The organism is Streptomyces sp. NPDC057486 (assembly GCF_042802415.1).
In the GTDB taxonomy this organism is placed as follows: Bacteria; Actinomycetota; Actinomycetes; order Streptomycetales; family Streptomycetaceae; genus Streptomyces; species Streptomyces yanii.
In genome coordinates this window covers 1-41861 of record NZ_JBHVEE010000087.1, presented here as the reverse complement: position 1 = coordinate 41861, position 41861 = coordinate 1, and the positions used below count along the sequence as shown (strand labels likewise).

13 protein-coding genes are annotated in these 41861 nt (G+C 73.3%); 1 reads left to right on the top strand and 12 read right to left on the bottom strand.

The window, feature by feature from the left end; genetic code table 11:
• From ACFU6I_RS31820 to ACFU6I_RS31790, 7 genes are all read right to left on the bottom strand, one after another.
• A partial coding sequence (locus tag ACFU6I_RS31820) for an SDR family NAD(P)-dependent oxidoreductase (RefSeq protein ID WP_384372902.1) occupies window positions 1–12755 on the bottom strand: 12755 nt, incomplete at its 3' end.
• Window positions 12756–12873: 118 nt separating this feature from the next.
• The gene (locus tag ACFU6I_RS31815) at window positions 12874–14070 is read right to left on the bottom strand and encodes a cytochrome P450 (protein WP_384372900.1); all 1197 of its coding nucleotides are present in this window, start codon (window positions 14068–14070) and stop codon (window positions 12874–12876) included.
• Window positions 14067–15377, bottom strand: a complete 1311-nt coding sequence (locus ACFU6I_RS31810; RefSeq protein ID WP_384372898.1) for a methylaspartate mutase — start codon at window positions 15375–15377, stop codon at window positions 14067–14069. The genes ACFU6I_RS31815 and ACFU6I_RS31810 overlap by 4 nt, the downstream gene beginning before the upstream one ends.
• The gene (locus tag ACFU6I_RS31805) at window positions 15364–15783 is read right to left on the bottom strand and encodes a cobalamin B12-binding domain-containing protein (protein WP_384372896.1); all 420 of its coding nucleotides are present in this window, start codon (window positions 15781–15783) and stop codon (window positions 15364–15366) included. The genes ACFU6I_RS31810 and ACFU6I_RS31805 overlap by 14 nt, the downstream gene beginning before the upstream one ends.
• 71 nt (window positions 15784–15854) lie before the next feature.
• Window positions 15855–17093, bottom strand: a complete 1239-nt coding sequence (locus tag ACFU6I_RS31800) for a type III PLP-dependent enzyme (RefSeq protein ID WP_384372894.1) — start codon at window positions 17091–17093, stop codon at window positions 15855–15857.
• On the bottom strand, window positions 17090–18607 hold the full coding sequence (locus tag ACFU6I_RS31795) for an AMP-binding protein (RefSeq protein ID WP_384372904.1): 1518 nt from the start codon (window positions 18605–18607) through the stop codon (window positions 17090–17092). The genes ACFU6I_RS31800 and ACFU6I_RS31795 overlap by 4 nt, the downstream gene beginning before the upstream one ends.
• Window positions 18608–18777: 170 nt before the next feature.
• The gene (locus tag ACFU6I_RS31790) at window positions 18778–20337 is read right to left on the bottom strand and encodes an AMP-binding protein (RefSeq protein ID WP_384372892.1); all 1560 of its coding nucleotides are present in this window, start codon (window positions 20335–20337) and stop codon (window positions 18778–18780) included.
• A gap of 137 nt (window positions 20338–20474) precedes the next feature.
• Between ACFU6I_RS31790 and ACFU6I_RS31785 the strand changes: the two genes are divergently transcribed.
• Window positions 20475–20723 (top strand): acyl carrier protein, encoded by a 249-nt coding sequence (locus ACFU6I_RS31785; protein ID WP_345509556.1) that lies wholly within the window; start codon window positions 20475–20477, stop codon window positions 20721–20723.
• A gap of 4 nt (window positions 20724–20727) precedes the next feature.
• On the opposite strand, the gene ACFU6I_RS31780 is transcribed toward ACFU6I_RS31785, so the two are convergent.
• The 5 genes from ACFU6I_RS31780 to ACFU6I_RS31760 form a co-directional block, all read right to left on the bottom strand.
• Window positions 20728–21675, bottom strand: coding sequence for an ACP S-malonyltransferase (locus ACFU6I_RS31780; RefSeq protein WP_384372890.1), 948 nt, complete (start codon window positions 21673–21675; stop codon window positions 20728–20730).
• A gap of 3 nt (window positions 21676–21678) precedes the next feature.
• Window positions 21679–22599, bottom strand: a complete 921-nt coding sequence (locus ACFU6I_RS31775) for a proline iminopeptidase-family hydrolase (protein WP_384372888.1) — start codon at window positions 22597–22599, stop codon at window positions 21679–21681.
• 126 nt (window positions 22600–22725) lie between these two features.
• Window positions 22726–33390 carry an SDR family NAD(P)-dependent oxidoreductase gene (locus ACFU6I_RS31770; RefSeq protein WP_384372886.1) on the bottom strand — a complete coding sequence of 3555 codons (10665 nt, stop codon included), beginning with the start codon at window positions 33388–33390 and terminating at the stop codon, window positions 22726–22728.
• Between the two features lie 52 nt (window positions 33391–33442).
• Window positions 33443–38302, bottom strand: a complete 4860-nt coding sequence (locus ACFU6I_RS31765; protein WP_384372884.1) for a type I polyketide synthase — start codon at window positions 38300–38302, stop codon at window positions 33443–33445.
• An 11-nt stretch (window positions 38303–38313) separates the two neighbouring features.
• Window positions 38314–41861, bottom strand: a 3548-nt coding sequence (locus ACFU6I_RS31760) for an SDR family NAD(P)-dependent oxidoreductase (RefSeq protein WP_384372882.1), incomplete at its 5' end; no start/stop codon positions are given.

Here is a 41861-nt window from a genome sequence, read left to right as displayed (position 1 = left end):
CCGTCCAACACCGCACACACCGCATCAAAAGCCTCGGCGAACACAGGGAACGCCTCATACAACTCACGCCCCATACCGGCACGCTGCGACCCCTGACCCGAGAACACGAACGCCGTCTGTCCGCCCTTACGGACCTGCCCCCGTACAACGTCCGCCGATTGCGCCCCGGAGGCGAGAGCGGCGAGCGCGCGGGTGGCACTCCCGGAATCGGCGGCCAGCACGACCGCACGGTGGGCGAGAGCGGCGCGGGTCGTCGCCAGCGAGTAGCCCAGATCCTGGAGGGACGGTCCCGTCCCGGCCACCGTATGCGCGGTGATGTGCTCGACCAGACGCGCGGCCTGGGCCCGCAATGCCTCCTCGGTACCTCCCGCGACCGGCAGCGGAACAGGAGCAAGGGCCGGAACGGCAACGACCGGCAACCCGGCAACGGCGGGCAGGAGCGCCGGCGCCTCTTCGATGATCACGTGCGCGTTCGTGCCACTGATCCCGAACGAGGAGACCCCCGCACGACGGGGACGGTCACCCGGCTCCCAGGGCATCGCCTCCGTGAGCAACTCCACCGCACCCGCCGACCAGTCCACGTGGTGGGAGGGTTCGTCCACATGGAGGGTCCTGGGCAGCATGCGGTGGCGCAGGGACAGCACGACCTTGATGACCGCCGCGGCGCCGCCGGCCGCCTGGGCGTGGCCGATGTTGGACTTCACCGACCCGAGCCACAGCGGGTGGTCCGCCTCGCGCCCCTGGCCGTAGGTGGCCAGGAGTGCCTGCGCCTCGATCGGGTCGCCCAGCCGGGTACCGGAGCCGTGCGCCTCCACGGCGTCGACCTGGTCGGCGGTCAGACCGGCCGAGGCCAGGGCCGCGCGGATCACCCGTTCCTGGGAGGGGCCGTTGGGGGCGGTGAGCCCGTTGGAGGCGCCGTCCTGGTTGACCGCGCTGCCCCGCACCACGGCCAGGACCTGGTGCCCGTTGCGCCGCGCGTCCGACAAACGCTCCAGGAGCAGCAGGCCCGCTCCCTCGGCCCAGCCGGTGCCGTTGGCCGCGGCGGAGAAGGACTTGGCGCGTCCGTCGGGGGCGATGACACCCTGCCGGCTGGAGTCCACGAACAGGTCGGGGCTGGACAGGACGGTGACGCCGCCGGCCAGTGCCAGCGAGCACTCGCCGTTGCGCAGCGCCTGGGTGGCGAGGTGCAGGGCGACGAGTGAGGAGGAACAGGCGGTGTCGATGGTCATGGAAGGCCCTTCCAGGCCCATGACGTAGGAGACGCGGCCGGAGACGACGGCTCCTGAGCTGCCGTTGGCGAGGTACCCGGCGACGGCCGGGGGCGCGTCGTGCACGCGGCTGCCGTAGTCGTCGTACATCGCTCCGGCGAAGACACCGGTCTGGCTGCCACGCAGGGAGCTCGGGTCGATCCCGGCCCGCTCGATGGTCTCCCAGGCGGTCTCCAGCAGCAGCCGCTGCTGCGGGTCCATGGCCAGGGCCTCGCGCGGGCCGATCCCGAAGAACTCGGGATCGAACTCCGCCGCGCGATGGAGGAATCCGCCTTCGCGGCTGTAGGTCTTGCCGCGCCGTCCCGGCTCGGGGTGGTAGACGCCCTCGATGTCCCAGCCGCGGTTGGTGGGAAAGCCGGTGATCGCGTCGGTGCCGTCGGCGAGCAGCCGCCACAGGTCCTCGGGTGTCATCACGTCGCCGGGGTAGCGGCAGCCCATGCCGATGATGGCGACGGGTTCGTCGCGGGGGGCCGGCTCGGCCTTCGCCGCCGAGGCGGTGGCAGGGGCCGGAGGGGCCGATTCGACGATCCGGCTCTTGAGATACTCCGCGACGGCATGGGCCGTGGGGTGGTCGAAGACCAACGTGGCGGGCAGTGTCAGGCCGGTCGCCGAGCCGAGCAGGTTGCGCAGTTCCACCGCCGCGAGCGAGTCGAAGCCCAGCTCCTTGAAGGCACGTCCGGCGTTCACGTCCGCGGCGCTCTCGTGGCCCAGGACCGTCGCGACATGGGTGGCGATCAGTTCGATCAGCGCCTGGTCGCGTTCGGCCTCGGTGAGCCGGGACAGGCGCCGCGCCAGGTGCGACTCCTGCCCGGCGGACGTCCCGGTGGATGCTCCGGCAATTGCGGTGCGCCGCCGGGAGGCGGCGGCCGGTACGCGGGCGGATGTGAAGCCGCGCAGCAGCGCGGGCAACTCGTCGGTGCGGGCCTTCACGGCGGCCGTGTCGATCCGCAGCGGTGCGACGACCGGTTCCGTGGTCCGCAGCGCCTCGTCGAACAGGGCCAGCGACTCCCGCGCGTCGAGCGCCGGCACACCGAGGCGCGCCATGCGCCGGAGGTCGTCGGCGCCGAGTTCGCCGCCCAGTCCGGTGTTCTCCGCCCACAGGCCCCAGACGAGGGAGGTCGCGGGCAGACCGGCCGCGTGACGGTGTTCGGCGAGTGCGTCGAGGAAGGAATTGGCGGCGGCGTAGTTGCCCTGTCCGGCCGCCAGCACCGTGCCGCCCGCGGAGGAGAAGAGGACGAAGGCTGCCAGGTCCCGGTCCCGGGTCAGCTCGTGGAGGTTCCACGCACCGTCGATCTTGGGCCGCAGGACCGTGGCGAGCTGACCGTCGGTCAGCGTGCCGACCAGTCCGCCGTCGGCGGTGCCGGCCGCATGGACGACAGCGGTCAGCGGGTGCTCGGCCGGTATCCCGTCCAGTACGGCGGCCAGCGCGGCCCGGTCGGCGGCATCGCAGGCGGCGATCGCCACCGAGGCCCCGAGGGCGGTCAGTTGGTCACGAAGTTCGTCGGCTTCGGGGGCGTCCGGTCCGCGTCGGCTGGTGAGCACCAGGTGGCGGACGCCGTGTGCGGTCACCAGGTGGCGTGCCACCAGACGGCCGATACCGCCGGTGCCGCCCGTGACCAGCACGGTTCCTCCCGGGGCGAGCGCGGCGGGCGCGGGCCCGGCCGCTGCCGTGAAACGGGCCAGCCTCGGTACCCGGACGGCGGAACCGCGGACGGATGTCTCCGGTTCGCCCGACGCCAGGGCGGCCATGAGCGTCTCGGGGAACGCGTCCTCCGCGTCCACCAGGAGGATCCGTCCCGGGTGCTCGGCCTGGGCGGCGCGCAGCAGCCCCCACACCGGGGTCGAGGCCGGGTCGGGGGCCCCCTCCGGGGACACGGCGCCCCGGGTCAGCGCCACCAGGCGAGCGCCGTCGAAGCGGGCGTCGGCCAGCCACGCCCGCACCGTACGAAGGGCGTCGGCGGCCCGGGCCCGGGCCCGGGCGGGGACGTCGGCGCGGTCGTCCCCGGCGGGTGTCCGGCAGTCGAGGACCACGGTGTCCGGTACGGGCGTGCCCGCCTCTACGGCGGCGATGAGCGCGTCGAAGTCCTCGTGGACGCGCTGCGCCGGGACGAGGCGGCGAAGGGCGTCGGACGCCGGCGACGCCGGTCCCTCCACCTTCCCGGCAACTCGGGTGCCGATCACAGCCCATCCGTCGACGGGATCCGTCCGGGTGGCCCCCGTTCCGGTGGCGGGCAGGGGGTGCCACTCGACCCGGTGGAGTGAGGCGCCGGAGCCGTCGTCGGCGGTCCGGGCGGGCGGCTGTCCGGCGACCGGCCGCGAGACCAGGGACTCGACGGCGGCGACGGCCCTGCCGTCGCGGTCCGCGATCTCGATCGTGGAGACCTCGTCCCCGCTGACGCGGGTGATCCTGACGCGCAGTTCGGTGGCTCCGGCCGCGTACAGCGTGACCCCGTTCCAGACGAAGGGCAGCAGCGTCGCGCCGTCCGGGTCGGTGAGCAGGTCGGCGTGCATCGCGGCGTCCAGCAGGGCCGGGTGCAGGCCGTAGGAGGTGGCGGTCCGGGCAGTGGTCTCGTCCGCCTCGATCTCGGCGAACACCTCGTCGCCGCGCCGCCATGCGGCCCGCAGCGCCCGGAAGGCAGGTCCGTAGTCGTAGCCCCGCTCGCGCAGGGTCGAGTACGCCCCTTCGAGGTCGATCGGCTCGGCGTCCGCGGGCGGCCAGTGGGCGAGGTCGAAGGATTCCGGACGGCTCTCCTCGGCGAGTACACCGGCGGCGTGGCGCGTCCACTCCTGCTCGGCCGGGGCATCGTCCGGACGGGTGTACACCGCCAGGGAGCGTCTTCCCCGCTGGGCGGGGCCGACCACCACCTGGAGGGCGACGCCGCCGGTGGCGGACAGCGCCAGGGGTGCCTCCAGCGTCAGTTCCTCGACGGTTCCGCAGCCGACCTGGTCGCCCGCCCGGACAGCGAGTTCGACGAAGCCGGTACCCGGCAGCAGGATCTCGCCGCGCACGACATGGTCGGTCAGCCACGGCTGGCTCCGGGCGGACAGCCTGCCGGTGAGCACCACGGTGTCGGCGCCCGGGAGCGCCACGACCGCCCCGAGTACGGGGTGTCCGGCGGCGAGTTGGCCCAGTCCGGCAGCGTCCGTGGCGGGCACGGCGTCCAACCAGAAGCGGCGGTGCTGGAAGGCATAGGTGGGCAGGTCGATCGGGGTTCCGCCGCGGCCGAGCAGGGCAGGCCAGTCGACGGGGACGCCGCGTACGTACAGTGCGCCAACGGCGGTGAGGGCCCCGGTCGGTTCGGGCCGATCGCGCCGGGTCAGGGGGGCGAAGTGGAGGTCCGGGCGGTCCTGGAGGGCATCGGTGCACAGGGCGGTCAGAGCACCGCCAGGACCCAGCTCCAGGAACGTGGTGGCTCCCTCGTCCACGAGCCGCAGCACCGCGTCGTGGAAGCGGACCGGCCTGCGCGCGTGAGACACCCAGTAGCCCGGGTCGCACAACTCCTCGGCCGTGGCCACCGCGCCCGTCATCGTGGACACGATCGGGATCTCCGGCCGGTGGTAGGTGAGTCCTTCGGCCACCTCCCGGAACTCGCCCAACATCGGCTCCATCAACGGCGAGTGGAAGGCGTGACTGACCGTCAGGCGACGAACCCGGCGGCCCCAGCCACGCACCTCCTGCGCCACCGACTCCACCACCGAGGCCTCACCCGACACCACCACCGACACCGGACCATTGACCGCCGCCACACCAGCCCGGCCCCCGACCCCGGCCAGCAACGGCAACACCTCCGCCTCACCAGCCTCCAACGCCACCATCGCACCACCCGACGGCAACGCCTGCATCAGGCGACCACGAGCCACCACCAACGCACAGGCATCCTCAAGGGACCAGACACCCGCCACATGCGCGGCCGCGAGTTCACCGACCGAATGCCCAGCCACGAATCCCGGCACCACGCCCCAGGACTCCAGCAGCCGGTACAACGCCACCTGCACCGCGAACAACGCCGGCTGCGTAAACCCCGTCCCATCCAACAACACCGCGTCCGCACTGCCCTCCAGCGCAAACACCACATCCCTCAACGAACGCCCCACACGCCCGTCCAACACCGCACACACCGCATCAAAAGCATCGGCGAACACAGGGAACGCCTCATACAACTCACGCCCCATACCGGCACGCTGCGACCCCTGACCGGGGAAGAGGAAGGCGAGCGTGCCGTCGTTCTCGGTCCCAAGAGGCGTCCCGGGCGGTGTCTCGCCGACCGCCAGTGACTCCAGACCGCGCAGCAGTCCGGCGTGGTCGGCGGCGATCAGTGTGGCCCGGTGTTCGAGGGCGGCGCGGGTGGTGGCGAGGGAGCGGGCGAGTTCGCCGAGGTCCGTCCCGGGCCGTTCCTCCAGGAAGGAGCGCAACCGAGCGGCCTGGCCGCGGAGTGCGGCGGGGCCGCGCGCGGAGAGCACGTACGGCAGGACGGGCAGGCGCGGTTCCCCCGAGTCCTGCTCCCGTGTCTCCGGGCGGGCGAGGTCGGACGCGGGAAGCGCCTGCTCGACGATGACGTGGGCGTTGGTGCCGCTGATACCGAAGGAGGAGACGCCGGCCCGGCGGGGGCGGCCGTTCTCCGGCCATTGACGGAGCTCGGTCAGCAGCCGCACCTCGCCCGCCGACCAGTCCACTTGGTGCGACGGCTCGTCGATGTGCAGGCTCCTGGGCAGGACGCCGTGGCGCATCGCCATGACCATCTTGATGATGCCCGCCACACCGGCGGCCGCCTGGGTGTGGCCGATGTTGGACTTCACCGACCCCAGCCACAGGGGACGGCCCTCGGGGCGGTCCTGCCCGTAGACAGCCAGCAGCGCCTGCGCCTCGATCGGGTCGCCCAGCCGGGTTCCGGTGCCGTGTCCCTCGACGGCGTCCACGTCGCCGGGTGCTGCTCCGGCCTCGGCCAGGGCCTGCCGGATGACACGCTGCTGAGCGAGGCCGTTGGGCGCGGTCAGACCGTTGGAGGCACCGTCGTGGTTGACCGCGGAGCCGGGGACGACGGCCAGGACGCGGTGTCCGTTGCGATGGGCGTCGGAAAGGCGCTCGACGAGGAGCACGCCCACGCCCTCGCCCCAGCCTGTGCCGTCGGCGGCAGCCGAGAAGGACTTGCACCGTCCGTCCGCGGCAAGCCCGCGCTGCCTGCTGAAGTCGATGAACGTGTCGGGGGTGGACATCACCGTCACGCCGCCGGCCAGTGCCAGCTCGCACTCGCCGCGACGCAGCGACTGGACCGCCCAGTGCAGGGCGACCAGCGAGGACGAGCAGGCGGTGTCCACCGTGACCGCAGGACCCTGAAGACCGAGCGCGTAGGCGACCCGGCCGGAGACGACACTGGCGAGGCTTCCGTTACCGAGGTAGCCGGCCATGTCCTCGGGCACGGTGCCGAGCCTGGTGCCCCAGTCGTGGTACATGACACCGGCGAACACACCGGTGCCGCTGCCGCGCAGCGAGCGCGGATCGATGCCGGCCCGCTCCAGCGCCTCCCAGGAGACCTCCAGCAGCAGCCGCTGCTGCGGGTCCATGGCCTGCGCCTCGCGCGGGCCGATCTCGAAGAACTCCGCGTCGAACTCGGCCGCGTCGTACAGGAACCCGCCCTCGCGGGCGTAGCTCCTGCCCGGTGTGCCGGGTTCGGGGTCGTAGACGGCGTCGAGGTCCCAGCCGCGGTCGGTGGGGAACCCTCCGACGGCGTCGGTTCCGTCGGCGAGCAGCCGCCACAGGTCCTCGGGGGAGGTGACTCCGCCGGGATAGCGGCAGGCCATGCCGACGATGGCGATGGGTTCGTCCTCCACGGCGGGCCCGGCGGGTGCCGGGGCCGCGGGCCGTTCGTCCTCCGGCCGGTCGGCGAGCAGTCGCAGGATGTGGTCGGCCAGGTGCTGCGGTGTCGGGTGGTCGAAGACGAGCGTGGCGGGCAGCCGCAGCCCGGTGATCGTGTTGAGCGCGTTGCGCAGGTCGACGGCGGCCAGGGAGTCGAAGCCGAGGTCGGTGAAGGGCCGCCGGGGGTTGACGGTGTCCTGGTCGGTGTGTCCGAGGACCTTGCCGACCTGGGTGCGCACCAGTTCCGTGACGGCCCGCTCTCGGTGGGGTCCGGTCAGTTCCGCCGGGGGCCACACCGGCGGGAGTCCGCCGGGGGCGGTCCGCGTTCCGGCCGGGTGGCGGGCCGGTGCCGGGGCGAGGTCCCGCAGCAGGCCGGGCACTCCGTCGGCGCGGGCCCGCAGGGCGGCGGGATCGACCCGGACCGGTACCAGGGCCGGTTCTCGGGTACGGAGAGCGGCGTCGAGGGCGGCGAGGCTCTCCTCGACGGTCAGCGGGGCGAGCCCCAGGCGGTCGATGCGGCGCCGTCCGGCCTCCTCCAGGCGGCCGCCCATGCCGGTGCCGCCGGACCACAGCCCCCAGGCGAGGGAGAGCGCGGGCAGGCCGAGCGAGGCCCGGTGGGCGGCCAAAGCGTCCAGGAAGACGTTGGCGGCGGCGTAGTTGCCCTGTCCGGCACCGTCGACGAGACCGGCGGAGGAGGAGAAGAGGACGAAAGCGGCTGGGTCCAAGTCCCGGGTCAGCTCGTGGAGGTTCCACGCGCCGTCGACCTTGGGACGCATGACGGTCTCCAGCCGGTCCGCGGTGAGCGCGCCGGTCAACGCGTCGTCGAGCACACCAGCGGTGTGCACCACGGCGGTCAGCGGGCGCTCGGCCGGTATCCCGTCCAGTACGGCGGCCAGTGCCGCACGGTCGGCGACGTCACAGCCTCTGACGTCCACCGTGGCGCCCAGTTCCCGCAGTTCGTCGGTGAGCGGTCCTGCGCCTGGGGTGTCCGTGCCGCGCCGGCCCAGCAGCAGCAGGTGGCGGACGCCGTGCGCGGTCACCAGGTGCCGGGCCACGAGCGCCCCGAGTCCACCGAGGCCGCCGGTGACCAGCACGGTGCCGTCCGGGTTCCAGGCGGCCGGGCCCTCGGCGGGGTCCTGGGCCGGGTCCTGGGCGTACCGGGTGAGCCGCGGTGCGAGCAGGGCGCCGCCGCGACTGCGGAGTTCGGGCTCTCCGGTGCCGAGGGCGGCGTGCAGGGCGCGTGACGACAGGGGGGCGTCGTCGAGGTCGAGCAGGACGATCCGGCCCGGGTGCTCCGTCTGCGCAGAGCGCACCAGGCCGTGCACGGGGGCCGCGGCCAGGCCGGCGGGCGTGGCCGCTTCGGCGCTGCGGGTGACGACCACCAGCCTGGAGTCGGCGAACCGTTCGTCGGCGAGCCACTGCCGGAGCGTGTCGAGGACCCGGAGGGACACCTCCCGCACCGCGTCCGGCACCCCGGAGGGGCCGGTGCCGGGAGTGGCGGCGACGGGCAGCAGCACGATGCCGGGCACTCGCGAGGCCGCCAGGGACTCCAGGTCCGGGTGGGGATCGGCGTCGAGGCCGAGGGGGTCGGGCCCGATCAGCGCCGGGCGCTCGCCGTCGGCGGCCGTGGAGGGGGCGGCGGGGAACCAACGGACGGTGTGCAGCGGGTCGTCCGCGGGGGCGGTGAGCGCGCCGGGCGCCACGGGCCGGGTGCGGAAGGACTCGGCCGAGGCCACCGGTGTACCGGCCGGGTCGGTCAACAGCAGCGAGACCCCGCCGGACGGGAGCGAGGTGATGCGGGCGTGCACCTCGCGGGAGCCCGCGGCGTGCGAGCGGATCCCGGTCCAGGCGAAGGGGAGGCGGATCTGCTCCGGCTCGCGTGCCTCGCCCTCGGCGAAGTCCGTGGCGTGCAGGACGGCATCGAGTAGCGCGGGGTGGATACCGAAGGCGGAGGCGTCGGGGACCGCTTCCTCGGGGAGCACGACGTGCGCGTAGACGTCGGTGCCGTGCCGCCAGACGGCTTTGAGCCCGTGGAAGGCCGGGCCGTAGCCGTAGCCCTGGTCGGCCAGCTTCTCGTACAGGCCGTCGATGTCGACGGGGCGGGCGCCCTTCGGTGGCCGGCCGGGACCGGGCAGTCCACCGGTCTCGGTGTGGCCGGCGGACCGGCGCGGCAGTACGGGCCCGGCCGCGTCGGCGGTCAGGGTGCCGGTCGCATGGCGGGTCCACACGGCGGCCCGGGTGTCGCCCTCGGGGCGTGCGTAGAAGTCCACGGGGCGGCTTCCGGCCCCGTCGGGGACGCCGACGACGGCCTGGAGGACGACACCGCCCGTCCGCGGCAGCACCAGGGGGGTGTGGAGGGTGAGTTCCTCGACGACCGTGCAGTCGGTGTGTCCGGCCGCGTGCAGGGCCATGTCCACGAAGGCGGTGGCGGGCAGCAGCACAGTTCCGGAGACGGTGTGGTCGGCCAGCCAGGGCTGCGAGTTGAGGGCGATGCGGCCGGTGAGCACGATCCCGTCGTCGTCCGCGCGGCGGACGACGGCGGCGAGCAGCGGGTGCCCCGACGCGGTCTGGCCCAGTCCCGTGGGGTCGTCGTGTCCGCGGGGGGCGTCGAGCCAGAAGCGCCGACGCTGGAAGGGGTAGGTGGGCAGGTCGATGATGCGTCCGCCGTGTTCGGCCCAGTAGGCGTGCCAGTCGACCGTGGCGCCCCGGGTGTACGCCGTTCCCAGGGCGGAGAGCAGGGTGTGTTCCTCCGCGGAGTCCCGGCGCAGCGTGGGGCCGCACACCAGGTCGTGGCCGGGCAGGCAGTCGGCGGCCAACGCGGACAGCACCGGGTCGGGTCCCAGTTCCAGGCAGGTGGTGGCACCGGCCTGGGCCAGGGCACGTAGCCCGTCGGCGAAGCGGACGGTCCCGCGGACCTGGCGGACCCAGTAGTCGGGCTCGCACATCTCCCGTGGTCCGGCGGGACGGCCGGTCAGGTTGGAGACGACCGGGATGCGGGGCTCGTGGTACTCCACGACCTGCAGGACCCGGCGGAACTCGTCGAGCATCGGCTCCATCAGCGCCGAGTGGAAGGCGTGCGAGACCCGCAGCCGCTGCGTCCCGCGGCCCCGGTCCGTCAGTTTCCGGTCGAGGGCGGCCACCGCTCCCTCGTCACCGGAGACGACCACGGATGAGGGCCCGTTGACGGCGGCGATGTCCAGTCCGTCACCGAGCAGCGGCAGGACCTCTTCCTCCCCGGCCCGCACCGCGAGCATGGCTCCGCCCGCGGGCAGCGCCTGCATCAGCCGACCGCGGGCCGCCACCAGTGTGCAGGCGTCCTCCAGGGACCACACACCCGCGACATGGGCGGCGGCGAGCTCGCCGATGGAATGACCGAGCAGCAGGTCGGGCGTCACGCCCCAGGACTCCAACAGCCGGAACAGCGCCACCTCCACCGCGAAGAGCGCGGGCTGGGCGTACTCGGTGCGGTCGAGCAGGGCCTGGTCGGTTCCGAACAGGACGTCCGTCAAAGGCTGTTCGAGCTGGACGTCGAGGTGGGCGGCGGCCTCGGCGAAGGCCTCGGCGAAGACGGGGTGGGCGCGGTGGAGTTCCCGGCCCATGGCGAGGCGCTGGGCGCCCTGCCCGGTGAAGAGGAAAGCCAGCCGGCCTCCGGTCGCGGTGCCGGTGACCGTGCCGGGGCCGGTGTCCCCGTCGGCGAGGAGTTCCAGTCCGCGCAGGGCCTCCTCGGCGTCCGCGGCGACGACGACGGCGCGCTGCTCCAGGGGGGCCCGGGTGATGGCGAGGGACCGCCCGAGGTCGGCGGGGGTCGCGCCGTCCCGTACCAGGGTGCTCAGTCGGCGGGCCTGGGCGCGCAGGGCCATCTCGTTCTTCGCCGTGACAGGGATGGCCACGGCCGTCGGGGTGGCGGCGGGCGCGTGGTCCGTGTCGTCGGCCGGTGCCGTGGCCGGGACCTGTTCGAGGATCAGGTGGGCGTTGGTTCCGCTGACTCCGAAGGAGGAGACGCCCGCCCGGCGCGGGCGCCCGTCGGCCTCCCAGGGGCGCGGCTCGGTGAGCAGTTCCACCGCGCCCGCCGACCAGTCCACGTGGGGTGACGGTTCGTCGACGTGCAGGGTCCGGGGCAGCACCTCGTGCCGCATCGCCATGACCATCTTGATGACGCCCGCGACACCCGCCGCCGCCTGGGTGTGCCCGATGTTCGACTTGACGGACCCCAACCACAGCGGGGAGTCCTCGGACCGCTCCTGGCCGTAGACGGCCAGGACGGCCTGGGCCTCGATCGGGTCGCCCAGCCGTGTTCCGGTGCCGTGCGCCTCCACCGCGTCGACCTGGTCGGGGGTGAGGCCGGCGTCGGCCAGCGCCCGTCGGATGACGCGCTGCTGGGAGGGGCCGTTCGGCGCGGTCAGACCGTTGGAGGCGCCGTCCTGGTTGATCGCGGAACCGCGTATCACGGCGAGGACGCGGTGCCCGTTGCGCAGGGCGTCGGAGAGCCGTTCCAGGACGAGGATGCCCGCCCCTTCCGCGAACCCGGTGCCGTCGGCGGCCGCGGCGAAGGCCTTGCAGCGCCCGTCGGGAGCCAGCCCGCGCTGCCGGCTGAACGCGGTGAAAGTACCGGGACCCCCCATCACGGCGACGCCGCCGGCCAGCGCCAGCGGGCACTCGCCGCGGCGCAGCGACTGCACGGCCAGGTGGAGGGCCACCAAAGAGCCGGAGCAGGCGGTGTCGACGGTGAGCGTGGGACCCTCGACGCCGAGCGTGTAGGCGACCCGGCCGGAAACGACGCTGGGAGCGTTGCCCGTGAGCAGGTAACCGTCCAGGCCCGCGGGTGCCTCGTGCAGCCGCGGCCCGTACTCCTGCGCCTCGGCACCGACGAACACGCCGGTGGGTGTGGCGCGCAGCGAGGCGGGGCTGATACCCGCCCGTTCCAGGGCCTCCCAGGAGGTCTCCAGCACCAGCCGCTGCTGCGGGTCCATCGCGGACGCCTCGCGCGGGCCGATGCCGAAGAAGTCCGCGTCGAACTCGGCGGCGTCCGGGAGGAAGCCGCCGACGCGCACATAGCTGGTGCCCGGGGTGTCGGGGTCCGGTGAGTACAGCGCGTCGAGGTTCCAGCCGCGGTCGGTGGGGAACGGGGAGAGGACGTGGCCGCCGCCCTCGACGAGCCGCCACAGGTCCTCGGGCGAGCCGACGCCGCCCGGGTAGCGGCAGCCGATGCCGATGACGGCCACCGGTTCGTCGTCGGCCGGCGTCGTTCCGGTGGCGGCGGGCTCCCCGGTGTCCTCTCCGAGGATGTCGGCCCTCAGTCTGCGGGCCACCGCTGCGGGCGTGGGGTGGTCGAAGGCGAGGGTGACGGGCAGCGGCAGGCCGGTGTCGGCGGTCAGCCGTGTGTGCAGGGCGACGGCGGCCAGGGAGTCGAACCCCAGGTCGCGGAAGGCGGTGCCGGGGTCCACCGCCTGCGGTGCGTCGGGGAGGACATCGCGGAGCACGGCGATGGTGCGATCGTGCACGAAGCCGAGCAGGAACCGGTCCTGCTCGTCGGGTCCCAGTTCCGCCAGCAGACGTGCGAGAGCCGATTCCTGGTCTGTTGCTTCCCGCGACGCCGTGGCGTCCTGGGCCGAAGAGATGTGAGTCTCGCTCATTTCCGCTCTCCACTGGTCTGGCAGGCAGATGGGCCGGCGTGCACGTCCGGGGGTCATGGTCGCCGTCAGGTGTTCGGGGGCGCCTCGTGGCCGCCTCGGGTGTCCGGGAGCCGGTGGCTCACCAGGCGAGGCGGAGCCGGGACGGGCCGCGCACGATCACCCCGTACTTCCACTCCACGCCCTCCGGGCCGTCGGCGAACCGCAGCTCCGGAAAGCGTTCGAGGAGGGCCTTCAGCGTCTCCTGGAGTTCGAGCCGGGCGAGCTGGGCGCCGATGCAGTGGTGCGGGCCGTGCCCGAACGCCACATGAGGGTTGTGACTGCGGGTGATGTCGAGGCGCTCGGGGTCCTCGAAGACCTCGGGGTCGCGGTTGGCCGCGTGCAGCGCGGGCAGTACGGGGTCGCCGGCCCGTACCACGGTGCCCCCGAGGGACACGTCCTCCAGGGCGTACCGGGCAAACATGGCGGCGGTGTTGATGGGCACGTATCGCATCAGCTCGTCGACGGCGCTGGGCAGCAACTCCGGTTCGCTGCGGAGCAGTTCGAGCTGGTCGGGGTGGGTCAGCAGGGTGAAGACGAAGCTGGGCAGGGCGGAGGAGACCGTCTCCACGCCGCCGGTGAGGAGGCCGGCCCCGGCGATGGAGATCAGCTCGTCCTCGGTGAGCCTGTCGCCGTTGTCCCGGGCGTAGACGAGCGCGCCGAGCAGGTCGTCGGTGGGCTCCTCCCGGCGCTGGGCGACCAGGCCCGCCATGTACTCCTCGAGCTTGCCGCCGACCTCGTACAGCACGTCGCCCTTGGCGGTGGAGTCGTCGGTCAGCCCCTCGGTCCACTCACGGAAGATGTGGTGGTCCTCGAAGGGCACCCCGAGCAGGTCGCAGATGACGGTGACGGGAAGCGGCCTGGCGAAGCCCTCGACGAGGTCGGCGGGCCGCCCGGCGGCCGTCATCCCGTCGATCAGCCGATGGCTCAGTTCCCCGATGGACGAGCGCAGTTGCTCGACGCGGCGCGCGGTGAACGCCTTGCCGGCGAGCCGGCGCAGCCTGGTGTGGTCCGGCGGGTCCATGCCCATGATGCCGTCGCCGGTCAGTTCCCTGCGCATCCGCGGCTGGTCGAGGCCCTGGGCCACGGCACGGCTGAACCGTGGGTCCGTCATCACGAGCTTGACGTCAGCGTGCCGGGTGGCGAGCCAGGCGGGTTCCCCGAAGGGCAGCTTGACCCGGCTCAGCGGCTCCTCCGCCCGCAGTCGCGCGTACAGGGGCGAGATGCCGATCTCGTGCATCTCGAAGGGGTAGGGGCGGACTTCGGTACCGGTCGTCATACCGGCTCCTCCTCGGGGACCGTGCGCCCGCGGGCGTTCACCGGGCGGCGGGCGCGGTTCTCCAGCGCCTCCGCGTCGAACTTGTTCTGGACGTGGGAGAGCGCCTGCATCAGTTCGGTGGACCCGACCGGCCGGGCGCGGCGCCCCTCGGTGACGCCGGCCAGGGGCAGGGAGCCGATGGCGGCCCAGCCCAGCCGTCCGTCGGTGTCGATGCGGCTGCGGCTGCGTCCGGCGTTGTCGGGGTGGACGCAGTAGGGGATGTCGAGGATGCCCCGGCCGAACGCCTGGACCAGGGCCCGCCCGATGTCGGGGTGACAGTCGAGCACGGCGTCGATCAGCGCGCGGGCCTCGCGGTAGGTCTGGCTGTCGGTGCCGGCCGGCGGGACGGCCGGGGGCGTGGTGGCGCGGGCCGCGGCGGCGGCGTGCTCCAGCGCGGCCACGTTCTCGGCGACCACGGGGATACGGTGGGACTCGGCGGCGGTCTTGACGACGAGCCGCTCGGAGCCGGTGTCCACCGCAAGCCGGGCCGCCTGCGCGAGCAGGGCGAAGGCACCCTCGGCCGTCCTCGGGTACAGGCCCATGTAGGTGTAGACGACGACATGCCAGTCCACCGTCGGGGGCAGCGACTCCGCGCAGAGGGCACGCAGGGCCGCGACGGCCTCCCGGTCCTGATCCGGACTGGTCTGCTGGGCGTAGCTGACGGAGATGCTGCGAAGCCCGTACTGATGGAAGAACAGCGCCTCCAGGACGCTGAGCGCGACGAGCAGACTGGGGGGACACAGCTGGCCCATCATGCAGCCGCCGAAGGTCTCCAGGTGGGGCTCCACACCGAAGTCGCAGCGCTCCAGCAGCAGTTCGCAGGAGCGGGCCCAGTTGTGGACGGACTCCTCCAGCGGGGTGCGGCCGTACGGCAGGCAGTAGGAGACCGGGCCGCCCTCCGTGGCGTGCAGTCCCGCGGCGGTGAGGGCCGCGACGATGGCCTGCGGCCGGGCGGAGCCGTGGCGGACCTGGACGGGGAACTCCTCCGGCCGCAGTCCCTCGAGGACCCGGCGGGTGGTCGACGGCTCGTGGTTGACCAGGGGGTAGCCGTTGAGGCCGATGCCCTCGCGCAGCGCGCGCCCCACGGACTCCAGGTCGCCGACCCTCGTGTAACTGTCGAGGGTGATGGTGCCGACCGTGGTGGCATCGGCGCCCCGGGTGGCGAGCAGCCCCGAGCGCATCAGAGCCGGGTCGGAGTACCCCATCCGCGGCTGCACCACCAGCGCGCCCCGTCGGTGGCACCCGCGTACGAACTCACCCAGATTCACAGCCCGTCCTCCCGGACAGCGAGGCGGCGAAGGTGCGGAACAAGGCGATGTTGTCCGCACCGTCGTCGAAGACCGCGTCGAAGCCGGCCTTCAGCAGGTCGTCGACGTACCGGCGGCTCGCCTCGCCGACGACGCCCAGCTTGCCGCCGATGACGACGGGGACGTCGCGCAGCTCGGGGTGGCCGCGCAGCCTGCCGATGACCCGCATCCCGTCCTGGTAGCCGTGCCCGTTGATGCTGCTGATGACCACCATGAGGGGCTGCCGGCCGAGGGTCTCGGACAGCAGCAGTTCGTCGGGCACGCAGGCGCCCAGGTTCACGACGTCGTAGCCGAGTTCCTCGATGAGCAGTTGCAGGAAGACCAGGTTCCAGGTGTGCGAGTCGGATGCCAGGCTGCTGACGATCACGGTCCGATCGTGCCGGTCGCCCCGTGCCGTCGGTGGCACGGGGCTGCGGTGGTCCAGGCTGTGCGAGCCGGTCACCCGAGTGCCGCTTTCACCGGCTCGTGGACCCGGCGCGGTTCCAGCCGGGACACCGACACCACCTCGCCGCCGCGGAGCACCACCTCGGTGGGCACGGGCCGGCTGAGGAAGCCCATCAGGCTGGCCGTGACCCCGTACGCACCGGCGTTGGGCACAGCGACGACGTCACCGGGCTCCAGGGAGGGCAGCGGTATGTCGCGTCCCAGGGTGTCGCCGGGGGTACACAGCGGGCCTACCAGGCTCGCCGTCAGGTCGCCCACCGGGCCCTCGACGCCCACCGCGGCCGGCAGCAGCCGGCCGAGACCGGAGAGCCCTCCCACGGCGTTGATCCCGGTGTCCAGGATGACGAAGGTACTGCCCCTGCTCTCCTTGATGTTGACCACACGGGTCAGCAAGGTTCCGCTGTCCCCCACCAGGTACCGGCCCGACTCGCAGGCGAGCCTCGGGGCACCGTGGCGCCAGCGCGGCAGCCGTTCGTCGAGCAGCCGCTCCAGCTCGGCCCTGAGCCTTCCGTACACCGCCCGCCGGCCCGGCACTGCGTACGGGGAGGCGAAGCCGCCTCCGATGTCGAGGTATTCCAGGGGCATCCCGGCCTCGTGTTCCAGCCGCGTCGCGAGGTCGACGGCGTGCGCCAGCTCGGCGATCAGCCCGGACTCGTCCTTGGCGTTGCTCATGGTGAACAGGTGAGCGCCAACGATCTGGGTGCCGGGGACGGCGAGCAGGTCCGGCATCAAGCCGGGCAGGGTCTCGCTGTCGATGCCGAACTGGGACGGTCGGCCGGTCATCCTGATGCTGGTGTTCGCGCTTCCGGTCGCGCCGTTGACGCGCAGCAGGCAGCGGACAGTGACGCCGTACCGGGTGGCATGCGCGCCGATGCGGCGCAGGTCGCCGGGGGACTCGACCGAGAACAGGCGGACTCCGGCGGCCAGCGCGTGGTCCAGTTCGGTGTCGGTCTTGCCCGGGCCCGTGTAGAGGCACTCGTCCGCCGGGTGCCCGGCGGCGAGCGCGACGGACAGTTCCCCGACGGAGCTGATCTCCGCCCGGCAGGGCCGGCCGGGACCCTCGCGCAGCGCGCGGGTCAGCTCGGGATGGGGATTCGCCTTGAGCGCGTAGTAGAGATCGAACCCCTCGGGCAGCGCCTCGAACAGATCCCCGCGGGCGGCGTCCACCCGGTCCAGGTCGTAGACGTAGAGCGGGGTTCCGTAGCGCTCGGCCAGTTCGGCGTGCGTGCTCAACCCTCGGTACCTTCCAGAAGCGGGAGAAGTTCCCTGACGGCGTTCTTGCCGTGCGCGGTGAGCGGAAAGGTGTCGACCACGCGGCAGACGACGGGTACCTTCGCGGGCTCCAGGCGCTTGGCGAGTTCCTTCAGCACGGTGTGCGGCGGGAGATCGGTCTCCACGCAGAGGGCGAGGTCACGGTCTCCGCTGGGTGGTATGGCTCCAGCCGCGCGGACTCCGGGGATGTCCATGGCGGCGGCCTCGATCTCCAGGGTGCTCATCCGGATGCCCCTGCGCTTGAACATGTCGTCGCGCCGGCCCTCGAAGTACAGGTAGCCGTCCTCGTCGAGCCGGCCGAAGTCCCCGGTGTGCAGGCGCGGTTCACCGTCCGGACCGGGACGGAAGGTGCGCGCGGTCAGCTCGGGCGCGCGCCAGTAGCCGAGCATCACATGCGGGCCGGTCACCACGATCTCGCCGGACTCGCCGACCGGCAGCTCCCGTCCCTCCTCGTCCAGGATCAGCACTCGGGTGCCGGGCAGCGGGCGGCCGACCGAGTCGGGGCGCTGATGCTCCTCGTCCGGCGGCATGACGGAGACCCGCTTGCACTCGGTCTGGCCGAACTGGCGGACGATCCGGGCCCCGGGGAAGGCCGCGCGCAGCTTGTCGATTGTGGCCTGGGGAAGAGCGGCACCGGTGTTGGTGAACAACCTCACCGGGGCGGTGTGTTCCGGGTCGCGCTCGGCGAGGGTGGCGATCATCGTGGCCAGTGACGGGACGATCGGCACTACTGTGGCACCGACCTCGTGCATGCGGCGCAACAGGACCAGGTCGGACTCACCGCCGGCGAGGACTATCTCGGAGCGTCCCAGGCAGGACAACAGCACCTTGTACAGGCCGTAGTCCCAGGACATCGGGAAACGGCAGAAGACGACGTCGTCCTGCCGGTAGCCGAGTTCGGCGTTGATGGCCGCCGCCGCGAAGGTGACCCGGCCGTGCGGTCCGATCACGCCCTTGGGGGCGGCGGTGCTGCCGGACGTGTAGACGAGGACCGCGACGTCCTCGGGGCCGGTCCCGGCCGGCTCCGCGCGGGCGTCCCGGGCGCGGAAGCCCTCCACCTCGCTCCACACGGAGCCGAAGCCATGCACGGGGACTGCGGCGGCGGACCGCACCGTCCCGACGGCCTCGTCGGAGGCGACCACCAGCCGGGGTTCGGCGTTCTCCACGACCGAGCTCAGGTGGAAGGCCTTCATCGCGGGGTTGAGCGGAACGAAGATGGCACCCCGGCGGGAGACGCCGTAGAAGAGGGCGACCAGTTCGCGGGTGGTCGGCAGTTGCACCACCACCCGGTCGCCGGGGCGCACTCCCTCGGCCCGCAGCCACGCCTCCACGGCGTGGCTGTACTCGGCCAAAGTGTCGTAGTCCCAGACCCCGTCGTCGTCCCGCACCGCCGGAGACAACGGGAATTCGGCGACCGCGTCGTCCAGCAGTGCGTGAATGAGCTGATCCTGCCGAGGTACGTTCACCACGTCCATTGCCGCGCTCCAGCCTGCCTGGCGAATGTCTGCGCCCATATGTCGATCCGCTTTGTCGATCCGCCGAAAATCACCGGCCGAGAATCCTTCCCTGTGTTTTCCCCGCCCGTTTTCCTCGGCGGTCCGGAAACTACAGCACCGCGAACCCGGAGCCCCACCCCTAACGGCCTCTAATGTGCGGACGCTTCCGGAACGGCCCGTCCGTGACGGGCGAGGAGTTCCCCGGCCCGGGCGGTGAGCGCGGACCTGTCGACCTTCCGGTTGGGGTTGAGGGGAAGCACGTCCAGATGCCGGTAGTGACGGGGTACCACCCCTTCCGGGAGGGTCCGGCGCAGGCCGCGGGCGAGCTCCGCCGGAGGCGTAGGGGTGCCTGTGTAGAAGGCGAAGAGCTCGGTGCCCGAGTCCGTCGCGACGCCCACCGTCGCGGCCTCCTCCACACCGGGGCAGGCCCGAAGGGCGTGGTCGACCTCGGCGAGCTCGACCCGCCAGCCGTGCACCTGGACCTGCGTGTCCAGCCTTCCCAGGTAGAGCAGTTCCCCGTCCTCCAGCCGCCGCACCCGGTCGCCGGTGCGGTACCAGACCAGGGCGTCGTGGTGCAGGAAGCGGTCCCGCCCGTCGTCCGGGTCCAGGTAGCCGGGGGTGAGCTGCGGGCCGGTCACGCACAGCTCCCCCTCGTCGGCCGCGGGGCGCCCGTCCCCGTCCAGGAGCAGCAGTTCGTGGCCCGGGTGCGGGGCCCCGACGGGCACCACGCCGTTGACGGCCCGGCGGGGCGAGACGTCCGCGGACCAGCGGTGCGCGGTCACGGTGACGGTCAGCTCCGTCGGCCCGTACAGGTTCTCCAGCGCCGAGGCGGGCGCGGCGCGCTCCCAGTCCGCGGCGTCGCCGCACTGCAGCGCCTCGCCGGCGAAGAAGCTCCAGCGCAGGGCGGGTATGGAGGCGGCACCGAGCCGGCCCGTCCTGCGGACCAGGCCGATGGCGCTGGGAGTGGAGAACCACACGGTGATGCGGCGCTCGGCGAGGAAGGTGGGCAGGTCGCGGTAGGCCGGCGCGGGCACGGCCACCAGCCGTGCGCCGGCGCCCCAGGCGCAGAACATGTCGAACAACGCGCAGTCGAAGTTGAGGTCGAAGGTCTGTGAGAAGGCGTCGCCGGGGCCGAAGTCGTAGCGCTCGTCCAGCAGCCGGAAGTAGTGGTCGGTGCCGCCGTGAGTGACGACCACGCCCTTGGGTCGTCCGGTCGACCCCGACGTGAACAGCAGGAAGGCCGGGTCCCCCGGCCCCACCGACCGCGGCCGGGCCAGGGCGTGGCCCGGTTCCGGCACGAGCGTCCCGGGGCCGCCCTCGGGGGCGAGGACGTCGACGGGGGCGCGGCCGGCTGTCAGTGCGGGCAGTGCCTCCGCCCCCGCCCGGTCGGCCACCACGGCGGTGGCTTCGGAGGCGTCGAGCATCCGGCGGGTGCGGTCCTGAGGGAAGTCGGGCCGCAGCGGCACCACCGCGGCGCCGGCGTACAGCGCGGCCAGGATGCCGGTGTAGGCGGTGGTTCCCTTGCCGGCGAGCACCCCTACGGTGCGAGCCCCTGCCCGTACCAGCGCTCCGGCCCACAGCAGGGCCCGGCGGTGCGTCTGCGCGTAGGTCGGGGCCTCGGTCCCGACCTCGAACGCCGGGGCGTCCGGGGAGCGCTCGAGCCCTCGCAGGAAACGCGCGTGCAGTGCGGGCCCGGTGTCCGTGTCCATATCCTCGTTCTCCGCTGCGGTGAGGGTGTTTTAGGGGTCGGTTCGGGTCGAACTGTCCTTGACCTCGCCGGTACGTTGCTGAGCCGAGCAATCCGGCTTCGCATTCCGCGCGGCGGCTCGTGATTCATGGAGCTGAAATGTGGGACAACTCGTACGAGGAGATTCTGCGGAAGCACCTTCCCTTCCTGCCGGGCGAGGAAGAGCTGGAAATGGAGACCGTTCTTCGCGATTACGGTCTCGACTCGCTTTCCATGGTGGAGTTGCTCTCCGTGCTGGAGGGCTCCTACGGGATCAGGTTCGCGGAGGACGCGCTGACACTGGAGACCTTCGAGACCGCGGGGTCGCTGTGGCGGGCCTTGGAAGGGTCCCTCCAGTCAGCGGACTGAGCCGTCACTGAACGGCCGCCCGGCGCCGCGGCCGCAGCGCGAGCTGCGGCCCCGCGGCGACGACCTCGAAGTTCTCCTTTGTGCACGCCACCCTGGAGAACAGGCTGTCCGGGCCGGCCACGCACACCGTGCCCACGCCCAGTTCGCGCAGCGAGGCCACGACGGTCGGCCAGCGCAGCGGCCGGACGAAGCCGTCCAGAAGCATGGTGCGCACGTCGTCGGCGGAGCGCACCAATGTGCCGTCCTGGTCGGTCACCAGGGGCAGGGCCGGATCGGCGAAGTCCAGCTCGGCCAGCACCTCCTCCTCGGCCCTGCGCCTCAGCTCGCCGAAGGCGGGCGAGTGCATCGGGGGTCGCATGGTGTAGAGGGTGAGGCCCCCCATGGCCCGTACCTTCCGGTCCAGCCAGTCCACGTTCCGCTCGCGCAGGGTCACCATGTAGAAGTCGTGGTCGATGTGGCAGGAGACGTCGCACCACTCGCCCCGGCCGCGCAGTTCCTCCAGCGCCTCGCTCACCTGCTCGCCCGGGGTCCGCACGAAGGAGCACGTCACCACGTCCCGGTGCTCGGTGGCGAAGTACTCCTCCATGCAGCGCGCCAGCCGAGCGGTCATCCACACCGCGTCCTCGAAGGGCAGGGCTCCCGTGTGGGCGATCGCCGTCTTCGCCCCGAAGCTGGCCCCGGTGCACACCTCGGGTGCGACCCCCAGTTCCCGCTCCGCCCACTCGGCCAGGGCGAGGCAGTTCACCAGGAACGCCGCCTGGGCGTACGCCGAGTAGTCCCCCGGCGTCTCACGGAACCGGTCGACCAGGGAATAGCCGAGCCGCGCGTCGGCAGCCGCGACCAGTCGGCGCGCGTAGGGGTTGAGCAGCATGAACTTTCCGACGTCCGCGAACCGTGTCGGCCCCATGCCGGGAAACACCATCGCGGTGCCCGGTCGCGTCGCGCTCTCCATGTGTCACTGCCCTTCCTGCTCGGCGGTGCCGAGGCTCCTCAAGTACTCGACCAGGACGGCCCGGAAGCGCTCCGGTTCCTCCAGGTGCGGCATGTGGCTGGACTCCTCGAACAGTTCCCAGCGCGCTTGGCGGACGAGTTCGTGGTAGGGCCTGACCGTCGCGGGCGTGGCCTCGTCGTACCGCCCCGAGACGATCAGGGTCGGCACCTCGATGTCGGGCAGGAACTCCTCGACCGACCAGTCCTTCAGTGTTCCGGTGACATGGAACTCGCTCGGCCCGTTCATCATCGAGTAGACAGTGGGGTTGCCGGCCGTCTCCATGAACGACGCCTGGTAGTCGCGCGGCCAGGGCACGATCCGGCACACGTGCCGGTCGTAGAAGACCCGCATGGCCCGGAAGTACTCCTCGGTGTCGGTCGTTCCCGCCGCCTCGTGGCGGCGCAGTGTCGCGTCGACCTCTGGCGGCAGGTCGGCCCGCAGCCTCTCCATCTCGGCGCGCCACAGCACGTACGAGGCGGGCGCGTTGGCGATGACCAGTCCGCGCAGGCCGGGCGGGCGTGAGGCGGCGTGCCGGGCAGCCAGCATCCCGCCCCAGGACTGGCCGAACAGCACATAGTCGTCGGCGACGCCCAAGCCCCGCAGCAGGTTCTCCAACTCGGCCAGGAACAGCTCGACGGTCCAGAAGTCCGCGCCACGGTCAGGCAGATGGCTGGAGCCGCCGTTGCCGAGCTGGTCGTAGTGGACCACCGGCCAGCCCTCATGTGCCAGGGTGCACAGGCTCAGCAGGTAGTCGTGGGTGCTGCCGGGGCCGCCGTGCACGGCGACGACGGCCGGCCTCCCCCTGCCGGGTTGGCCGGTCACCCGGTACCACGTCCGGAACTCCCCGAAGGGCAGCCACCCCTTGGCTGTCGCCGCGACCGCCATCCCGTTCCCTCCCGTCGGCCGTACCGCGTCACCATGTCTAGCCAGCGAAGGGCACCGGCACCAACCCCTAAGGGGCCCATAGGGGCTGGTGCCGCCCCTGCCTCACCGGGACGCGTGTGTGCCCTCTTACTCGCCTCCCATCGCCCTGGCGATGAGGTCCTCGGCGCTCATCGTGTCGATCTCGTCGATGGCGCCGTTCGCCTCCGGCGCCGGGGTCTGCTCCCCTGCCTCGGCATCGGCGAACGCGCGCAGGGCGTCCAGCAGCCCGCTGTCGCGCAGCCTGGCCGGCGGTACGGCGGCCAGGATCCGGCGGATCTCCTTGTCGGTCGGCGTGCGCCCGTCGTCCCCGCCCGCTCCGGTGTCCTCCGGCTCGGGCGCCAGTTCCGCGTGCAGGTGGGCGGCGAGGGCCCGCGGGCTGGGGTGGTCGAAGATCAGACTCGCCGGCAGCCGCAACCCGGTGACCAGGGTGAGCTTGTTGCGGAACCCGACCGCGGCCAGCGAGTCGAAGCCGAGCTCGCTGAACGCGCGGTCCGGCTCGACGGCTTCGCGCCCCTCGTGTCCCAGCAGGGAGGCCGCGTGCGTCCGCACGAGGTCGAGCAGCATCGGCAGCCGCTTGTGCGGCGGCGCCTGGGCGAGGCGGTCCCGCAGGGCGCCGACCGAGTCCTCGGGGGTGTCCTGGGCGGCCCTGCGCGGTGCCGGGCGCACCAGGTCGCGCAGCGGCGCCGGTACGTCGTCGGCCTCGCCGGCGGCGTAGGCGTCCGTGTCGAGGCGCATGGGCAGCAGAACGGGCTCGTCCGTGCCGAGCGCGCTGTCGAGGAGGGCCAGCCCCTCCTCGGGGGTCAGCGCGCCGATGCCGCCGGTCGCGATGCGCCGGACGTCCGCCTCACCGAGCCCGGCCGCCATTCCGTCGCCGCCGGTGTCCCACAGGCCCCAGGCGAGAGAGGTCGCGGCGAGCCCGGCCGCCCTGCGCCGCGCGGCCAGGGCGTCCAGGAAGGCGTTGGCGGCGGCGTAGCTGCCCTGTCCCGGCGCGCCGAGCACTCCGGCGGCCGAGGAGAACAGGACGAACGCCGACAGTTCCAGGTCCCTGGTCAGCCGGTCCAGTACCAGGGCCGCGTCCACCTTGGGCCGCAGGACGCGGTCCACTCGTTCGGGGGTCAGGGAGGACACGACCGCGTCGTCGAGCACGCCCGCGGTGTGCACCACCGCGGTCAGTGGGTGCTCGGCGGGCACTGCCGCCAGCATGGCGGCGGTCGCCTCCGGGTCGGCGACGTCGCAGGCGACCAGTGAGACCGTGGCTCCCAGTCCGGTGAGCTCCGCGCGCAGTTCGGCGGCGCCGGGTGCGGCCGGGCCCCGGCGTCCGGCCAGCAGCAGGTGCCGGGCACCGTGCCTGGCCACCACGTGACGGGCGACCAGCCTGCCGAGTGCACCTGTCGCGCCGGTGATCAGTACTGTGCCCTCGGGGTCCCAGGCCGGTCCGGCTCCGGTGGCGGACACGGTCGCCCGGACCAGCCGCGGCACCCGGACGCCTCCGCCTCGCAGCACCAGATGGGGTTCGTCCGCGGTCACCGCCGTGGACAGCCCGCGCAGTCGGGCTCCGGCGGCGGCCGTGTCCTCGGCGCCCAGGTCGACGAGCACGATCCGATCGGGGTGCTCCGCCTGTGCGGAGCGCACCAGGCCACCCACGGCAGCACCGGCCAGATCCACGGCGGTACTTCCGCCGACGGCGGTGGCGCAGCATGTGACGACGACCAGCTTCCCGGCGGCGAACCGCTCGTCGGCCAGCCAGGACTGCAGCAGGCCGAGAACGCGGTGCACCTCCTCCCCCGGCCGCCGTTCCTCGCCTCCGCAGGGCAGCAGCACGATGTCGCTGCCCACCGCCGCGTCCAGGTCCGGTACGACCTGCGCGCCGTACTCGCCGGCCAGGCCCCAACGGTCCTGGCCCAGCACGCTCCAGCGTCCCGTGGCCGCGGCCTCGCCGACCGGCAGCGGGCGCCATTCCGTCCGGAAGAGCGAGTCGGCGGCGGGGGCCGGGTCCGGTTCCTGGGCCGACATCGGGCGCAGCACCAGCGAGCCGACGGTGGCCACCGGCCGTCCGGTCCCGTCTGCCATGTCCAGCGCCGCGTGCCCGGTGCCGGAGCGCCGCACCCGGATCCGCAGTGCGCTCGCGCCGACGGCGTACAGCTCCACCCGTTCCCAGGTGAAGGGCAGTGCGGCCTCGCGGGCGGCCGCGTCGGAGCCACCGATACCGATCGTGTGCAGTGCCGCGTCGAATACGGCGGGATGCAGGCCGTAGTTCTCCGCCCCGGCCTGTTCGGGCCGATCCAGTGCGACCTCGGCGTAGACCTCGTCGCCACGCTTCCAGGCCCGGCGCAGGCCTCGGAAGGCGGGCCCGTAGTCGAGCCCGCGGTCCGCGAGTTCCTCGTACATGCCGTCCAGCGACACCTGTTCGGCCCCGGCCGGAGGCCAGGCGGACAGGTCGAAGGACGGGCGCCCGCCGGTCGGGGCCAGCACGCCGGTCGTGTGCCGGGTCCAGGGCCGGCCGTCGTCCGCCCCCTCGGGCCGCGAGTGCAGGCTGAATCGCCGTGTGCCGTCACTGTCCGGGGCGGACAGCGTGCACTGCACGCGCACGCCGGAGCGCGGTGGTACCACCAGCGGCGCCTCGTGGGTGAGTTCCTCCAGGCGCGGGCAGCCCACGGACTCGCCTGCGTGTACGGCCATCTCCACCATGCCGGTGCCGGGGAACAGAATCCGGCCGCCGGGCTTGTGGTCCTCCAGCCACGAGTGGGTGCCCGCCGAGAGCCTGCCGGTGAACAGCAGCCCGCCGGAGTCGGCGAGTTCGACGGCGGGTCCGAGCAGCGGGTGGCCGGTGGCCCCGGGGGCGGGGGCACCGCTGGTGCTGTCCACCCAGTACCGCTTGTGCTGGAAGGGGTAGGTGGGCAGGTCGACCCGACGTGCCCCGGTACCGGCGAACAGGGCCGACCAGTCCACCGGGGCACCGGTGGTGTGCAGACCGGCCAACGCCCGCAGCACCGCACCCGGCTCGTCGGCGTCCCTGACCAACAACGGCACACACACCGCATCCCGACCCTCGGCCAGGCACTGCTGGACCATCACAGTGCAGGTGGCGTCAGGACCGATCTCCACGAACCGGCCCACCCCCTGCCCCTCCAACACCTGTACCGCGTCGTGGAAGCGGACCGGCCGACGCACGTGAGACACCCAGTAGCCCGGATCGCACAGCTCCTCCGCCGTGGCCACCGCACCCGTCAGCGACGACACCACCGCAATCCGCGGTCGGTGGTAGGTGAGTCCTTCGGCCACCTCCCGGAACTCGCCCAACATCGGCTCCATCAACGGCGAGTGGAACGCATGACTCACCGTCAGACGGCGAACCCGCCGGCCCCAGCCACGCACCTCCTGCGCCACCGACTCCACCACCGCGGCCTCACCCGACACCACCACCGACACCGGACCATTGACCGCCGCCACACCAACCCGGCCCCCGACCCCGGCCAGCAACGGCAACACCTCCGCCTCACCAGCCTCCAACGCCACCATCGCACCACCCGACGGCAACGCCTGCATCAACCGACCACGAGCCACCACCAACGCACAGGCATCCTCAAGCGACCACACCCCCGCCACATGCGCAGCCGCCAACTCACCGACCGAATGCCCCACCAGCACATCCGGCACCACACCCCAGGACTCCAGCAGCCGGTACAACGCCACCTGCACCGCGAACAACGCCGGCTGCGTAAACCCCGTCGCATCCAACAACACCGCGTCCGCACTGCCCTCCAGCGCAAACACAACATCCCGCAACGAACGCCCCACACGTCCGTCCAACACCGCACACACCACATCAAAAGCCTCGGCGAACACAGGGAACGCCTCATACAACTCACGCCCCATACCGGCACGCTGCGACCCCTGACCCGAGAACACGAACGCCGTCCGACCCCCGGCATCCGCCACACCCCGAACCAGACCCGGCGCCTCCTCACCATCCGCCAACGCCATCAGACCGCGCAGGAACTCCGGTCGCCTGCTGCCGAACAGGACGGCGCGGTGGTCGAAGACCGACCGGGTGGTCGCCAGTGAGTACCCGATGTCCGCGAGGTCCAGGTCCGGGTCCTCGTCGAGACGGGCCAGCATGCGCTCGGCCTGGGCCCGCAGGGCATCCCCGGTGCGGGCTGCCAGCGGCCACGGCACGGCTCCGGAGACCGCCCGCTTCGACGGGGCCTCGTCCGCGGTCGGCTCCTGGGCCGGGTCCGGCGCGGCAACGTGTTCCTCGATGATCACGTGCGCATTGGTGCCGCTGACACCGAACGAGGAGATTCCCGCGCGGCGCGGACGCCCCTCGGCCTCCCAAGCACGTGGCTCGGTGAGCAGTTCCACCGCACCCGCCGACCAATCCACCTGCGGCGACGGCTCATCCACATGCAACGTCCGCGGCAACACCCCGGACCGCATCGCCATCACCATCTTGATCACACCAGCCACACCCGCCGCCGCCTGGGTATGCCCGATATTGGACTTCACCGACCCCAGCCACAACGGACGACCCACCCCACGATCCCGGCCATACGTCGCCAGCAACGCCTGCGCCTCGATCGGATCACCCAGACGCGTCCCCGTCCCATGCGCCTCCACCACATCCACCTCAGCCCCGGACAACCCGGCATCAGCCAACGCCGCCCGAATCACCCGCTGCTGCGAAGGCCCGTTCGGCGCCGTCAGACCGTTGGACGCACCGTCCTGGTTCACCGCGCTGCCCCGCACCACCGCCAGGACCCGATGCCCATTGCGCCGCGCATCCGACAACCGCTCCAGCACCAGCACACCCACACCCTCGGACCAGGCGGTGCCGTCCGCCTCTCCGGAGAACGCCTTGCAGCGGCCGTCCGGGGCGAGCCCGCGCTGCCGGCTGAACTCGGTGAAGGTCTCCGGGGTGGCCATGACGGTCACTCCCCCGACGAGCGCGAGTGAGCACTCGCCCATCCTCAGCGTCTGGGCGGCCATGTGCATGGCCACGAGGGAGGAGGAGCAGGCGGTGTCCACGGACACCGCCGGACCCTCCAGACCCAGGGTGTAGGCGACCCGGCCGGAGACGACGGCTCCGGTGCTGTTGCTGCCCACGTAGTCGTGGTACTGGACACCGGCGTAGACGCCGGTGGCGCTGCCGCGCAGCGACACGGGGTCGATGCCGCCCCGCTCCAGGGCCTCCCAGGACGCCTCCAGCAGCAACCGCTGCTGCGGGTCGAGCAGTGCGGCCTCCTTCGGGGAGACACCGAAGAAGCCCGGGTCGAAGTCGCCCGCGTCGTACACGAATCCGCCTTCGCGGACGTAGGTGGTACCGGGCCGCCGCCCGTCCGGGTCGTAGAGGCCGTCCAGGTCCCAGCCGCGGTCGGCGGGGAACTCGCCGATGGCGTCGACTCCCTCGCTGACGAGCCGCCACAGGTCGTCGGGGGTGTGCGCGCCGCCGGGGAACCGGCAGGCCATCCCGACGATCGCGATCGCGTCGCCGGTCCGGGGGGCGACTGCCGGGGCCGCGGCCTCGTCGGCCGCCCCGGTCAGTTCGGCCAGGAGGTGCCGGGCGAGGACCGCCGGTGTCGGGTGGTCGAAGACCAGGGTGGCGGGCAGCCGCAGTCCGGTGGCCGTGTTGAGCCCGTTGCGCAGTTCGACGGCGGTCAGCGAGTCGAAGCCGAGCTGCTGGAACTCCTTGCCCGGTTCGACGTCTTCGAGGGAGCCGTGGCCCAGGACGGCGGCCACCCGGGTGCGGACCAGGTCCAGGACCGCGGCGGGGCGTTCGTCCTCCGGCAGGGCCCGCAGCGTCTCGGCGAGTGTGGCGGTGTCCTGCGCGGCGGCACCGGCCGCGGCGCGCCGGGGCCCACCCCCGGTCAGTCCGCGCAGGGCCGCGGGCGTCTCGGCGCCGGGCGCGCGCAGAGCCGGCAGGTCGAACCGGGCGGCGACGACCAGGGGGTCGGCGGAACCCAGGGCGGCGTCGAAGAGGGCCAACCCCTGCCTCGTGGACAGGGGCAGCACCCCGCCGTGGGACAGCCGGGCACGGTCGGTCTCCTCGAGGGTGTCGGCCATGCCACCCTCCTGCTCCCACCATCCCCAGACGAGCGAGACGGCGGGCAGTCCCGCGGCCCGCCGGTGGGCGGCCAGGGCGTCGAGGAAGGCGTTGGCGGCGGCGTAGTTGCCCTGGCCGGGGGCGCCCAGCAGTCCCGAGAGCGAGGAGAAGAGGACGAAGCCGGCCAGGTCCAGGTCCCGGGTGAGCTCGTGCAGCCGGAGGGCGGCCTCGGCCTTCGGTCCCAGTACGGCGTCCAGGCGTTCCGGGGTGAGGGAGGTCAGCACACCGTCGTCGAGCGCTCCCGCGGCGTGGACGACCGCGGTCAGCGGATGCTCGCCGGGTATGGCAGCCAGGACTTCGGCGAGCGCGTCGCGGTCGGTGAGGTCGCAGGCCGCGACCGTGACCCGGGCCCCGGCCGCCGAGAGTTCCCCGGTCAGCCCGGCCACGCCGTCGGGTCCCTTGCGGCTGACCAACAGGAGGTGCCGGACGCCGTGTTCGACGACCAAGTGGCGGGCGACGGCGCCGCCGAGGGCTCCGGATGCGCCGGTGACGAGGACCGTGCCGTCCGGGTCCAGCCGGGGCACGTCGCCGCCGTGCTCCTCGGCCTGCGGGACGCGGGCCAGCCGGGGGACGTGGAGACGGCCGTCTCGTACGGCGAGCTGGGGCTCCGTCGAGCCGAGGGCGGCGGGTAGGAGCGCCTCGGTGTCGGTCCCCCGCTCCACGTCGAGCAGCACGAACCGGCCGGGGTGCTCGGCCTGCGCGGAGCGGATCAGGCCCCAGACCGCGGCACCGGCGAGGTCCGTCGGCCCGTCGCCGTCGGCCGCGACGGCGCCCGTCGTCACGAAGACCAGGGTCGAGTCGGCGAACCGGTCGTCCCCGAGCCAGCTCTGGACGGCGGCCAGCGCCCGGTGGGTGGCGGCGCGCACCTCTTCTGCGCCCGTGCCGCCGGTGCACTCCAGCAGGACCGCGTCCGGTACCGCGTCCCCGGTGGCCACCGCCTTCTCGAAGAGAGCCGCGCTCGGCGGCGCGGCGGGGGCGGGCGCGGCGATCGGCTGCCAGTGGATCCGGTGGAGCGGGGGGCTGCCCGCGACGGAGAGCCGCGACGGGGCGACGGGCCGGAAGACGGCGGAGTCGACAGTGGCCACCGGGGCGCCGGCGGCGTCCGCGACGGTGATCGCGTACGAGTCGTCGCCGGTGGGGGTGAAGCGGACTCGCAGGAACGAGGCGCCGGCGGCGTGCAGTTCTGCTCCGGACCAGGAGAAGGGGAGGCGGCCCGCGGCGCCGGCCTCGTCGCCTCCGGCGGCGCGCAGCGCGTGGGTGGCCGCGTCCAGGGCCGCCGGGTGCAGTCCGAAGGCCGCCGCCTCGCCCGACACGTCCTCGGGGAGCCGTACTTCGGCGTGGATCTCCTCGCCCAGGCGCCATGCCGCGCGCAGTCCGCGGAAGGCCGGGCCGTAGGCCAGGCCCGAGTCCTCGAACTCCTCGTACAGAACGGTGAGGTCGATCGGCTCGACGCCGGCGGGCGGCCATGCGTCCGGTCCGGTGGCAGGCTGGGCGCTCGGCGGCTCCAGCACTCCCGTGGCGTGCGTGGTCCACTCGGCGTCCGGGGCGGCCTCCTCCGGCCGCGAGTGCACCGTGAGGTGACGTGCCCCCGATGCGTCGGCACCGCCCACGGCAACCTGCACCCGTACGCCGCGGTGCTCCGGCAGCACCAGCGGGGCGCCCAGGGTCAGTTCCGCCACCCGGGTGCAGCCGACCTGGTCGCCCGCGTGGATCGCCAGTTCCAGGAACGCGGTGCCGGGCAGGGTCACGGTGTCCCCGGCCCGGTGGTGGGTCAGCCACGGGTGCCGGCCAGTGGACAGGATGCCGCTGAGGACGACACCGCCGGTGTCGGCGAGAGAGACGGCCGCGCCCAGCAGCGGGTGGCCCGCGGCGTCCAGGCCCGCGGCGGTCACCCCGTCGCGCCGCGTGCGGTCCTCCAGCCAGTAGCGGCGGCGCTGGAAGGCGTACGTCGGCAGCGGCACCGTACGGGCTCCGCGTGCGTCGTGCACGGCCGCCCAGTCCGGGGTGGCGCCCGCGGTGTGCAATCCGGCCAGGGCGGTGAGCAGCGTCCGTGCCTCGCCGCGGTCGCGGCGCAGCAGCGGGTACAGGACCGCGCTGTCCGCCGTGTCGGTCAGGCAGTCGCGCACCAGGGCGGTGAGCACGCCGTCCGGGCCGATCTCGACGTACCGTGTGACGCCCTCGGCCTCCAGGTGGCGGATGCCTTCGTGGAAGCGGACGGCCTCGCGGACGTGGCGCACCCAGTACTCCGGTGAGCACAGTTCGTGGGCGGCGACCGGTCCGTCGGCCGTGTGGGAGACCACCGGGATGTCCGGCTCTGCGTACGCCAGCGACTTGGCGACGCGTCCGAAGTCGTCGAGCATCTCCTCCATCAGGGGTGAGTGGAAGGCATGGGAGACCCGCAGCCGGTGCGTCCTGCGGCCCTGCTTCGCGAAGGCCGCCACGATGCCGAGGACCGACTCCTCCTCGCCGGAGACGACCACGGACGACGGCCCGTTGACGGCGGCGATGCCGACCCGGTCGTCGAGCAGGGGCCGCACCTCTTCCTCCCCGGCCTGCACCGCGGCCATGGCTCCGCCCGCGGGCAGCGCCTGCATCAGCCGACCGCGGGCCGCCACCAGTGTGCAGGCGTCCTCCAGGGACCACACACCCGCGACATGGGCGGCGGCGAGCTCGCCGATGGAATGACCGAGCAGCAGGTCGGGCGTCACGCCCCAGGACTCCAACAGCCGGTACAGCGCCACCTCCACCGCGAAGAGCGCGGGCTGGGCGTACTCGGTGCGGTCGAGCGCCTCGGCGTCCTCGAACATCACCTCGCGCAGGGGGCGGTCGAGGCGTTTGTCGAACTCGGCGCACACGGCGTCCAGGGGATCGGCGAACTCCGGGTACAGGGAGTGGAGTTCACGGCCCATGGCGAGGCGCTGGGCGCCCTGCCCGGTGAAGAGGAAGGCAGTCGGCCCGTCGTCGGCGGTGCCGCGCAGGACCTCGGGATGCGGCTCGTCCGCGGCGAGCGCGGCCATTTTGCCGATTCCGTCGGCGGTGTTCTCGGCGAGCACCACAGCGCGGTGGTCCAGAGCGGCGCGGGTGGCGGCCAGGGAGCGACCGATGTCGGACGCGTCGGCTTCCGGGTTCTCCTCCAGGTGGACGCGCAGGCGGTCGGCCTGGGCGCGCAGCGCGTCCGCGCTGTGTCCGGAGACCGGCCACGGCACGGGCACGCCGGCCGGCCGGCCGGGCCGGGGGGAGCCGACGGGTTCGGCAGGCGCCGGTTCGGCCTCCTCGACGATCAGGTGCGCGTTGGTGCCGCTGACGCCGAACGACGACACCCCGGCGCGGCGCGGCCGTTCGCCGCGCGACCACTCCCGGGCCTCGGTGAGCAGGCGGACCCGTCCTGCGGTCCAGTCGACCTGCCGGGTGGGTTCGGAGACGTGCAGGGTGCGCGGGAGCACGCCGTGTCGCATGGCCATGACCATCTTGATGACGCCTGCCACGCCGGCGGCGGCCTGCGCGTGGCCGATGTTGGACTTCAGGGAGCCCAGCCACAGCGGACGGTCCTCGGGCCGGTCCTGACCGTAGGCGGCGATGACGGCCTGCGCCTCGATCGGGTCGCCCAGCGTCGTGCCGGTCCCGTGTCCCTCCACCGCGTCCACCTCGGCCGCGGACAGCCCGGCGTCGGCCAGCGCCCGGCGGATGGCGCGCTGCTGCGAAGGGCCGTTGGGTGCCGTCAAGCCGTTGGACGCGCCGTCGGAGTTGACGGCCGAGCCCCGGATGACGGCAAGCACGGGGTGCCCGTTGCGGCGGGCGTCGGAGAGCCGCTCGAGCAGCAGCAGGCCGGCTCCCTCGGCCCAGCCGGTGCCGTCCGCGTCGTCGGAGAAGGCCTTGCAGCGGCCGTCGGCCGCGAGCCCGCGCTGCCGGCTGAACGCGAGGAACGGTCCGGGCGCGGACATCACCATCACGCCGCCGGCCAGCGCGAACGAGCACTCGCGCCGTTGCAGCGCCCGTCCGGCGAGGTGCAGGGCGACGAGCGAGGAGGAGCAGGCGGTGTCGACGGTGACGGCCGGGCCCTCCAGGCCGAAGGTGTAGGCCACCCGGCCGGAGAGCACCGACGCCGCGTTGCCGGTGCTCAGGTAGTCCTCGACGGCCCTGGAGCCGGCCGGCCGGGAGAGGTCCTCGTAGTAGTCCTGGCTGCCGCTGCCGACGAACACTCCGACCTGGGCTCCGCGCAGCGAGTCCGGTGCTATCCGGCCACGTTCCATGACCTCCCAGGCGAGTTCGAGCACCAGGCGCTGCTGGGGGTCCATGGCCAGGGCCTCGCGCGGCGAGATGCCGAACAGCGAGGCGTCGAACTCGCCTGCGTCGTGGACGAATCCGCCTTCGCGTACGTAGCTGGTGCCGGAGCTGCCGGGGTCGGTGTCGTAGAGGGCCCCCAGGTCCCAGCCGCGGTCGGCGGGGAAGGGGCCGATCGCGTCGCGCTCCTCGGCGACGAGCCGCCACAGGTCCTCCGGCGAGGCCACGCCTCCCGGGTAGCGGCAGCTCATCGCGACGACCGCGACCGGTTCCTGTTCAGCCGTCTCCAGTTCGCGCAGTCGTTCGCGGGTGTGGTGCAGGTCCGCCGTCACTCGCTTGAGGTAGTCGAGAAGCTTCTTCTCATTGTTCATCGGAGCCTCTTGTCGATCCGTCGGTTCAGGTCAGCGACATGCGTGGGCGGGGTCACGTCGACCCGAACTCCTTGTCGATGAGGGCGAAGAGGTCGTCGGCGGTGGCTCCGTCGAGCCGGTTCTCCAGGGGTGCCTCCGGCCCTGTCGCTCCGAGGGTCCGATTCAGCCGGTTCACCAGCGACTGCAGGCGCGCCGTGAGCCGGGTCGCGTCGATCTCCTCGCGCGGCATCCGCTCCGCCAGTGCCTCCAGCCGGTCCAGCGCGGCCAGTACGGTGACGGCGTCCCTGTCGGCGCCGTCAGGCCCACCGCCGAGGACTGCGGTCAGGTGCGCGGCCAGTGCCTTTGACGTGGCGTGGTCGAAGACGACGGTGGCGGGCAGCCTCAGGCCGGTACGGGCGTTCAGCCGGTTGCGCAGGTCGACCGCGCCGACCGAGTCGAAGCCGAGGTCCTTGAAGGCCCGGCCGGGTTCGACCGCCGAGGGCCCGTCGTGCCCCAGGACGACTGCGGCCTGACTCCGTACCAGGTCCAGCGCCAGCCGCTCCCGCTCCCCGGGGGTCGCGCGGGCGAGCCGGGTCGCGAACGCCTGCGCGGCGGAGTCGTCCCGGCCGGGTGTCACTCCGGCATCGTCGTCGAGCGCGGCGACCGCATCGGGAAGGGCGTGCAGCAGCGGGCGGGGGCGGGCGAGGGTGTAGACGGGCGCGAACCTGCTCCAGTCGATATCGGCGACGACGAGGTGGCCGTCGGAGTCGGTGAGCGCCTGTTCAAGCGCTTGGAGCGCCCGCTCCGGGTCCATCTCGGTCAGCCCCATGCGCCGGAGCGCAGCGCCGGACCGGGCGTCGACCATGCCGCCTCCGGCCCAGGAGCCCCAGGCGACCGAGGTGGCGGCGGCGCCGCGGGCCCTGCGCCGCTGCGCCAGTCCGTCGAGGAAGGCGTTGGCAGCCGCATAGGCGGGCCGGCCGGCGGTGCCCCACACGGCGGCCCCCGAGGAGAACAGTACGAAGGCGTCCAGTTCCCGGTCGCCGAGCAGCCGGTCGAGGTGGACCGCTCCGGCGGTCTTGGCGCGGGTGAGGTCCGCGAGCCGCTGCGGGGTGGTCTCCGCCAGCGGCGGTTCCTCCTCCAACACGCCCGCCGCGTGGAACACAGCGGTCAGCGGTTCGTCGTCCGGCAGCGAGTCGAGCAGTGCGCGCAGCGCGTCGCCGTCGGCGACGTCGCAGGCGGCGACGGTCACCCGGGCTCCCAGGGCGGTGAGTTCCGCCTCCAGCCGGTCCGCGCCCGGAGCCTCGGGTCCGCGCCGGCCGGCCAGGACCAGATGGGCGGCCCCGTTCCGGGCCAGCGCGCGTGCCACGTGGGAGCCGACCGCGCCGGTGCCGCCGGTGACCAGGACCGTGCCGCGCGGGCGCCAGTGCTCCGCGGCGGCCGAGGCGGCCCGGGGTGCGCGCACCAGCCGGCGCGCGTACACACCGTCCGGCCGGATCGCGATCTGGTCCTCTCCCCCGGTGCCGGACAGCGCAGCGCAGAGCCGGTCGGCCGCCCGGCCGTCGACGGGCCCGGTCAGGTCGATCGTGCCGCCCCAGGTGCCGGGCCTGTCGAGCCCCGAAACCGTGCCCAGTCCCCACAGCGCGCTCGCCGCCGGATCGACGTCCTCGTGGCGCCGTACGGCGACCGCGCCGCGGGTCATGTTCCACAGGGGGGCGGTGACGCCGGCGTCGGCCAGTGCCTGCAGCAGCGCGACGGCGTCCACCAGGTGGTCCTGGTCCGCCCTGCGCTCCCGGTCGTCGAACGCCAGCAGCGACAGCACGCCCGCGATCGGCCTGCCCTCCGCGGCAGTGCGCAGCCGCTCTGTGAGGTGGGCGCGTCGGGTGTCGTGCGTCTCGACTCGGATCAGGTCCGTCCGGTGCGCGGCGAGGGCGTCCGCCAGTGCCGCGGCCGGTTCCGCGCCCGCCGGTGCGACGAGCAGCCAGCTGCCCTGCAGCGGGCCGGACGCGGTGCCGGGCAGCGGCTGCCAGTCCACCCGGTACCGCCAGAAGTCCACCGTTGCCGCCTCGGTCTGCCGCCGGTGCCAGTCGGAGAGCGCGGGCACGACGCGGCCCAGGTCCTCGGGGTCGACGCCCAGGAGGGTGCCGAGGCCGTCCCTGTCGCCTTCCTCGACGGCCTGCCAGAAAGCGTGGCCGACCTGGTGCCCGGGCGGTGGGGCGGTAGCCGTCTGTGCCGGGGACTCCTCCTCCAGCCAGTAGCGGCGGTGCTGGAAGGGGTAGGTCGGCAGGTCCGTCTGCCCGCCGCCGGGAAAGAACGCCGCCCAGTCCACCGGCACTCCGGCCACGTACAGCTCCGCAGCCGACGTGGCGAACCGGTCGAGCCCGCCCTCGTCGCGGCGCAGCGTGCCGGCCACCACGGCGTCGTGGTTCAGTTCCTCCAGAGTCTCCTGGACGCTCATCGCCAGGACGGGGTGTGCGCTGACCTCGGTGTAGGCCGTGAAGCCGCGCTCGGCGAGGTCACGTACGACCGGGGCGAACCGGACGGTGCGGCGGAGGTTCGCGTACCAGTAACGCGCGTCGAGCTCTCCTGCCCCGACCCACGCTCCGGTGACGGTCGACAGCATCGGGACGTCCGGCTCGCCGGGGTCGAGCGGCGCGAGCTCCTGCAGCAGCCGCTGTTCCAGGAGTTCGACGTCGGCGGAGTGCGAGGCGTAGTCCACCGTGACCCGCTTGGCCTGCACGTCCTCGGCCACCAGCTCGGCCCGTAGTTCGTCCAGCGCGGCGCCCTCGCCGGAAAGGACGACGGACCGGATGCCGTTGTCGGCGGCGACCGAGATCCTGTCCCCCCAGCGCTCCAGGCGCGGCCGTATCCGCTCGGCGGGCAGCGCCACGTGGAGCATGCCGCCGTCGCGGCCGGCGAGCAACTCGCCGATGGCTCTGCTGCGCAGTGCGACCACGCGCGCCCCGTCCTCAAGGGAGAGCGCCCCGGCGACGCAGGCCGCCGCGATCTCGCCCTGCGAGTGCCCGATGACCGCGTCGGGTTCGACCCCGTGGACTCGCCACACCGCGGCCAGCGACACCATGACGGCCCACAGCACCGGTTGCAGCACGTCCACCCGCTCGTGCGCCGGGGCCCCGGACTCGCCGCGCAGCACAGCGGTGAGCGACCAGTCGACGTACGGGGCGAGCGCCTTCTCGCACACCTCGACGTGCTCGGCGAAGTCCGACGACTCCTCCAGCAGCCCTGCGGCCATCCCGGCCCACTGCCAGCCCTGGCCGGGGAAGACGAACACAGTCCTGCCGCCGGGCTTCGCCCGCCCGGTGACGACACCGGTCCTCGACCGGCCTGCGGCCAGGTCGTGCAGGGCGTCCAGGAGCCGTTCCCGCTCCCGTCCGACCACGACCGCCCGGTCCTCGAACGCGGTGCGTCGGGTGGCCAGGGAGTGTCCCAGGTCGGCGAGGCCCGCGCCGGGGCGGTCCGCCATGGCGTCCGCGAGCCGCCGGGCCTGTTCGGCGAGCGCCTCCTCGCCGCGGGCCGAGAGCACGAGGGGGGCCACCACCGGGTCGGCGGCGGGCTCGTCCCCGGACGGTTCCTCGTCGGCCTGTTCGATGATGACGTGCGCGTTGGTGCCACTGATCCCGAAGGAGGACACGGCGGCCCGCCGCGGTCGGCCCGTCGCCGGCCAGTCCCGCTCCTCGGTCAGGAGCGCGACCGTTCCGGGGGACCAGTCGACGTGCGGTGTGGGCTCGGAGACGTGCAGGGTGCGCGGGAGCACGCCATGCCGCAGGGCCATGACCGTCTTGATCACGCCGCCGACCCCGGACGCGGCCTGGGCGTGCCCGATGTTCGACTTGAGCGAGCCCAGCCACAGGGGGCGGTCCGCCGCACGCCTCTGACCGTAGGTGGCCAGCAGCGCCTGCGCTTCGATCGGGTCGCCGAGGGAAGTGCCGGTGCCGTGCGCCTCGACCGCGTCCACGTCCGAGGAGACGAGGCCGGCGTCGGCCAGCGCCTGCTCGATGACACGGACCTGGGCGGGTCCGTTGGGCGCCGAGAAGCCGTTGGAGGCGCCGTCCTGGTTGACCGCGCTGCCCCGCACCACGGCCAGCACCCGGTGGCCGTTGCGGCGGGCGTCCGACAGCCGCTCCAGGACGAGGACGCCGACGCCCTCGGCCCAGGCGGTGCCGTCCGCGTCGCCGGAGAAGGCCTTGCAGCGGCCGTCGGGCGCCAGACCGCGCTGGCGGCTGAAGTCCACGAACATCTCCGGGGTACCCATCACGGTCGCCCCGCCCGCGAGCGCGAGGGTGCACTCGCCCCTGCGCAGGGCCTGTGCGGCCAGGTGGAGGGCGACCAGGGAGGACGAGCAGGCGGTGTCGACCGAGACGGCCGGCCCCTGCAGGCCGAGGCTGTAGGCGACATGGCCGGACACCAGGCTGCCGCCGGGGCTGCCGCCGAGGTAGTCGTGGTACATCAGCCCGGCGTAGACGCCCGTCGGGCTGCCGTGCAGGGACCGCGGGTCAATGCCCGCCCGCTCGAACGCCTCCCAGGAGACCTCCAGCAGCAGCCGCTGCTGCGGGTCGGCGCGCCGAGCGTCGCGGGGGCTGATGCCGAAGAAGTCGGCGTCGAACTCCGCCGCCTCGTAGAGGAACCCGCCCTGCCGCACATAGGTCTTGTCCTGCTGTTCGGGCTCCGGGTCGTAGATCGCGTCGACGTCCCAGCCACGGTCGGCGGGGAACTCCCCGATGGCGTCCCGGCCCTCGACGACCAGCCGCCACAGGTCCTCCGGCGAGGCCACGCCTCCCGGGTAGCGGCAGCCCATGCCGACGATCGCGATCGGTTCGCCGTACCGGAGTTCGTACTCGTGCAGCCGCCGCCGTGTCTGGCGCAGGTCCGCCGTCGCACGCTTGAGGTAGTCGCGCAGCTTGTCGTCGTTCGCCATTGACCGTCCGCTCACGAGATGCCCAGTTCGTCGTCGAGCACGTGGAAGAGTTCGTCGTCCGTCGCAGCGTCGAGGTCATCGTCCGCCCCGGTCTGCTGCGCGGCACTCCGGCCGCCCTGCCACCTGCGCAGCAGTGCCTCCAGCCGGGCGGAGATCCTCGCTCTGTCCGTATCGGCGCCTGCCTGCTCCGCCGTCGCGAGCACTGCCTCCAGCGTCTCGACGACTTCGAGGACCGGCTGGAGGGTGTCCGCCCGCGCAGGGGCCAGCAGCTCGCGCAGGTGGCCGGCCAGGGCCTCGGGGGTGGGGTGGTCGAAGACCACGGTCGCGGGCAGTGTCGTCCCGGCGGCCGCACCGAGCCGGTTCCGCAGCTCGACGGCGGCCAGCGAGTCGAAGCCCATCTCCTGGAAGGCGCGACGGGGTTCGACGGCGGCCTGCGACGTGTGTCCGAGAACCGCGGTCACGTGGCCACGAACGGCGTCGAGCAGGAACGCGTCGCGTTCCGTCTCGGGCAGCCCTGCCAGGCTCCGCGCAAGGCCGCCCGCGGTGTCCTCCGGCACGTCGGCCGGAGCCCTGTGCCGTACGGGTCCGCCCGCCAGGCCTCTCAGGACCGCGGGTACCTCGTCCCGGGGCCTGCGGCGCAGCGCCGGGACCGTCACCTTCAGTGGCACGGCCAGCGAACCCCGGGCGGGCGGTGCGTCGAGCGCTGCGTCCAACAGCGCCAGGCCCTCAGCGGTGGTGAGCGGCGGAAGGCCGAGCCGGTCCAGCCGCCGCAGGGCCGGCTCGTCAAGCTGCCCGGCCATGCCGCCGTCCTCGGCCCAGGCGCCCCAGGCCAGGGAGAGGGCGGGCAGTCCCCTGGCCCGCCGGTGCGCGGCGAGCACGTCCAGGAAGACGTTCGCGGCCGCGTAGTTGGCCTGTCCGGCGCCCAGCACGTATCCGGCGGCGGAGGAGAACAGTACGAACGCCGAAAGGTCGAGGCCGAGGGTGAGTTCGTGCAGGTGCCAGGCCCCGTCCGCCTTCGGCCGCAGGACGGCGTCCAGGTGGGCCGGCGTCAGCGCACCGACGAGCGCGTTGTCCACGATGCCGGCGGCGTGCACCACCGCGACCAGCGGATGCTCCGGCGGGACCGCCGCGAGCAGCTCCGAAACGGCGTCCCGGTCCCCGACATCGCAGCCGACCACTGTCGCCTCGGCCCCCAGCGAGGCCAGCTCCTCGCACAGTTCGTCGGCTCCGGGCGCCTCGGGACCGCGGCGGTTGACGAGCAGCAGGCGGCGGACGCCGCGGGCGGTGACCAGGTGCCGGGCCACCACCGCGCCGAGCCCGCCGGTGCCACCGGTCACCAATACCGTGCCCTCCTGGTCCCACAGGGGGTTTCGCACCGAGTCCGGTCGTGTGCCGTCCGGATGGGGCCGTGGGGCGGGCGGGGCCTCCCGGACGAGTCTCGGGACGAGCCGCTCCCCGTCGCGCAGACAGCTCTCGGGCTCACCCGAGTCCAGGACGGCGCGCAGCCCGCGCAGCGAGGACGGCCGGTCGTCCAGGTCCAGCAGGGCGAACCGGCCGGGGTTCTCCGCCAGCGCCGATCTGACCAGTCCCCACACCGGCGCAGTCTCGAGCTCGGCAGGCTCGTCGTCCCCGGTGCCGATCGCACCGGTGGTGACCAGCACGAGCCGAGAGGAGGCGAACGCGGGCTCGCCCAGCCAGGTGCGCACCACCTCCAGCACGGCGTCCCCCATGTCCCGTACGCCGTCGGGAACGCTCTTGCTGTCGGTGCCCGTGCAGTTCAGCACCACGGTCCGCGGCACGGCCGTGCGACCGCCCGTGACGTCGCGGCGAAGCGCCTCCAGGTCGGTGAACACCGGAACCGAAGATCCCAGCGCCGAGGCCAGACGGCCGGCCCCGGGCCCCACAGCGGCGGCGTCCGCGGAGGCTGCGGTGTCCGACAGCGGGACCGCGGCGGGCTCCCACACCAGCCGGAACATGGCGTCCGGTACCGCGGGGGCGAGGCGCAGGGTGTCGACCGGCCGGACCACCAGCGACTCGACGGAGGCAACTGGCCTGCCTTCCCCGTCCGCGACGAGCAGCGAGACCGCGCCCGGCCCGGCCGAGGCGATACGCACGCGCAGCGAGCCGGCCCCTCCGGAGTGGACCACCGCTCCGGACCACGAGAAGGGCAGCAGCGGGCCGCCGGCCTCCCCCTGGCCGCCGTCCACACCGAGGAGTTGGGCGTGCAGTGCGGCGTCCAGCAGCGCCGGGTGGAGCCGATACGCGGAGGGGTCCAGGGCGGTCTCTTCCGGAGCGGCCACTTCGGCGTAGATCTCGCCGCCGTGCCGCCAGGCCGCACGCAGGCCGCGGAAGGCGGGCCCGTAGTCATAGCCCTGTCCCGCGAGTTCGTCGTACACGCCGTCCATGCCGATCTCCTCGGCACCGGGCGGCGGCCACTCGGCGAGGCCCTGCGCGGGCCCGCCGTGCGTGGTGTCGTGCGGCGGGTGCGGGCCGGCCGCGGCCAGGATGCCGCCGGCGTGCCGGGCCCAGGGGGCGTCGGTCACGTCACGGTCCACGGCCTCTGTGGCACGCGCGTGGACCGCGAAGGGGCGTCGGCCCGTCGCGTCCGCCGCGTCCACGGTCACCCGGAGGGCGACCGCGCCCTGCTCAGGCAGGACCAGCGGCGCTTCGAGGGTCAGTTCTCCGACTGTCTCGCAGCCCACCTCCACACCGGCTCGTACTGCCAGCTCCAGAAACGCCGTTCCCGGCAGCAGCACCCTGCCGAGCACCGTGTGGTCGGTGAGCCATGCCTGCCGGTCGACCGAGAGGCGGCCGGTGAGGACGACGCCGCCCGACTCGGGCAGTTCGACCACCGCGCCGAGGAGGGGGTGCTCGGCGGAGACCTGACCGGAACCGCTCGGGTCGGCGACCGCGGGCAGCGGCTCGAGCCAGTACCGCTTGTGCTGGAAGGGGTAGGTGGGCAGGTCGACCCGACGTGCCCCGGTACCGGCGAACAGGGCCGACCAGTCCACCGGAGCACCGGTGGTGTGCAGACCGGCCAACGCCCGCAGCACCGCACCCGGCTCGTCGGCATCCTTGACCAGCAACGGCACACACACCGCATCCCGACCCTCGGCCAGGCACTGCTGGACCATCACAGTGCAGGTGGCGTCAGGACCGATCTCCACGAACCGGTCCGTTCCCTGCTCCTCCAACGCCCCAATCGCGTCGTGGAAGCGGACCGGCCGACGCACGTGGGACACCCAGTAGCCGGGATCGCACAACTCCTCCGCCGTAGCGGTCACTCCGGTCATCGTGGAGACGATCGGGATCTCCGGCCGGTGGTAGGTGAGTCCTTCGGCCACCTTCCGGAACTCGCCCAACATCGGCTCCATCAAGGGCGAGTGGAAGGCGTGACTGACCGTCAGGCGACGAACCCGGCGGCCCCAGCCACGCACCTCCTGCGCCACCGACTCCACCACCGCGGCCTCACCCGACACCACCACCGACACCGGACCATTGACCGCCGCCACACCAACCCGGCCCCCGACCCCGGCCAGCAACGGCAACACCTCCGCCT

Coding starts and splice junctions, on each gene's coding strand:
- ACFU6I_RS31770 (WP_384372886.1), bottom strand. CDS start 33,390: ATGAACAATGAGAAGAAGCTTCTCGACTACCTCAAGCGAGTGACGGCG.
- ACFU6I_RS31790 (WP_384372892.1), bottom strand. CDS start 20,337: ATGGACACGGACACCGGGCCCGCACTGCACGCGCGTTTCCTGCGAGGG.
- ACFU6I_RS31765 (WP_384372884.1), bottom strand. CDS start 38,302: ATGGCGAACGACGACAAGCTGCGCGACTACCTCAAGCGTGCGACGGCG.
- ACFU6I_RS31785 (WP_345509556.1), top strand. CDS start 20,475: ATGTGGGACAACTCGTACGAGGAGATTCTGCGGAAGCACCTTCCCTTC.
- ACFU6I_RS31780 (WP_384372890.1), bottom strand. CDS start 21,675: ATGGAGAGCGCGACGCGACCGGGCACCGCGATGGTGTTTCCCGGCATG.
- ACFU6I_RS31775 (WP_384372888.1), bottom strand. CDS start 22,599: ATGGCGGTCGCGGCGACAGCCAAGGGGTGGCTGCCCTTCGGGGAGTTC.
- ACFU6I_RS31795 (WP_384372904.1), bottom strand. CDS start 18,607: ATGGACGTGGTGAACGTACCTCGGCAGGATCAGCTCATTCACGCACTG.
- ACFU6I_RS31815 (WP_384372900.1), bottom strand. CDS start 14,070: ATGACGACCGGTACCGAAGTCCGCCCCTACCCCTTCGAGATGCACGAG.